This is a genomic window from Amycolatopsis sp. NPDC001319, assembly GCF_042896185.1.
Classification (GTDB): Bacteria; Actinomycetota; Actinomycetes; order Mycobacteriales; family Pseudonocardiaceae; genus Amycolatopsis.
Window position 1 is genome coordinate 336,758 of sequence record NZ_JBIAWY010000006.1, and the last position, 56,631, is coordinate 393,388.

The 56,631-nt window shown below is 72.0% G+C and carries 52 protein-coding genes and 1 riboswitch (2 of these 53 only partly in view); of the genes, 15 read left to right on the forward strand and 37 right to left on the reverse strand.

Going from position 1 to position 56,631, the window contains the following annotated elements; all coding sequences use genetic code 11:
* Both ACFY1H_RS25010 and ACFY1H_RS25015 read left to right on the forward strand, forming a co-directional pair.
* Window positions 1-562: the end of a HAMP domain-containing sensor histidine kinase gene (locus ACFY1H_RS25010; protein WP_366582117.1), read on the forward strand. Its footprint begins 869 nt before the window's first position; 562 of the gene's 1,431 nt are visible here — the last part of the coding sequence; its start codon lies off the left edge, out of view; its stop codon occupies window positions 560-562.
* Window positions 559-1,041, forward strand: coding sequence for a hypothetical protein (locus tag ACFY1H_RS25015; RefSeq protein ID WP_366582118.1), 483 nt, complete (start codon window positions 559-561; stop codon window positions 1,039-1,041). The genes ACFY1H_RS25010 and ACFY1H_RS25015 overlap by 4 nt, the downstream gene beginning before the upstream one ends.
* A 25-nt stretch (window positions 1,042-1,066) precedes the next feature.
* Here the strand turns inward: ACFY1H_RS25015 and ACFY1H_RS25020 are convergent, their stop codons facing one another.
* The gene (locus ACFY1H_RS25020) at window positions 1,067-1,648 is read right to left on the reverse strand and encodes an NADPH-dependent FMN reductase (protein ID WP_386950023.1); all 582 of its coding nucleotides are present in this window, start codon (window positions 1,646-1,648) and stop codon (window positions 1,067-1,069) included.
* A gap of 112 nt (window positions 1,649-1,760) precedes the next feature.
* Here ACFY1H_RS25020 and soxR point away from each other — a divergent pair, with 112 nt between their 5' ends.
* On the forward strand, window positions 1,761-2,258 hold the full coding sequence (gene soxR / locus ACFY1H_RS25025) for a redox-sensitive transcriptional activator SoxR (RefSeq protein ID WP_366582120.1): 498 nt from the start codon (window positions 1,761-1,763) through the stop codon (window positions 2,256-2,258).
* Here the strand turns inward: soxR and ACFY1H_RS25030 are convergent.
* The 3 genes from ACFY1H_RS25030 to ACFY1H_RS25040 all read right to left on the reverse strand — a co-directional run bounded on the left by ACFY1H_RS25030 (window position 2,231) and on the right by ACFY1H_RS25040 (window position 3,962).
* Window positions 2,231-2,737, reverse strand: a complete 507-nt coding sequence (locus tag ACFY1H_RS25030) for a DUF664 domain-containing protein (RefSeq protein WP_366582121.1) — start codon at window positions 2,735-2,737, stop codon at window positions 2,231-2,233. The genes soxR and ACFY1H_RS25030 overlap by 28 nt on opposite strands.
* Window positions 2,738-2,854: 117 nt before the next feature.
* On the reverse strand, window positions 2,855-3,307 hold the full coding sequence (locus ACFY1H_RS25035; RefSeq protein ID WP_386950027.1) for a hypothetical protein: 453 nt from the start codon (window positions 3,305-3,307) through the stop codon (window positions 2,855-2,857).
* 1 nt (window position 3,308) lies between these two features.
* Window positions 3,309-3,962: a hypothetical protein gene (locus ACFY1H_RS25040; protein ID WP_386950030.1), complete on the reverse strand. Its 654-nt coding sequence runs from the start codon at window positions 3,960-3,962 to the stop codon at window positions 3,309-3,311.
* 181 nt (window positions 3,963-4,143) lie between these two features.
* On the opposite strand from ACFY1H_RS25040, the gene ACFY1H_RS25045 reads away from it, so the two are divergent.
* On the forward strand, window positions 4,144-4,311 hold the full coding sequence (locus ACFY1H_RS25045; protein WP_366582124.1) for a hypothetical protein: 168 nt from the start codon (window positions 4,144-4,146) through the stop codon (window positions 4,309-4,311).
* 41 nt (window positions 4,312-4,352) lie between these two features.
* Here the strand turns inward: ACFY1H_RS25045 and ACFY1H_RS25050 are convergent, their stop codons facing one another.
* The gene (locus ACFY1H_RS25050; RefSeq protein WP_386950033.1) at window positions 4,353-4,802 is read right to left on the reverse strand and encodes a DUF6314 family protein; all 450 of its coding nucleotides are present in this window, start codon (window positions 4,800-4,802) and stop codon (window positions 4,353-4,355) included.
* A gap of 160 nt (window positions 4,803-4,962) precedes the next feature.
* Here ACFY1H_RS25050 and recQ point away from each other — a divergent pair, with 160 nt between their 5' ends.
* Complete coding sequence (gene recQ / locus ACFY1H_RS25055; RefSeq protein ID WP_366582126.1) at window positions 4,963-6,798, forward strand: DNA helicase RecQ; 1,836 nt, start codon at window positions 4,963-4,965, stop codon at window positions 6,796-6,798.
* Window positions 6,799-6,867: 69 nt separating this feature from the next.
* On the opposite strand, the gene ACFY1H_RS25060 is transcribed toward recQ, so the two are convergent.
* Entirely contained in the window at window positions 6,868-7,074 is a 207-nt protein-coding gene (locus tag ACFY1H_RS25060; protein ID WP_366582320.1) for an antitoxin, read from the reverse strand.
* Between the two features lie 137 nt (window positions 7,075-7,211).
* On the opposite strand from ACFY1H_RS25060, the gene add reads away from it, so the two are divergent.
* Entirely contained in the window at window positions 7,212-8,183 is a 972-nt protein-coding gene (gene add / locus ACFY1H_RS25065) for an adenosine deaminase (protein ID WP_386950036.1), read from the forward strand.
* Here the strand turns inward: add and ACFY1H_RS25070 are convergent.
* On the reverse strand, window positions 8,161-9,543 hold the full coding sequence (locus ACFY1H_RS25070) for a VWA domain-containing protein (protein ID WP_386950039.1): 1,383 nt from the start codon (window positions 9,541-9,543) through the stop codon (window positions 8,161-8,163). The two genes, add and ACFY1H_RS25070, sit on opposite strands and share 23 nt — an antisense overlap.
* On the reverse strand, window positions 9,540-10,421 hold the full coding sequence (locus tag ACFY1H_RS25075; RefSeq protein ID WP_366582129.1) for a MoxR family ATPase: 882 nt from the start codon (window positions 10,419-10,421) through the stop codon (window positions 9,540-9,542). Before ACFY1H_RS25075 ends, ACFY1H_RS25070 begins: the two co-directional genes overlap by 4 nt.
* Window positions 10,422-10,688: 267 nt before the next feature.
* Between ACFY1H_RS25075 and mgrA the strand changes: the two genes are divergently transcribed.
* Entirely contained in the window at window positions 10,689-11,717 is a 1,029-nt protein-coding gene (gene mgrA, locus ACFY1H_RS25080) for an L-glyceraldehyde 3-phosphate reductase (RefSeq protein WP_366582130.1), read from the forward strand.
* A gap of 71 nt (window positions 11,718-11,788) precedes the next feature.
* Here the strand turns inward: mgrA and ACFY1H_RS25085 are convergent, their stop codons facing one another.
* From ACFY1H_RS25085 to ACFY1H_RS25095, 3 genes are all read right to left on the reverse strand, one after another.
* Window positions 11,789-13,033 carry a helix-turn-helix domain-containing protein gene (locus ACFY1H_RS25085; protein WP_366582131.1) on the reverse strand — a complete coding sequence of 415 codons (1,245 nt, stop codon included), beginning with the start codon at window positions 13,031-13,033 and terminating at the stop codon, window positions 11,789-11,791.
* A 180-nt stretch (window positions 13,034-13,213) separates the two neighbouring features.
* Window positions 13,214-13,669, reverse strand: a complete 456-nt coding sequence (locus ACFY1H_RS25090) for a (2Fe-2S)-binding protein (RefSeq protein WP_360603922.1) — start codon at window positions 13,667-13,669, stop codon at window positions 13,214-13,216.
* A 26-nt stretch (window positions 13,670-13,695) separates the two neighbouring features.
* A complete protein-coding gene (locus ACFY1H_RS25095; RefSeq protein ID WP_366582132.1) occupies window positions 13,696-15,960 on the reverse strand; it encodes a molybdopterin cofactor-binding domain-containing protein in 2,265 nt (754 codons plus the stop codon).
* 482 nt (window positions 15,961-16,442) lie between these two features.
* Here ACFY1H_RS25095 and ACFY1H_RS25100 point away from each other — a divergent pair, with 482 nt between their 5' ends.
* The 4 genes from ACFY1H_RS25100 to ACFY1H_RS25115 all read left to right on the forward strand — a co-directional run bounded on the left by ACFY1H_RS25100 (window position 16,443) and on the right by ACFY1H_RS25115 (window position 21,171).
* Window positions 16,443-17,591 carry an ROK family protein gene (locus ACFY1H_RS25100; protein ID WP_366582133.1) on the forward strand — a complete coding sequence of 383 codons (1,149 nt, stop codon included), beginning with the start codon at window positions 16,443-16,445 and terminating at the stop codon, window positions 17,589-17,591.
* Window positions 17,592-17,682: 91 nt separating this feature from the next.
* Window positions 17,683-18,051, forward strand: coding sequence for a helix-turn-helix transcriptional regulator (locus tag ACFY1H_RS25105; protein WP_285974562.1), 369 nt, complete (start codon window positions 17,683-17,685; stop codon window positions 18,049-18,051).
* A gap of 10 nt (window positions 18,052-18,061) precedes the next feature.
* Window positions 18,062-18,793: an HAD family hydrolase gene (locus ACFY1H_RS25110; protein WP_386950045.1), complete on the forward strand. Its 732-nt coding sequence runs from the start codon at window positions 18,062-18,064 to the stop codon at window positions 18,791-18,793.
* Window positions 18,790-21,171, forward strand: a complete 2,382-nt coding sequence (locus tag ACFY1H_RS25115; RefSeq protein ID WP_386950048.1) for a glycoside hydrolase family 65 protein — start codon at window positions 18,790-18,792, stop codon at window positions 21,169-21,171. Before ACFY1H_RS25110 ends, ACFY1H_RS25115 begins: the two co-directional genes overlap by 4 nt.
* A 258-nt stretch (window positions 21,172-21,429) precedes the next feature.
* Here ACFY1H_RS25115 and ACFY1H_RS25120 read toward each other — a convergent pair whose 3' ends face one another.
* From ACFY1H_RS25120 to ACFY1H_RS25130, 3 genes are all read right to left on the reverse strand, one after another.
* Window positions 21,430-22,392 carry an exopolyphosphatase gene (locus tag ACFY1H_RS25120; protein ID WP_366582136.1) on the reverse strand — a complete coding sequence of 321 codons (963 nt, stop codon included), beginning with the start codon at window positions 22,390-22,392 and terminating at the stop codon, window positions 21,430-21,432.
* A gap of 212 nt (window positions 22,393-22,604) precedes the next feature.
* Window positions 22,605-23,645 carry an LLM class F420-dependent oxidoreductase gene (locus tag ACFY1H_RS25125; RefSeq protein WP_386950050.1) on the reverse strand — a complete coding sequence of 347 codons (1,041 nt, stop codon included), beginning with the start codon at window positions 23,643-23,645 and terminating at the stop codon, window positions 22,605-22,607.
* A 94-nt stretch (window positions 23,646-23,739) separates the two neighbouring features.
* On the reverse strand, window positions 23,740-24,333 hold the full coding sequence (locus tag ACFY1H_RS25130; RefSeq protein ID WP_366582138.1) for a TetR/AcrR family transcriptional regulator: 594 nt from the start codon (window positions 24,331-24,333) through the stop codon (window positions 23,740-23,742).
* 292 nt (window positions 24,334-24,625) lie between these two features.
* On the opposite strand from ACFY1H_RS25130, the gene ACFY1H_RS25135 reads away from it, so the two are divergent.
* The gene (locus ACFY1H_RS25135; protein WP_366582139.1) at window positions 24,626-25,897 is read left to right on the forward strand and encodes an MFS transporter; all 1,272 of its coding nucleotides are present in this window, start codon (window positions 24,626-24,628) and stop codon (window positions 25,895-25,897) included.
* 16 nt (window positions 25,898-25,913) lie between these two features.
* On the opposite strand, the gene ACFY1H_RS25140 is transcribed toward ACFY1H_RS25135, so the two are convergent.
* From ACFY1H_RS25140 to ACFY1H_RS25150, 3 genes are all read right to left on the reverse strand, one after another.
* Complete coding sequence (locus ACFY1H_RS25140; RefSeq protein ID WP_386950055.1) at window positions 25,914-26,369, reverse strand: phospholipase D-like domain-containing protein; 456 nt, start codon at window positions 26,367-26,369, stop codon at window positions 25,914-25,916.
* A gap of 136 nt (window positions 26,370-26,505) precedes the next feature.
* Complete coding sequence (gene fahA / locus ACFY1H_RS25145) at window positions 26,506-27,711, reverse strand: fumarylacetoacetase (RefSeq protein WP_386950058.1); 1,206 nt, start codon at window positions 27,709-27,711, stop codon at window positions 26,506-26,508.
* Entirely contained in the window at window positions 27,708-31,037 is a 3,330-nt protein-coding gene (locus ACFY1H_RS25150) for a DUF885 domain-containing protein (RefSeq protein ID WP_386950061.1), read from the reverse strand. The genes fahA and ACFY1H_RS25150 overlap by 4 nt, the downstream gene beginning before the upstream one ends.
* A 227-nt stretch (window positions 31,038-31,264) precedes the next feature.
* Here ACFY1H_RS25150 and ACFY1H_RS25155 point away from each other — a divergent pair, with 227 nt between their 5' ends.
* On the forward strand, window positions 31,265-32,281 hold the full coding sequence (locus ACFY1H_RS25155) for an AsnC family protein (RefSeq protein ID WP_386950064.1): 1,017 nt from the start codon (window positions 31,265-31,267) through the stop codon (window positions 32,279-32,281).
* Here the strand turns inward: ACFY1H_RS25155 and ACFY1H_RS25160 are convergent.
* The 6 genes from ACFY1H_RS25160 to ACFY1H_RS25185 form a co-directional block, all read right to left on the reverse strand.
* Window positions 32,278-33,207 carry an RluA family pseudouridine synthase gene (locus ACFY1H_RS25160; RefSeq protein WP_386950067.1) on the reverse strand — a complete coding sequence of 310 codons (930 nt, stop codon included), beginning with the start codon at window positions 33,205-33,207 and terminating at the stop codon, window positions 32,278-32,280. The two genes, ACFY1H_RS25155 and ACFY1H_RS25160, sit on opposite strands and share 4 nt — an antisense overlap.
* Window positions 33,204-33,860, reverse strand: coding sequence for a signal peptidase II (lspA, locus tag ACFY1H_RS25165; protein WP_386950070.1), 657 nt, complete (start codon window positions 33,858-33,860; stop codon window positions 33,204-33,206). Before lspA ends, ACFY1H_RS25160 begins: the two co-directional genes overlap by 4 nt.
* A 24-nt stretch (window positions 33,861-33,884) precedes the next feature.
* Window positions 33,885-34,511, reverse strand: coding sequence for a hypothetical protein (locus ACFY1H_RS25170; protein WP_386950073.1), 627 nt, complete (start codon window positions 34,509-34,511; stop codon window positions 33,885-33,887).
* 21 nt (window positions 34,512-34,532) lie between these two features.
* The gene (locus ACFY1H_RS25175) at window positions 34,533-35,876 is read right to left on the reverse strand and encodes an aminotransferase class V-fold PLP-dependent enzyme (protein ID WP_366582146.1); all 1,344 of its coding nucleotides are present in this window, start codon (window positions 35,874-35,876) and stop codon (window positions 34,533-34,535) included.
* A 40-nt stretch (window positions 35,877-35,916) separates the two neighbouring features.
* Window positions 35,917-36,031: riboswitch (SAM riboswitch) on the reverse strand.
* A 79-nt stretch (window positions 36,032-36,110) separates the two neighbouring features.
* A complete protein-coding gene (locus ACFY1H_RS25180) occupies window positions 36,111-36,932 on the reverse strand; it encodes a phosphoenolpyruvate hydrolase family protein (protein WP_386950076.1) in 822 nt (273 codons plus the stop codon).
* A 1-nt stretch (window position 36,933) separates the two neighbouring features.
* Window positions 36,934-38,145 (reverse strand): Tm-1-like ATP-binding domain-containing protein, encoded by a 1,212-nt coding sequence (locus ACFY1H_RS25185; protein WP_386950079.1) that lies wholly within the window; start codon window positions 38,143-38,145, stop codon window positions 36,934-36,936.
* Window positions 38,146-38,230: 85 nt separating this feature from the next.
* Here ACFY1H_RS25185 and ACFY1H_RS25190 point away from each other — a divergent pair, with 85 nt between their 5' ends.
* Window positions 38,231-39,601, forward strand: a complete 1,371-nt coding sequence (locus ACFY1H_RS25190; protein ID WP_386950082.1) for a PLP-dependent aminotransferase family protein — start codon at window positions 38,231-38,233, stop codon at window positions 39,599-39,601.
* 1 nt (window position 39,602) lies between these two features.
* Here the strand turns inward: ACFY1H_RS25190 and ACFY1H_RS25195 are convergent, their stop codons facing one another.
* From ACFY1H_RS25195 to ACFY1H_RS25220, 6 genes are all read right to left on the reverse strand, one after another.
* Window positions 39,603-41,081 carry a potassium/proton antiporter gene (locus ACFY1H_RS25195; protein WP_386950085.1) on the reverse strand — a complete coding sequence of 493 codons (1,479 nt, stop codon included), beginning with the start codon at window positions 41,079-41,081 and terminating at the stop codon, window positions 39,603-39,605.
* A gap of 95 nt (window positions 41,082-41,176) precedes the next feature.
* The gene (locus ACFY1H_RS25200) at window positions 41,177-41,872 is read right to left on the reverse strand and encodes an ArsR/SmtB family transcription factor (RefSeq protein WP_386950088.1); all 696 of its coding nucleotides are present in this window, start codon (window positions 41,870-41,872) and stop codon (window positions 41,177-41,179) included.
* A gap of 69 nt (window positions 41,873-41,941) precedes the next feature.
* The gene (locus tag ACFY1H_RS25205) at window positions 41,942-43,582 is read right to left on the reverse strand and encodes a penicillin-binding transpeptidase domain-containing protein (protein ID WP_386950091.1); all 1,641 of its coding nucleotides are present in this window, start codon (window positions 43,580-43,582) and stop codon (window positions 41,942-41,944) included.
* A 138-nt stretch (window positions 43,583-43,720) separates the two neighbouring features.
* Window positions 43,721-46,900 carry an isoleucine--tRNA ligase gene (gene ileS / locus ACFY1H_RS25210; protein WP_386950093.1) on the reverse strand — a complete coding sequence of 1,060 codons (3,180 nt, stop codon included), beginning with the start codon at window positions 46,898-46,900 and terminating at the stop codon, window positions 43,721-43,723.
* 321 nt (window positions 46,901-47,221) lie between these two features.
* Complete coding sequence (locus ACFY1H_RS25215) at window positions 47,222-47,425, reverse strand: hypothetical protein (RefSeq protein WP_366582154.1); 204 nt, start codon at window positions 47,423-47,425, stop codon at window positions 47,222-47,224.
* A gap of 23 nt (window positions 47,426-47,448) precedes the next feature.
* Window positions 47,449-48,837 (reverse strand): MFS transporter, encoded by a 1,389-nt coding sequence (locus ACFY1H_RS25220; protein ID WP_386950097.1) that lies wholly within the window; start codon window positions 48,835-48,837, stop codon window positions 47,449-47,451.
* Window positions 48,838-48,903: 66 nt separating this feature from the next.
* Between ACFY1H_RS25220 and ACFY1H_RS25225 the strand changes: the two genes are divergently transcribed.
* Entirely contained in the window at window positions 48,904-49,641 is a 738-nt protein-coding gene (locus ACFY1H_RS25225) for an ArsR/SmtB family transcription factor (protein WP_386950100.1), read from the forward strand.
* A 7-nt stretch (window positions 49,642-49,648) separates the two neighbouring features.
* Here the strand turns inward: ACFY1H_RS25225 and ACFY1H_RS25230 are convergent, their stop codons facing one another.
* From ACFY1H_RS25230 to ACFY1H_RS25265, 8 genes are all read right to left on the reverse strand, one after another.
* Window positions 49,649-50,380 (reverse strand): hypothetical protein, encoded by a 732-nt coding sequence (locus ACFY1H_RS25230; RefSeq protein WP_386950103.1) that lies wholly within the window; start codon window positions 50,378-50,380, stop codon window positions 49,649-49,651.
* 858 nt (window positions 50,381-51,238) lie between these two features.
* Entirely contained in the window at window positions 51,239-52,087 is an 849-nt protein-coding gene (locus tag ACFY1H_RS25235; RefSeq protein WP_364052366.1) for a DivIVA domain-containing protein, read from the reverse strand.
* 52 nt (window positions 52,088-52,139) lie between these two features.
* On the reverse strand, window positions 52,140-52,415 hold the full coding sequence (locus ACFY1H_RS25240) for a YggT family protein (protein WP_091616814.1): 276 nt from the start codon (window positions 52,413-52,415) through the stop codon (window positions 52,140-52,142).
* Window positions 52,416-52,541: 126 nt separating this feature from the next.
* Window positions 52,542-53,138, reverse strand: coding sequence for a cell division protein SepF (locus tag ACFY1H_RS25245; protein WP_366582158.1), 597 nt, complete (start codon window positions 53,136-53,138; stop codon window positions 52,542-52,544).
* 80 nt (window positions 53,139-53,218) lie between these two features.
* Window positions 53,219-53,953: a YggS family pyridoxal phosphate-dependent enzyme gene (locus ACFY1H_RS25250; protein ID WP_366582159.1), complete on the reverse strand. Its 735-nt coding sequence runs from the start codon at window positions 53,951-53,953 to the stop codon at window positions 53,219-53,221.
* Between the two features lie 43 nt (window positions 53,954-53,996).
* Entirely contained in the window at window positions 53,997-54,704 is a 708-nt protein-coding gene (gene pgeF, locus ACFY1H_RS25255) for a peptidoglycan editing factor PgeF (RefSeq protein WP_366582160.1), read from the reverse strand.
* An 86-nt stretch (window positions 54,705-54,790) separates the two neighbouring features.
* Entirely contained in the window at window positions 54,791-56,092 is a 1,302-nt protein-coding gene (ftsZ, locus tag ACFY1H_RS25260) for a cell division protein FtsZ (protein ID WP_366582161.1), read from the reverse strand.
* A 318-nt stretch (window positions 56,093-56,410) separates the two neighbouring features.
* Window positions 56,411-56,631: the 3' portion of an anti-sigma factor gene (locus ACFY1H_RS25265; RefSeq protein ID WP_366582162.1), read on the reverse strand. The gene runs 544 nt beyond the window's last position; only the last 221 of its 765 coding nucleotides appear in the window; its start codon lies off the right edge, out of view; it ends in the stop codon at window positions 56,411-56,413.

A 56,631-nucleotide genomic window follows, 5' to 3' on the forward strand; every position in this document is an offset into this window, starting at 1 on the left:
CGCCGTCGCCGCGCGCCTGGTCTCGGCCGAGACCCGCCGGCTGACCCGGCTCGTGCAAGACCTGGTGGAGATCTCCCGCTTCGACGCCGGGCGCGCCGAGCTGCGGCTGGAGGAGTGGGACGTCGCGCAGGGCGTGACCGACAGCCTCGCCGCCCGCGGCTGGACGGCCGCCGACGGGATCGTCACCGACCTGCCGGCCGGCGTCGTCGCGACGGTCGACCCGCGCCGGCTCGACATCGTCGTCGCGAACCTGGTCGGCAACGCCCTGCGCCACGGCGAACCTCCGGTCGAGGTGCACCTGGCCGCCGACGCGCACACCGTGACACTGGAGGTCACCGACCACGGTCCCGGCATCCCCGAGGCCGTGCTGCCGCACGTGTTCGACCGCTTCACCAAGGCCGACTCCGCGCGGGCGCGCTCGGAGGGCAGCGGGCTCGGCCTGTCCATCGCGCGCGAGAACGCCCGGCTGCACGGCGGCGACGTCGAGGCCGCCGACACCGGTTCCGGCGCGCGGTTCACCCTGTGGCTGCCCCGCCACCCCCGGCCCGGAGAGGCGCGATGAAGAAGCTCGTGGCCGCACTCGCCGTGCTCCTGCTCGTGAGCGCGTGCGGCATCCAGCCCACCGTCGTCGTGCCCGCCGGCCCCGCCCCGACCGCGCTGGGCCCCAGCGCCCGCGCCAACCAGCTCACGCTGTACTTCCTGGTCGACGGCCAGCTGACGCCCGTCGTGCGCAGCTGGGGCAGCCCGGTCACGCCGGAGCTGGCGGTGAACGAGCTGTTCCAGGGCCCGACCCCGGCCGAGCAGAAGAGCGGCTACTACTCGCTGCTGTTCCCCGGCGACGGCCAGGTCTCCATCGACACCACCAGCGTGCCGCCGACGGTGACCATCCCGTTCGCGATCAAGCCGCTCTACCTCGGCGTGGACCAAGTGGTCTGCACCACGGTCGCCGCGATGTCGGCGGCGGGGCTGCCCGTGGACCTGCGCGGCGTTTCGGTGGTCACGCCCGATTCGCGGATCGGCCCGGCGCTCTGCACCTTCTGAGCCCTGTCTTCCCGAGCCCCTGTCTTCAGACGGGGTATGCCCGCGAGGCCCGCGCGTCGGCCAGCGAACGCGCCCACCACTCCAGCTGGTCGAGCAGCTGCTTCACCGCCGCACCGGTGGTTTCGGCGTCGGTGGGGCTGCCGGACTCGTCGAATCTTCCGTGGGCGCCGTGGAAGCTCACCGTGTCGCGGATGGTCACGGCGTGCAGCTCGGCGAAGACCGGACGCAGGTGCTCCACCGCGCGCAGGCCGCCGGAAAGCCCGCCGTACGCCACGAAAGCGACGGGTTTGGCCTGCCACTCGGAGCGGAACCAGTCGACGGCGTTCTTGAGCGAGGCCGGGTAGCTGTGGTTGTACTCCGGCGTGATGACCACGAACGCGTCGGCCGCGGCGAGCCGGGCCGCCAGGCGCCCCACCTCCGGCGCGGGCTCGGACCCGAACGCCGGAAACGCCAGTGGCAGGGCCGGATCGGCGCAGTCGACCACGTCCACCTCGAACCCGCCGTGCGCGGCGGCCTCGCCGGTGAACCAGTTCGCGACCGTCGGCGCGAACCGTCCTTCCCGGACACTGCCGACGATCACGGCAACCCGGACGGGAACTTCCGACACGATGGTCCTCCTCGAATCCCCGTGCGGGACCGGGTGTCCCGCACGGGAACCGAGTCTGGAACTTCAAGCTCCCTTGAAGTCAACCCGTCCGCGCGCCTCTATCCTCGCTGCCATGACCAAGACCGAGCTGCCCGAGCTGACCGTGGGCGAGCTGGCGCACCGCACGGGGGTGCCCGCGTCGGCCCTGCGCTTCTACGAGGACGAGAAGCTGATCCGCAGCCGGCGCACGGCGGGCAACCAGCGCCGCTACCGCCGCGACACGTTGCGGCGCGTCACGTTCATCCGGATGTCGCAGCGGGTGGGCATGCCGTTGTCGCAGATCCGCGAGGTTCTCGCGCTGCTGCCGGACGACCGCACCCCGACCCGCACCGACTGGGCGCGCATCTCCCACTGCTGGCGCGAGGACCTCGACGAGCGCATCCGGCAGCTGGAGCAGCTGCGCGACCAGCTCACCGACTGCATCGGCTGCGGCTGCATGTCGCTCACCAAGTGCCGGCTCGCGAACCCCGGCGACCGCCTCGGCCGCGAGGGTCCCGGGCCGCGAAGGCTTCCGGACCATCGCGGGGACGGCTACGCGGACCCTCAGCCCAGCACGAGACCGCGCACGTAGGCGGCCTGCCCGGCGTGCTGCAGGTCGTCGGAGAGCACGCTGACCAGCCGCACGCCCAGCGTCACCGGCGGGTCCCAGCCCTCGTCGACGACGGCGTCGAGCGCCTTGCCGTCGAGGCCGCCGACCCACGCCACGGTCTGCTCGTGCACGGCGTCGTAGTAGCCGGTCAGCAGCTTGGGGTCGTCCACCTGCACGGCCGCGACGTCGTCGCTGCTGTGCGCGTACCCCGTGTCGGCAGGCGGGAAGGGCAGGCCGAAGCGGCGGTGCCAGTCCTGCGCCGTCCAGATCTGCTCGGTGCCCGCGACGTCGGCCACGTGGTCGTCCTGCACCCGCGTGAGGTGCCAGACCAGCCAGGCGATCGAGTTGGCGCCCGGCCCGGGCCGCGCGACGAGCTGGTCGCCGGTCAGGCCGTCGACCGACTGGTGCACGACCTCCTGGATCCGGCCGAAGCCGTCCACGAGCAGATCGGCCACGTTCATCCGTAGTCCTCCTCGGTTCGTTCCTGCCTGCTACCCCGATCATGCCGCACGCAAACCGCCGCGCCACCACCGAATTCCGGCGGTCGGGCGCGGCGGCGGGCCGAGCCGGCGGCCCTGTTACGTGCCGAGCAGCTGGTCGAAGAACGAGCGGTAGCGGCGCAGCGCGATCCGCAGGTCCTCCGTGGCGGGCTCGCCGTCGCGCCACTGCGCTTCCAGCTCACCCTTGTGCTCGGCGAAGGTCTCGGCCAGCGAGCTGATCACGGAGGCGACGAGCTCGTCGGCGTCGCGCACCGCGCGGCGCGGGTCGTCGACGAAGCCGGTCTGCACTTCCTGCCAGCGGTGGCGGAAGCGGTCGACGTCGCCGCCTTCGAACAGCGGCGGGGCGCCATCGGTGCGGGCGCCTCGGTCCGCGGTGTTCCGGTCCGCGCCACGATCTTCCGCTTCTCTCACCTCGGTGTCCACATCGGACACTTCACGGGAGCGGGTGTCCCGGCGTTCCCCGGTTCGGGGCTGTTCGGCCGCACCCGCCAGGTCGGCGGTGCTCAGTCCCCGGGTCTCCTGGCCGGTCATGTCAGCGTTCTCCGTTCCGCTCGTGGGCGCCGCGGTGGTTGCCGCCGCGCGCGGCGGTGTGCTCGCGGCGGCGCTCGACGGTGTCGTCGTCGGTGCGCGTGTCGCCACGGCTTTCGGCACCGGTGTCGTCGGTCAGCAGGTCCTCGAACACGGTGCGGTAGTGCACCATCGCCGAGCGCAGTTCCTCTGTGGACAGTGCCGTCTCCGCGTGGCGGCGATGCGTCTCGTGCGCCGCGCGGTAGTGCTCCAGCGTGCGCGAGTGGCGCACGGACAGATCGGAAAGCTGCTGGTCGTAGCCCTCGGTCGGGTAGCCGCGCTCGGACATCACGGCCACGAGCAGGTCGTCGGCCTCGTCGAGCGCACCCGCGGGCTGGTCCACGAACTTCTCCTGGATCAGCGACCAGTGCTGGGCGTAGCGCTCGCGTGCCGACGCCGAGAGCGGCCGGATGTCGAGGTCCCGGTGGCGGCGTTCGCGTTGGGCCAGCTCCCGTTGTGCCGCACGCGGATTGTCGCTCTCCTCCACCGCGCGCGAGTATTCCGGACCGAACTGCTGCTGCAGTCGTTTCCGCTGCCGTTCCCGGACGACGAGCCAGGCCACGGCACCGATCACCACGACGGCGGCCACCACGATCACGACGATGAGCCAAGTGGGCATCGCACGAACTCCTTCACGGATTTTGTCGAGCCCCCCGTCCCGGTCGGATGCCCGCCGCTGCCCAGGCGAAACGCGAATACCGCCGATGAACGGCGTTTTCGGCCGAGTGGCCCTGCCCGTACCCCCGGATGCGGTACGGTTCGGACATCAGGGCGAAACCCGGCAGACGGGAGGACGGCACGTGGACACCACCGTGCGGCTCGCCTCCGGCGCGCTCCGGGTCGTGCCGGCCTTCGGCACCATCGCCGGCGTCCCCGTGCCCGGCTGGGCCGGCACGCTGCTGGCCGTGGTGTGCATCGTCGCCGCGCTCGCCGTCCTGCTGCTGATCGTGCGCAACCGGCGCCGCTGAGCCGTTCCCGGCGGTTCAGCCGAGGTGGTTGCCGACCTCGATCAGGTTTCCGTCCGGGTCGCGGAAGGGGACGCGCGGGTGAAGCGGGTGGTGATCACGTGGTCCTTGGCCGGGCCGGCGACCACCCACTCCTGGCTCCAGTGGTCGGCGTCGAGCACGCGGTACTCACCGCGGTAGAGGTCGTCGCGGCACGGGTGGTCGGTGCGCCACCGGCCGGTGGCCAGGTCGAGGTCGTGGAAGAAGCCGCCGTGGTCGAAGTGCACGGCGGCGCGGGCGCCGTCGGGGTGGTAGAGCAGGGTGCGGCTCACCGGGCCGGTGTAGCCGGGCAGCCGCAGCTCGCCGGTCTCGTGGTAGACGAGGACGCCTTCCCGGGTGAACGTCGCGGTGCCGGTGACCTCGCCCATCGGCTCGCCGTCGGCGGCCACGATGTCGCGCGAGAGCCGCCAGGTGCCGGTGAAGTGCGCGGCGAGGTCGGTGATCTCGAAGTCCACCCCGCCATTCTGCGCCCGCCCGTACGACGTGACGCGGCGGCGGGGTGGGGATCACACACAGCGTGACTTCCGTGGCGCGAGCGGGACACTCGTGCCGGAAACGCGCCGAGGCGCCCGGGGTGGCACCGCGGTGTCGGTCCCGGCGCCTAGAATCGGCCGGGTGGCTCACCCCGACCAGGCCCAGCGCTCCCCCGCCCTCGAAACCCTGCAGCGTGTGTTCGGTTACGACGCGTTCCGCGGCGATCAGGCGGACATCGTCGAAACCGTGATCTCCGGCGGAGACGCGCTGGTGCTGATGCCCACCGGCGGCGGGAAATCGCTGTGCTACCAGATCCCTTCGCTCGTGCGGCCCGGCGTCGGCGTGGTGATCTCGCCGCTGATCGCGTTGATGCAGGACCAGGTCGACGCGTTGCGCAACCTCGGCGTGCGCGCGGGATTCCTCAACTCCACACAGGATTTCGGCGAGCGCCAGCGCGTGGAGGAGGCGTTCGTCGCGGGTGAGCTCGACCTGCTCTACCTGGCGCCGGAACGCCTTTCGGTCGAGTCGACCGTGCGGCTGCTCGACCGGGGGAAGATCGCGCTGTTCGCGATCGACGAGGCGCACTGCGTGTCGCAGTGGGGCCACGACTTCCGGCCCGACTACCTGATGCTGTCGTCGCTGCACGAGCGCTGGCCGGACGTGCCGCGCATCGCGCTCACCGCCACGGCGACCGAGGCCACGCACAAGGAGATCTCCGCGCGGCTCAACCTCGACGGCGCGCGCCACTTCGTCGCGAGCTTCGACCGGCCGAACATCCAGTACCGCATCGTCGGCAAGAACTCGCCGCAGAAGCAGCTGCTGGAGCTGCTGCGCACCGAGCACAAGGGCGACGCGGGGATCGTCTACTGCCTTTCGCGCGCGTCGGTGGAGAAGACGGCGGAGTTCCTGGTGCAGAACGGAATCCGCGCGGTGCCCTACCACGCGGGGCTCGACAAGCGCACCCGCGCGGACAACCAGTCGCGATTCCTGCGCGAGGACGGGCTCGTGGTCGTGGCCACGATCGCGTTCGGGATGGGTATCGACAAGCCGGACGTGCGGTTCGTCGCGCACCTGGACCTGCCGAAGTCCGTGGAGGGCTACTACCAGGAGACGGGCCGCGCGGGCCGCGACGGGCTGCCGTCCACGGCGTGGCTCGCCTACGGGCTGCAGGACGTGATGCAGCAGCGCAAGATGATCGAGAACGGCGAGGGCGACGAGGCCCACCGCCGCCGGCAGGCCGCGCACCTCAACGCGATGCTGGCGCTGTGCGAGACCGTCGAATGCCGCCGCACGCAGATCCTCGCCTACTTCGGCCAGACCGGCGAGCCCTGCGGCAACTGCGACACCTGCCTCGCCCCGCCCGAACGCTTCGACGGCACCATCCCCGCCCAGAAGCTGCTCTCCACCGTCGTGCGCCTGCGCAACGAACGCCGCCAGAAGTTCGGCGCCGGCCAGATCATCGACATCCTGCTCGGCAAGACGACCCCGAAGGTCACCCAGTTCCAGCACGACACGCTCAAGGTCTTCGGCATCGGCACCGAACTGCGCGAACAGGAGTGGCGGGCCGTCGTCCGGCAGCTCCTGGCGCAGAACCTCCTCGCCGTGGAAGGGGACTACGGCTCCCTCGTCCTTACCGACGGCAGCACGTCCGTGCTCAACGGCTCACGCACGGTGTCCCTGCGCCGCGAACCCGAACGCCCGGCCCGCGCCGCCCGCACCTCCCGCCGCAGCACCGCCGCGGCCGTGGAAATGCCCGCGGAGGCCGCGCCCCTGTTCGAACGCCTCCGTGCCTGGCGCGCCGCCACGGCGAAGGACCAGGGCGTCCCCGCCTACGTCATCTTCCACGACGCCACGCTCCGCCAGATCGCCGCCGAACGCCCCGGCTCCCTCTCCGCCCTGGGCACCGTCAGCGGCGTCGGCGAGGCCAAACTGGCGAAGTACGGTGAGGGCGTGCTGGCCGCGCTGGCGGAGGAGTAGGCGCGGCACCCGGCGCAGGCACCCCGATCTCCGTTCGCCGCGACGGGCGGGATCGAGGTGCCCTCGAGGTCAGTGGCTCGGCTTCGGTTTCGTCGCGTCGGAGACCTTCTGGGTCACGCCGTTGATCTTCGCGTGGTACTTGCCCTTGGTCTTCTGGTCGACGAACTGCGCGGCCTTGCCCACGGCCTGGTTGACCTTCTCCGGGTTCTTCTTCGCGTACGACGTGACGGCACCGGCCGCACCGGCCAGGACGGCGAGTCGTTTGAGCATTGCCATGGAGTCCTCCCGCGGGTTTCTCGTCATCCCCTCAACGCTGCGATGAGTACCCGGAGTTCCCCCGATTCGAACATTCCGGACCGGGGCCCGCGGAAATCCCCGCGACCCGCGGCGGCTGACCAGGCATGATCGGCCCCATGCGAGATCTCGCGGCGCTGCCGAAGGCGCACCTGCACGTCCACCTCGAGAGCACCGTGCGGCCGGCGACGCTGCGTGAGCTGGCCGACGCGAACGAGGTGCCGCTGCCCGGTGAGACGCGGAAGTTCACCGGGTTCCGCGACTTCGCCGACTACAACTCCCTCATCCGCGCCTGCCTGCGCAGGCCGGAGGACTTCGAGCGCGTCGCCCGGGAGTTCTGCGTGGACGAAGCCGTGCAGGGGACGCGCTACGCCGAGGTGACGTTCACGGCCGCGTCGCACGGGGAACGGCTGGGGGACCCGGAGATGCCGCTCGCGTCCGTCCTCAAAGGACTGTCCGGAGGAGAGCTCGAGACCCGGGTGATTCTCGACCACTCGCGCCGCCGGTCCGTCGAACGCGCCGAGCACACCCTGCGGCTCGCCCTCGCCCACGACCGGGTCGTCGGCCTCGGCGTGGCCGGCGAGGAGCGCCACTCGCTCGTCCCGTTCGCCGGTGTCTTCGCGAAGGCGCGCGAAGCCGGGCTCCACCTCGTGCACCACGCGGGCGAGGACGCGGGGCCCGAGAGCATCCGCGAAGCCCTCGACGTCGGCCGCACCGAGCGCCTGGGCCACGGCATCCGCGTCCTCGACGACCCCGAGCTGGTGGCCGAGGTCCGCGACCGCGGGATCGCGCTGGAGGTGTGCCCGACGTCCAACGTCGTCCTCGGCCTGGTGCCGAGCCTCGCGAAGCACCCACTTCCCCACCTGGTCGACGCCGGCCTCGCCGTCACGCTGAACACCGACGTCCCCTCGGTCACCCACACCACGCTGACCGACGAGTTCACCGCCGCGCGCGACACGTTCGGCTACGACGACACCGCACTGGCCGCGCTGGCCGAAGCCGCCGTCACGGCGTCGTTCGCCCCGGAGGAGACGAAAACCGCGCTGCGCAAGGAGATCGCCGCGTGGCTCACACCGGCAGCAGGCGCGTGACCAGCGTGCTCAGCTGTTGCACGTTGCGGCACTCGTGCATTTCCACGAGCTCCGCATACGCCAGCGCCGCCGAGTCGCCGGTGGACCACAGGGCGCGACGCTCGGGGTTGAGCCAGTAGACGTGCCGCGCGCGATCGCGGATGGCGCGGACGGCGTCGAGGTTGGGGTCGCCGCCGTTGGTGCGCGCGTCGCCGAGGATGAGCACCGACGTGCGCGGGCCGACGGCGTCGAGCCACTTGCCGGTGAACCCGCGCAGGGCGCCGCCGTAGTCGCTGTGGCCGTCCCAGCGCACCACGGCGGCCTCTTCGAGGATGCGCGCACCGAGGTGCTCGGGGTCGGCGACGCCCGCGGTGACCAGGTGCGTGACCTCGTCGGTGCTGTCCACGAACGCGAACACGCGCACCTTGCTGAACTGGTCGCGCAGCGCCTGGACCAGCAGCATCGTGAAGTTCGCGAATCCCGCGACCGAACCCGACAGGTCGCACAGGAGCACGATCTCGGGCCGGCCGGGCCGCCGGTGCCGGAACGCCGGACGCACCGGCACGCCACCCGTCGACAACGACCGCCGCAGCGTGCGCCGCAGGTCGATCTGCCCGCGCGTGGTGCGCTTGCGGCGCGCGGCGAGCCGGGTCGCGAGCTTGCGCGACAACGGCTGCACGGCCCGGCGCAGCTCGGCCAGCTGCGCGCGGCTGGCGATCAGGAAGTCCACGCGGTCCGCGGCCGGCGCGATCGCGTGCTTGGCCACGCGGTCGCGCCCCCGCACCTCGGCCGCGCGCCGGCGGGCCTCCGTGCGGACGTTCCCGCGGAAGTCCTCGACCCGGCGGCGGACCTCGTCCCGGGTGAGTCGGTCGGTGAACTCACCGCCTTCGTCGGAGCCGCCGCCCGCGGCCCGGATCGCGGCGAGCACGCGCACGATCAGCGTCTGCGGCTGCAGCCGGTCGAGCGTCTGGTGCGCGGAGAACCCGCCGTCGGCGCCGGAACCCGCGCCGTACCCGCCGAGCATCTCCACAGCGACGCCCGCGAGCTGCGCCAGCGCCTGCTGGTCGCCCTCGGCCAGTGCGGCCGCCACGGCCTCCCTCAGCTGTTCGAGGTCCCGCGGCCGGTCTTCGCGCGCCAGCTCGGGCACGCCGACACCGGCCGGGAAGTACAGGTCGAACGCGGCGTCGAACACCGCCCGCTGGCCGCCGCGGCGCACGAGCGCGGCGGCGAGCCCCTCGCGCACGAGCTCGCGGTCGTCGAAACCGAGCACCTCCAGCGCGGCCCCCGCGTCGACGGTCTCGGCCGGGCCCGCCGGGATGCCCTGCGCCCGCAGCGCCTGCACGAACGCCGTGAGCCGCTCGGTGACGCCGGGCGCGCTCAAGACGCGTCCAGCACCTGGTCGAGCTTGAGGCCCGCACCGGCCTTGGTGATGTCGTCCTGGTGCTTGAGCACCACGCCGAGGCTCTCGCGCACGATCTGCTCGTCGAGCGTGCCGGCGCCGAGCTCCAGCAGCGTCCGCGCCCAGTCGATGGTCTCGGCGACCGACGGCAGCTTGCGCAGGTCCATGGCGCGCAGCGCGGCGATCACGCGGACCACGGAGTCGGCCAGCGCCGCGTCGATGCCGGGCACGCGCAGCTTCACGATCCGCAGCTCGAGCTCCGGGTCGGGGAAGTCGATGTGCAGGAACAGGCAGCGCCGCCGCAGCGCCTCGGACAGCTCGCGCGTCGCGTTGGACGTGAGCACCACGAACGGGTCGCGGGTGGCGGTGATCGTGCCCAGCTCGGGCACGGTGACCTGGAAGTCGCCGAGCACCTCCAGCAGCAGGCCCTCCACCTCGACGTCGGCCTTGTCGGTCTCGTCGACCAGCAGCACGGTGGACTCGGTGCCGGAGATGGCCTGCAGCAGCGGGCGGCGCAGCAGGAACTCTTCACCGAAGATGTCGGTGCGCGCGTCCTCCCACGTCTCGTCGCGCCCGGCGGTGATGCGCAGCAGCTGCTTGGCGTGGTTCCACTCGTAGAGCGCGCGGGCCTCGTCGATGCCCTCGTAGCACTGCAGCCGCACGAGCCGCGAACCGCTGACCGTGGCGACGGCCTTGGCCAGCTCCGTCTTCCCCACGCCGGCCGGGCCCTCCACGAGCAGGGGCTTGCCCAGCCGGTCGGCGAGGAACACGGTGGTCGCCACCGCCGTCGAGGCGAGGTAACCGACCTCGGCCAGCTGCGCCGACACGTCGTCGACGGACGAGAAGAACCCGGTGCCCACGTGACCTCCTAAGCGGATGCTCACCTGGCACTGTACTGGCCGGGACTCGGTCCGTCTCCACGATCCGCGCGAGTGTGCGGTTGAGTTCCGCCACGGTCTCCTCCCCCGGCTGTTCGGCCGGCCGCCTCGGCACGGTGTTTTCAGAGCTCGTCCGCGGCGGTGCGCGCGCTGGACCGAGCGGGGGCGCGGCTGTCCGTTCCAAGCCCGCCGCCTGCGGCTGAGCGGCGAAGGCGCCGCCCGGCTCGTCGCGAGCTAGCATCTGGCCACGTGACCTACGTTGCGGCGACCAGCCGATACGACTCGATCCCCTACCGGCGCTGCGGGCGCAGCGGACTGAAGCTGCCCGCCATCTCCCTGGGCCTGTGGCACAACTTCGGCCACGACCGGCCGCTGCAGGTCCAGCGCGACATCCTGCGCCGCGCCTTCGACCTCGGCATCACGCACTTCGACCTGGCCAACAACTACGGCCCGCCCTACGGCTCGGCCGAGTCGAACTTCGGCCGGATCCTCGCCACGGACTTCAAGCCCTACCGCGACGAGCTCGTGATCTCGACCAAGGCCGGCTACGACATGTGGCCGGGCCCGTACGGCGACTGGGCCTCGCGCAAGTACCTGCTGGCCTCGCTCGACCAGTCGCTGGGCCGCATGGGCCTGGACTACGTCGACATCTTCTACTCCCACCGCTTCGACCCGGAGACGCCGCTGGAGGAGACCGTCGGGGCGCTCGACCGCGCCGTGCGCTCGGGCAAGGCGCTCTACGTCGGCATCTCCTCCTACAACTCCGAGCGCACCGCCGAGGCCGCGCGCCTGCTGCGCGAGCTGGGCACGCCGCTGCTGATCCACCAGCCCTCGTACTCCATGTTCAACCGCTGGACCGAGGACGACCACCTGCTCGACACGCTCGAGGAGGCCGGCGCCGGCTGCATCGCGTTCTCGCCGCTCGCGCAGGGCCTGCTCACCGACCGCTACCTCGGCGGCGTGCCCGCCGACTCGCGCGCGGCGCAGGGCAAGTCGCTCGACCCGAACACGATCACCGAGGACCGGCTCGCGAAGATCCGCGGCCTCGGTGAAATCGCCGCGCGCCGCGGCCAGTCGCTCGCGCAGCTCGCCCTGGCCTGGGCCCTGCGCGACCCGCGCATGACGTCGCTGGTGATCGGCGCGAGCAGCGTCAAGCAGCTGGAAGACAACGTCGCCGCGCTCGGCAACCTCGACTTCACCGCCGAGGAGCTGGCCGAGATCGACCGATACGCGACCGAGTCGGACATCAACCTCTGGAAGCAGTCCAGCGACGCCTGACGTCGCAGGTGGCCGGTGGCGTTCGCGTCGCCGGCCACCGGGGCACCGGCTACTGTGGACGGTCGGTGGCCTCAGCCGGCGCGCGTCGGCCGCGGGGCCGGCAGGTGTGAGGTCTCCGGGAACAGGTGCAGCGCACGCAGGGCCGCGCCCAGCTCGGCGATGTCCGCCGGGTCCGTGAGCGAGCGGCCGAGCTCGTCGGTGATGCGGCGCAGGCGGTGGCGGATCGTGTTGGGGTGGCAGAACATCCGTTCCGACGTGAGCTTCGTGGAGCCCTGGCAGTCGAACCACGCGCGCAGCGTCAGCAGGAGCACGTTGCGGTCGTCGCCGGGCAGGTCGAGGATCGGGCGCAGCACGTGGTGCGCGAGCTGCACCGACGCTTCGGGCGCGCTGGCGACCAGGCCCGCGAGCGGCGATTCCGTGAACTGCACCAGGCCCGTGGAGCCGGGCGCCATGCTGGACAGCGCGACGCGCGCGAAGTGCAGCGCCCGGGAAGTGTTGCCCAGCCCCGAGAACACCGGGCTCATGCCGACGCGGCCCACCGGCGCTTCGCGCAGCAGGTCGATGGTCACCTTGCACGCCGACGGGTCGCGCAGCGACACCACCCCGACCTGCAGGTCCGGCGTGAGCCGCCACGCCGAGGCGTGCTGGGCCTCGCGCAGGCGCTGTTCGATCTTCGGCAGCGGTTCGTGACCCAGCCGCGGCGTTTCGGCCGCGACGACCACGAAGCTGCCGTCCACGGTCAGCTCCAGCACGCGGGCGATGTCCCAGAGCGTGCCCTCGGTCGCCGCGCCGCCGGCGAACAGCGCCTCGACCAGAGCCGAGCGCCGGTTCTGGTGCGCCACCACGACTTCGGCAGCGGTGTCCCGATAGGACGAAGTGAGCGCCTCGGCGTAGTCGTCGACCAGGGCCCACACGGCGGAGGTCGCGGCGACGAGCCCGGCGAGGTCCTGGTGCTCGCCGCGCGCGGTCAGCAGCACGAACCGGTGCCACACCTCGGTGAGCCCGATCCGGTACGCCCGCAGGACTTCCGGCAGCGGCGCGCCCTGCAGCGCCCGCGCGCGGCCGGTGGCGCGCGCCTGCGACAGGTCGGGCACGTCCTCGCCGCGCAGCGTGCGCATCACGTAGTCGAGGTTGGCGCGCACGGACTTGCGCAGCTCGGCGTGCGTCACGAACCGCTGGTCGCGGTAGACGGGCATCTGCTCGAGGATCTGGTGCGTGGTCGCTTCGATCAGCTCGGGCATGGCGGTGTCGACCTCGGCGGCCAGCGCCGAGACCACGGGCGCGAGCCCGTCGCGCAGAACTGTCTGGTAGTGCATCAACGCCCTCCAGGCCGAAGCGAAGGGCGCTCGCGCGCCCTTCGCCCGTGACCGTACGGGGACTCGTCGTTGAGCCCTCGGGAAGGTCATCTAACACGACGGCCGGTCACTCGGCCGGGTGAACTTGTGACACTTGCCGCGAATGCGGAGGAACTGGTGTAGAACTTCCGCATTCGCGGATCACATCTTCGCCGCGGCCGCCTTGATCGCCTCGCGGATGCGGAAGTACGAACCGCAGCGGCACACGTTCTCGATCGCGTCGATGTCGGCGTCGGTGGGGTTCTTGGTCTTCTTCAGCAGCGCGACGGCGGCCATGATCTGGCCCGGCTGGCAGTAGCCGCACTGCGCGACGTCCTGCTCCAGCCACGCCTCCTGCACCGGGTGCAGGGTGTCGCCGTCCGCCAGGCCCTCGATCGTGGTGACCTCGCGGCCCTCGCACTCGGAGACCGGGACCACGCACGGGTTCACCGCCTCGCCGTCGAGGTGGCTGGTGCAGGCCTTGCAGACGTTGATGCCGCAGCCGTACTTGAGGCCGCGCACCTTCAGCTTGTCGCGCAGCGCCCACAGCAGCGGCAGGTCGGCGGGCGCGTCGACGGTGACGGTCTTCCCGTTCACCACGAAGGTGTAGTTGGGCATGGGAACTCCTTGCGGTGGTGGGGAGATCAGCGGGGGAACGGCTCGAAGTCGACCGGGAAGTTGATCGGGAAGCTGCGCGGCTTGATGCCGGTGGCGCGGGCGTAGGCGTTGGCGATGGCGCCCACCGGCGCCGGCAGGCCGAGCTCGCCCGCGCCGCCGATCTCGCTGCCGTTGGCCGGCATCACGAACACGTTCACGTCCATCGGCGCGTTCTTCTGGCGCGCGTAGTGGAACTGCGAGTAGCTGCCTTCCAGCGGGAGCCCGTTGTCGATGTGCAGGCCCGCGGTGAGCGTGGTCGAGATGGCGTCGGTGAGCCCGCCGAGCATCTGCGACTGGATGCCGCGCGGGTTCACCGGCTTGCCGACATCCACGGCGATGGTCGCCTTGGTGACGCGCGGGTTCTTCGGGTCGCGCGCGTCCATCTCCACCAGGCAGGCGGTGTAGGACTTGTACTCGCCGTGCACCGCGATGCCCTGCGCGAAGCCCTTCGGCATCTTCTTGCCCCACTCGCCGAGCTCGGCGACCTTGTCCAGCACCGCCTTCTGGCGCGGCTCCTTGATGAACTCGCGGCGGAACTCCAGCGGGTCTTTGCCGAGCTTGGCCGCGATCTCGTCGGCCATGATCTCCTCGGCGCCGCGGGTGTTCGCGGAGTAGACCGAGCGCCACGCCGAGGTGTGGAACTTGAGCGGCACCTCGTTGAGCAGCTGCGTGGTGACGCCGTAGTTGTAGGGCGACTTCACCGTCAGCAGGAACACCGTCTGCGCGAAGCTCAGGTTGCCGCCCACAGGCAGCTTCGCGGCGAACGCGGTGAGGATCTCGCCGAGGCCGTGGCCCCAGTCGGTCTCGACGCTGGCCACGCGGTGCTCGAACGTGAGCACCTGGCCGAGCGCGAAGGTCGCGCGGATCTTGTGGTGGCTCGCGGCGCGGGCGCGGCCGTGGCGCATGTCGTCGATCCGGCTCCACATGAGGCGGACGGGCTTCTTCATCGCCTTGGAGATGTGCGCGGCTTCCAGCGCGGCGTCGAAGAACAGCCGGCGGCCGAAGGAACCACCGCCCTGCTGGACGTGCACGGTGACCTTGTTCTCCGGCAGCCCCAGCTCCTGCGCGATGGTCTGCTTCGCGACGATCGGCGACTTCAGGCCGGCCCAGATGGTGGCGCTGTCCTCGCGGACATCGGCGACCGCGGAGTTCGACTCCATCGGCGCGTGGCTGACGAACGCGAAGTCGAACTCGCCGTCCACGTACTGCGTCAGCAGCGGCGGCACCACGAACGGCAGCGCCGCGGCCTGCAGCTTCTTCGTGATGGACGCGTTGTTCTCGCCGTCGACCGTGCCTGCGTTCCAGGTGACGTCGAGGGCGTTCTTGCCGTCGAGCGCCTGACCGAACGTCTCGGCCATCACGGCGACGCCGGTCTGCACGACGGCGATGTCGATGATGCCGGGCATCGCACGCACGGCGGCCTCGTTGTTGACCTTCTTGACCGTGCCGTTGATCGTCGGCGGGCGCCGGACCATCACCGGCATCGCGCCGGGGATGTCGAGGTCCAGCGTGTAGACCTGCTTGCCGGTGACCATGGCGAGCGCGTCCTTGCGCGAGGTCGGCGTGCCGACCAGCGTGTGGTCCGACTCGGCCTTCGGCTTCACGGCCGCGGTGGGCAGGTCGGCGCGGGCGGCCGGGCCGGCGAGCACGCCGTAGGAGGCCTTGCGCCCGTCCGGGGAGCGCACGAGACCGTCGCGGGTGGTCAGGCGCGCCGCCGGGACGTTCCACTGCGAGCTCGCGGCGGACACCATCCGGGCGCGGGCCGTCGCGGCGGCGGTGCGGATCGGGTCGTACAGCGACCGCATGGTGTTGGAGCCGCCGGTGAGCTGGTTGAACAGCAGCTCCGGGCGCGCGTCGGCGAGCACCACGTCGACCATGTCCAGCGGCAGGTCCATCTCTTCGGCGACGAGCATCGCGCTGGCCGTGTTGATGCCCTGGCCGACTTCGGCGCGCGGCAGCTGCAGGCGCACGCGGCCGTCGGTGGTCACCTCGAGCAGGAGCATGCCGGACGTCGGCGCGCAGGAGAGCGTGAGCACGTCGCCGAGGTCGAGGATCTCGGCGGGCTGCGGCAGCGTCGGCACCACGGCTTCGGCCGTGCCCGGCGCGAGAGTGTCGAACGACAGCTTCGTCGCGACCGTCAGGGTCGGCGCGGCGACGAGGTAGGTGAGGAAGCGGCGGCGGCCGACGCGGCCGCTGTCGTCGTCCGGCGCGGCGTCGCCCTGTGGTCCGGGGCTGGTGGTGGGACTGGCCATCGGGAATCCCTTCGGGGCACTCGCGCCGGTGAGGATGGCGCGGCCGGGCGAGCGTCGCTGCGACGGTGCAGCCCGGATGGTGGAACGGGAGGTCTGGCGCGCCACGCTATGGACGTGACAGAAACGACGCAACGCGCGGTAGTCGTGTCGACTGATGTCTGTGACGAGGTAACAGCCGACCGCCTCCGAATGTGCGTCGTGACACATTCACCACTGGTCGGATCGGGCGTTCACGGGCGTGCCGACGGGTGAGCGCGGGCTGGGCCGGATGGCCCTTCGGACGCCGGCCCCGCGCGCCCTCCCGCGGGATGGCGCCGACCACCCGTATCGTCGTCTGGACGCTCTGCCGCTGGTCACCGAACGGGTGAAAAGAAGGTTTCCTGCCGAAGCCGGTTACCTTGGCAGGGGTGACATCGGCACGAGTAGGAAGCGGGCGGCACGTGGTGGGCGCGGGGACTCCGCCGGTCGGCACGCCGGCCGGGATGCGCAGGATCAACCAGCGGGCGGTGCTCGACCTGCTGCGCCGCGGCGGGCCGGCCACGCGGCCGCAGGTCGCGAAGGACACCGGGCTGTCGAAGCCGACGGTGAGCCAGGCGCTGCTGGCGCTGGAGGCCGCGGGCCTCGCGCGGGCGACCGGGCACACGTCCACCGGCACCGGCCGGTCCGCCGTGCTCTACGAAGCCGACCCCACCGCGGGGTACGTGCTGGGTGTGGACATCGGGCGCGAGCACATCCGCGTCGCCGTGTCGGACCTGGGCCGCACCGTGGTCGCGCGGCGCGACGCCCGCAACACGGCCCGTTCCGGCAGCGCGCTCGTCGCTTCCGTGGGCCGGCTGGCGGGCGAGATCGTGGCCGAGGCCGGGCTGACCGACGCCGACATCGTGGTGCGGGTGCTGGGCTCGCCCGGCGTCGCGGACCCGGCGAAGCGCTGCTTCCGGCACGCGCCGAACCTGCCGGGCTGGGGCAAACCGGGCCTGCTCGACGACCTGGAGGCCGCGCTGGGCCCCGACCTGGTCGTGGAGAACGACGCCAACCTCACCGCCGTCGGCGAGTGGGAAAGCGGCGCCGCCCGCGGCGCGTCCGTGGTGGGCTGCCTCATGATCGGCACCGGCGTCGGCATGGGCCTCATGGTCGACGGCCGCGTCTTCCGCGGCGCGACGGGCGCCGCCGGCGAGATCGGCTACCTCCCCTACGGCCGCACGCAGTCCGGCGGCGAGGTCCCCGCCCGCGGCCACCTCGAAGAGGCCACCGCCGCCCAGTCCGTGGTCCGCGGCGCGCGCGAACTCGGCCTGGGCACGGCGAAATCCGCCCGCGAGGTCTTCCGCCTCGCCCGCGAAGGCGACGAGCTGGCCCAGCGCGCCGTGCAGACCGAAGCCGACCGCCTCGCCTACACGGTCGCCTCCGTGGCCGCCGTGGTGGACCCCGAACTCATCGTCCTGGGCGGCGGCATCGGCACCGCCGCCGACCTCCTCCTGGACCCCATCGACCGCGCCCTGCGCTCCTTCACCCCCCTCCTCCCCACCGTCGTCCAAGGCGAACTGGGCGACGACGGCGTCCTGACGGGGGCGATGAGCGTGGGGTTGCGCGCTGCGGAGGGGCTGGTGTTCGAACGCCGGGTCGGGCCGGCCTGAGCCGGAACGCCCCGCCGCGTCCGAAACACCCGATCCCGGTAGCCGCGGTGGTCCTCGTGCGGGCCGGGTGGAATCATCGGCCACTGTGAGCATCGAGCCCGACCGGCGTCTGATCGACCCGGAGCGCGTGGCCGCCGCTGTCGCCGGGCTCGGGGACAGGGCGGTCATCGAGGAGTGGGCGGGGCGGTTCGCCGTGGTGGCCGATCCGTCGCGGCTGGCGTTGCTCGTGTCGATCCACTACGCGCGCGAGATCAGCGTCACCGATCTCGCGGCGGCGACGGGCATGACGGACACCGCCGTTTCGCAGGCGCTGCGGCTGTTGCGGGCCCACGGATTGGTGACCGCGCACCGCGACGGGCGCGTGGTGCGGTACCGGCTGGCGGACGCGACGGTGCACGAGCTGATCCACCGCGTGCGGCCGCACGACACGGGTGCCGCGGAAGCGGATCCGGACCGGTAGGTTTGCACGCATGATCGGACTGCCGGACACCATCACCGCCTGTCTGTTCGACCTCGACGGCGTGCTGACCGGAACGGCCGTGCTCCACCGTGAAGCGTGGAAACGGACGTTCGACGAGTTTCTCCGCAGCCGGGACGGCGACACGTTCCGGGAGTTCACCGACCACGACTACGCGGCCTTCGTCGACGGCCGCCCGCGCGCCGACGGCGTGCGCGAGTTCCTGCGCTCCCGCGACATCCAGCTGCCCGAGGGCTCGCCCGACGACGGCGTGGACGAGCCGACCGTGAACGGCGTCGGCAACCGCAAGAACGAGCTGGTCCTCAAGATCATCGAAGAACGCGGCGTGAACCCCTACCCCGGCTCCGTGCGCTACCTCGAAGCGGCGAAGACGGCCGGCCTGCGCATCGCCGTGGTGACGTCGTCGGCCAACGGCGCGAAGGTGCTCGACGCCGCGGACCTGACGAAGTTCGTCGAAGCCCGGATCGACGGCCTGGTCATCCGGCGCGACAACCTCAAGGGCAAGCCCGCGCCCGATTCCTTCCTCGCCGGCGCGAAAGCGCTCGGTGTCGAGCCCGCGCACGCGGCCGTGTTCGAGGACGCGCTTTCGGGTGTGCAGGCCGGGCACGCCGGGCACTTCGGTTACGTGGTGGGCGTGAACCGCGCCGACCAGGCCGACGAACTGCGATCCCACGGCGCCGACGTCGTCGTCGACGACCTCGCCGAACTCCTGGAGAAGGCATGACCGAAACGCTGTTCGGCTACGAGTGCTCGCCGTGGGAGCTGCGCTGGCGCGGCCTCGACGTCGACGCGTTGCAGCGCACGGAGTCGGCGTTCGCGCTGTCCAACGGCCACATCGGCCTGCGCGGCACGCTCGAGGAGGCCGAGCCGCGCGGGCTGCCCGGCACGTACCTCAACGGCTTCTACGAGCAGCACGAACTGCCCTACGCCGAAGGCGGCTACGGCTACCCCGAGGAGGGGCAGACCGTGGTCAACGTGACCGACGGCAAGATCCTCCGGCTCCTGGTCGAGGACGAGCCGCTCGACATGCGCTACGGCACCGCGGTGGAGCACGACCGCATGCTCGACTTCCGCAGCGGCACCCTGACCCGCTCCACCGAGTGGTCCTCCCCGACCGGCCGGCGCGTGCGCGTGAAGACCGAGCGGCTGGTGTCGTTCACGCAGCGCGCGATCGCGGCGATCCGCTACGAGGTGGAGCCGGTCGACGAGGACCTGCAGCTCGTGGTCCAGTCCGACCTGCTGGCCAACGAACCCATCGAGTCCGACACCCGCGACCCGCGCGTCGCCGCCGCTCTCGACACGCCGCTGGTGTCGCAGTTCAACCGCGCGGCCAACTACCAGGCCGTGCTCGTGCACCAGACGCGCAACTCCGGTCTGCGCATGGCCGCCGCGATGGACCACAAGATCGAGGTCGACGACGGCATCCGCACCCGCATCCACAGCGAGGACGACCTCGCGCGGCTCACGGTCGCCGTCGACGTGCCGAAGGGCGGGCGCCTGCGGATCACGAAGTTCCTGGCCTACGGCTGGTCCGCGCAGCGGTCCGTGCCCGCCCTGCGCGCGCAGGTCGAGGCCGCGCTCGCCGGCGCGCGCCAGACGGGGTGGAAGGGGCTGATCAGCGAGCAGCGCCAGTACCTCGACGACTTCTGGGCCACTTCGGACATCGAGATCGACGGCGACCCCGAGCTGCAGCAGGCCGTGCGGTTCGCGCTGTTCCACCTGCTGCAGGCCGGGGCCCGCGGCGAGACGCGCGCGATCGCCGGCAAGGGCCTCACCGGCCCCGGCTACGACGGGCACGCGTTCTGGGACACCGAGACGTTCGTGCTGCCCGTGCTCACCTACACCATCCCCGACGCGGCGCGCGACGCCCTCGGCTGGCGGCACTCCACAATGGACAAAGCCAAGGAACGCGCGAAGCAGCTCGGCCTGCGCGGCGCGGCTTTCCCGTGGCGCTCCATCACCGGCGCCGAATGCTCCGCGTACTGGCCCGCGGGCACGGCGGCGTTCCACGTGAGCGCCGACATCGCCGACGCCGTGCAGCGTTACGTCAACGCCACGGAGGACGAGGACTTCGAGCGCACCTGCGGCGCCGAGCTGCTCGTGGAAACGGCGCGGCTGTGGGCTTCGCTGGGCCACTACGACCGGCACGGCCACTTCCGCATCGACGGCGTGACGGGTCCGGACGAGTACTCGGCGGTGGCGGACAACAACGTCTACACCAACCTGATGGCGCGCCGGAACCTGATCGCCGCCGCGCAGGTGTGCGAAAAGTTCCCCGACGTCGTGGAGCAGTTCGAAGTGGACATCGCGGAGCTCGACAGCTGGCGCTCCGCGGCCGACGCGATGTTCCTGCCGTACAACCAGGAACTCGGCGTGCACCCGCAGTCGGAGGGCTTCCTGGAGCACGACGAGTGGGACTACAAGGGCACCGACCCGGCGTTCTACCCGCTGCTGCTGAACTACCCGTACTTCGACCTGTACCGCAAGCAGGTCGTGAAGCAGGCCGACCTCGTGCTGGCGCTGCACCTGTGCGGCGACTCGTTCAGCCCCGAGGAGAAGGCCCGCGACTTCGCCTACTACGAGGCCCGCACGGTGCGCGACTCGTCGCTCTCGGCCGGCACGCAGGCCGTGATCGCGGCCGAGGTGGGCCACCTGGACCTCGCGTACGACTACCTGGCCGAGGCCGCGATGACCGACCTGCACGACGTGCACAACAACGTCCGCAACGGCCTTCACATGGCCTCCCTCGCCGGCGCGTGGCAAGGCACGGTCGCGGGCTTCGGCGGCCTGCGCGACCACGGCGGCCAGCTCTCGTTCGCCCCGCGCCTGCCCCGCCAGCTCGGCGGCATCACCTTCCGCCTGGCCTTCCGCGGCACCCGCTTCCAGGTCGCCATCCGCCCCGGCGAAGCCACCTACCACGTCCTCGAAGGCGCCGCCTTGGAGCTCGTCCACCACGGCGAGCGCTTCACCGTCACCACGGACCCCGTGACGCTCCCCATCGTCGACGTCGACCCGGGCGCCCCGCCGGTCCAGCCCTACGGCCGCGCGCCCCAACGCCGCGACGCGTCGAAATTGCGCCAGTTCGTTTCGCCGGAAGCCTGAGTTTCCGTCCCCGGCGGGCGCTCAGGGCGTCCGCCGGGCTCAGGCGTCCTCAGCGTCTTCAGTACCCGGCGGCGACTCCACTTCCTTCGTATCGCTCGGCGTCAGATCCGGCCCCGGCGCCGAGGGCACCTCGGAACGCACCCGGCTGGGATCGGGCAGCGTCAAGTCGTCTTCGTCGTCCTCAGCGCGATCCCGCGGAAAAAGCTCACGTGTCATACGTCCGGGATACTCCGTGACACCCTGGCCGCACCAGAGGTGTCACGCAGCCGGACGCGAACCCGTGCTGTCCGGGGTCGTGACGAGCGCGTCGAGCAGGGTGAGCAGCAGGCCGTCGCGCGTCGACCACGGACAGATCGCCATGCGTCCGCCCGCGATGGTCAGCAGCGCTTCCGCCACAACAGCGCCACCAAGCGCCTGCTGCGCCCGCTGGCGTGAGATGCCGGGCAACTCGGCCCGCTTCGCCGACGGCATCGCAGCCAGCCGCGGGATCCACACCCGCAAATCGTCGAGATACAGCTCCCGGTCCTTACCGGGGCGATCCCCCGCAAGCCGGGCCAGCTGACGCAGCACCTTCGAGCACCCGACCACCCGGTGGCCGGTGATGTGCTCGGCCGCATCCCCCAACGCGCCCGACACCTCCTCCAGCACGTGCTCGCGCAGCGCCCGGACCTTCTTGGACCGCACCGGCGGCTCGGCCGGCAGCCAGTCGCGCGTGACCGAGCGAGCCCCCAGCGGCAGCGAACGGGCGAAGTCGGCCTGCGAACCGCGCCCGGCCGACAGCTCCACCGTGCCGCCGCCGATGTCGAGCACCAGCAGCGGGCCCGCGGACGCGCCGTACCAGCGCCGGGCGCCCACGTAGGTCAGCTCGGCCTCGCGGCGCCCGGACAGGAACTGCAGCTCCACGCCGGTGTCGCGGCGGACGCGGCGCACCACTTCACGAGCGTTGGCCGCGTCGCGGATGGAAGACGTCGCCAGCGGGAACACGTCGCGCACGCCGTGCTCCTTCGCCACGGCCATGCCGCCGGCGACCGCCGCGGAGATGGCCGTGATGCCGCGCGGGCTCAGGCGGCAGTCGTCGTCGAGTTCGCGGTCGAGGCGCAGCCGGGTCTGGTGGCTCAGGGCGGGCTCCAGAGGTGTGCCCCCGGGCTCGAGTACGACAAGGCGGGCGCTGAACGAACCCACGTCCAGAACCCCTGCAGCCGGCCCCGCTATTTTGCGCACAGTCAGGCCTACCTCGCTTTCGCCTTCGCCGTCGTGTTCCCCCGGAAGACCTTTCCTACACCTGATGTGACCCATCAGAGGCGGATTTACGGTTTTCCCACCACAGCCGCCGAGTCCGAGGTGCGACTTCTTCGCACCTTCTTATTACGACATGGTAAACCGAACGCCTGAGCGAGACGGATTCGTCCCGCTCACCGGCGCGTCGACCCAGGTCAGCCGATGATCTCCTTCAGCTTCGCCACCGCCTCGACCCGAGCCTCGCGGCCGGACTGGAGTGGACTGACCACGAGCGTGGTCACCCCCGCTTCCGCGAACGCCGCCACCCGTTCCTTGACGTACGACGCGGGGCCCACGAGCGAGATCGCGCGCAGCAATTCCAGCGGCACAGCGGCCGCCGCCTCGTCCTTCTTGCCGTCGAGGTAGAGGTCCTGGATCCGGTTCGCCTCGGCCTCGAAGCCGTAGCGCTGGGCGAGGGTGTTGTAGAAGTTCTTGCCGCGCGCGCCCATCCCGCCGATGTAGAGCGCCAGGTGCGGCCGGACCTGGTCGAGCAGGTGCTCCACGTCGTCGCCGATCGCCAGCGCCGGGCCCGCGAACACGTCCAGCTCGCCCAGCGCCGGGTCGCGCTTGGCCTTGCCCTCGGCCAGCGCCTCGCCCCACACGTCGTTGGCCTTCTCGGGGTGGAAGAAGATCGGCTCCCAGCCCTCGGCCAGCTCCGCGGTCAGCGCGACGTTCTTCGGCCCCAGCGCCGCCAGCAGGATCGGGATCCGCTCGCGCACCGGGTGGTTGATCAGCTTCAGCGGCTTGCCCAGTCCCGTGCCCTGCTCCGGGGGCAGCGGGATGGTGTAGTGCTTGCCCTCGTGCACGACGCGCTCGCGCCGCCACACCTGCCGGCAGATCTCCACGATCTCGCGCGTGCGGGCCAGCGGCGCGTCGTACTTCACACCGTGGAAGCCCTCGATCACCTGCGGGCCCGACGCGCCCAGCCCCAGCGTGAACCGGCCGCCGGACACGAAGTCCAAGCCCGCCGCCGTCATCGCGGTGAGGCTCGGCGTGCGCGTGTAGATCTGGAAGATCCCGGACGCCAGCTGCACCCGCTCGGTCTTCGCCGCGAGGTAGCCCAGCTGGCTCACCGCGTCGAAGCTGTAGGCCTCGGGGACGAAGGCGATGTCGAGCCCGACCTTCTCCAGCTCGACGATGTCCGCCACGCTGTCGGCGAACCCGCCGGAGTAGTTGATGCCCGTCCCGATCCTCATCGCGCTCCTTCGTTCCCACGGCTCAGCGCACCGGCCTGGCTAAGCGTGCGCTTAGCCTAGCGACGCGCGCCCCGATGGGCCACGACCGGCACGATCACCCCGGCTCGGACCGGCAGCCGACGATCCGCAGGGCGAACGTGCCGTAGAGCGCGGCCACCTCGGCCGCGGTGTAGTGGCCGTCCGGGTGGAACCAGGCCTTCGCGTTGTTGCCCATCTCCAGGATCGCGAACGAGGCCACCCGCGGTTCGGGCACGTCGAACAGGCCCTGCGCGCAGCCGCGGTCGACGATGGCGAGGATCTGCGCGCCGTAGGCATCGCGTTTGTCGATGATCGCCTGGCGCAGCGGCGGTTCGAGGTTGCGGATCTCGCTGTTGCAGACCGTGACCTCGGCGGGGTTCTCGAGGAAGTCCAGCACCGTCACCTCGGTGGCGCGCCGCAGCTGGTCCGCCAGGTCGGTCACGCCGTCGAGGGCGGTGGCGAGCGCGGCCAGGGCGCGGTCCATCGCCACGTCCATGATCCGGTAGAGGAGATCCTGCTTGGACGTGACGTGGTTGTAGAGGTTCGGCGCGGAGACCGCCAGGACCTGCGCGATGTCCTTCATCGAGGTGCCGCGGTAGCCCCGGCTCGCGAAGAGATCACGAGCGGCTTCGTGCACGGCGTGCGGCGAGACGGCCGTTGACTTGGTCACAGCTCCAGACTATCGTCCCTTTTCACCCATTAATGAACGTTAATTAACCATCGATCGGCGACGCCTGCCGATCGATCTCGCGAACGGCCGACTCCAGCCACAGCCACGCGGCCGCCCTCGCTCCTGAATGCCGACGCAGTCATCAGGTTCGGACGGCGTTTCCCGCCGTCCCCAAAGCAACGAGGAGAGGTACATGGCGAGTGAGCTGACGCCGGACCGAGCACGAGGAACGTCGAGATCCGCGACCGCACAGGGTGCGCCCGGAGAGCCGTCGAACCGAGCACGTCCACCGATGCGGCGGGTCGCCCTGTCGGTGCTGATCGGCACGACCATCGAGTGGTACGACTTCCAGCTCTACGGGATCGCCGCCGCCCTGGTCATCGCCCCGCTGTACTTCCCGTCCGCGGACCCGCTCGCCGGCTCGTTGCTGGCGTTCTCCACCTTCGCGATCGGGTTCGGGGCGCGGCCGATCGGCGGCATCATCCTCGGCCACTTCGGCGACCGGATCGGCCGGAAGAAGATGCTGGTCCTGTCCCTGACCATGATGGGCTTCGCGACGTTCCTCATGGGCGTGCTGCCCACCTACGCGCAAGTGGGCGTGTGGGCGCCGATCCTCATGGTGCTCTTGCGCCTGGTGCAGGGTTTCGGAGTCGGAGGCGAATGGGGCGGCGCCGTGCTCACCGCCGTGGAGTACGCCTCGCCCCGCAAGCGCGGCCTCTACGGCAGTCTCCCCCAGATCGGCGTCCCGGCCGGGCTGGTGCTGTCCACCCTGGTGTTCCTGCTGGTTTCGCAGCTGCCCGAGCAGCAGTTCATGGCGTGGGGCTGGCGGATTCCGTTCCTCATCAGCATCGTGCTGGTGGCCGTGGGCCTCGTCGTGCGGTTGCAGCTGCGCGAGACGCCGGTGTTCGAGAAGGTCCGGGAACGCAAGGAGGCGCAGCGCGCGCCGCTGATCACCGCGATCCGCGCGTACCCCGCGCAGATCCTGCTCGCCATCGGATCGATGATCAGCACCGGCGCCTATTACTACATCGTCAACACCTACGCCCTGAGCTACGCCACCTCGGCGAAAACGATGGACCGGGGCTCCTTGCTCACCGCCATCATGGTTTCCGGCGTGGTCGCGTGCGTGGCACTGCCGTACTTCGGCTCGATGAGCGAACGCTTCGGCCGGCGCCGCATGATCCTGATCGGCCTCGCCGCGATGGCGGCGTGGATCTACCCGACGATCCTCGCGGTCGCGAGCGGCAACTTCGCCGCTGTGCTGGGGGCTTACCTCGTGGGCGCGATCTTCTTCAGCATCAGCTACGGACCGCAGGCCACGTTCATCGTGGAGATGTTCGACGCCCGCGTGCGGTTCAGCGCCGCGTCGACCAGCTTCCAGATGGGCGTCCTGCTGGGTGGCGCGCTCGCCCCGATCATCGCGGCCGCCCTGGTCCGGGCCACCGGCTCGGTCGTCTCGGTGGCCGTCTACGTCTGCCTGGTGTCGCTGCTGTCGCTCGGCTGCGTGCTGGGCGTCAGCCGGGCGGCCCTGGCCCGAGGGAGTGCCGACCTCGACTCCGTGTGATCACTTCCATCCCCGATCACCTCGGAGTTCTCGGCTGCGCGGATCCACCCGCGCGCTCCGGGGGCCGTGCCCACGCGGGTGCGGCCCCTCGGAGTTTCCCCCGCTTGCTCCTCGGCCGTCCACGACGGGGACCCCACAACGGACCCTGCGGCCGGCCGGCGCGACGGGAGACGCCGGGGAGCAGCACGAGCCGGTGGGTGCGGCGCTCGCCGCGGCGTTCCCGGCTAGCTTGCTTCTCCGCGAGGGGCCGCCACGGGTCGTCGACCACCTCGGCCGGGTCGGTGCCCAGCTCTGCGGCGAGGCGGCCCCGGTGCTCGGACCACAGGCGCAGCCTGGTGGCGCGAACCAGCGCGCGGTCGTCGGTCGTGATGTCGACTTCCGTGACGTTGAAGAGCTCGTGCTCGTCGAGGTTCGCGGATCCGACGGTCAGCCACTCGTCGTCGACGATGCCGAGCTTCGCGTGGACGTACACCGAGGCGGCCCAATCGCCGTCGTGCGCGCGTGAGCCGGAAGTCCGCGCTCGCGTGCCACCCGGCGCCGTCGACCTGCGTCGCCTGTGTCTTCGGTTCCGGGCATGACCGCGACCGGTCAGGTCCGGCGCGCTCGGCCTAGCGTGGCACGACCCGGCCGGTCACCTCCCCGAAGCCGATCCGGGTGCCGGACGGCCCGGGTGCGGTGGCGCTGATCGAGACCTCGTCGCCGTCTTGCAGGAAGGTGCGCGTTTCGCCGTCGCCCAAGGGGAAGGGTTCGCGGCCGCCCCAGCTCAGTTCCAGGAGCGAACCGCGCTGTTCCTTGGCCGGGCCGGTGACGGTGCCCGACGCGTACAGGTCGCCGGTCCGCAGGCTGGCGCCGTTGACGGTGAGGTGCGCGAGCTGCTGTGGTGCGGTCCAGTACTGCGTGGCGAAGGGCGGGCTCGACACCAGGTGGCCGTTGATCCGGATCTCCAGCGCCAGGTCCAGCCCCCACGGCTCGGTCACCCGCAGGTACTCCAGCGGCTGCGGTTCCTGCGCCGGCTGCGGCACGCGCGCGTGCTCCAGCGCGGCCAGCGGCACGATCCACGGGGCAACCGACGTGGCGAACGACTTCCCGAGAAACGGTCCCAGCGGCTGCGACTCCCAGCCCTGGATGTCGCGCGCGGACCAGTCGTTGACCAGGCACACGCCGAACACGTGCGTCGCGAAGTCCTCGACCGGAACGGGCGTGCCCAGCGTCGACGGGGTGCCCACCACGAAGCCGACCTCGGCCTCGATGTCGAGCAGCTTCGACGGCCCGAACGACGGCTCCGTGGCCGTGCGCGGCTTGCGCTGCCCCGACGGCCGCACGACCGGCGTCCCCGACACCACGACCGTGCCGGCCCTGCCGTGGTAGCCGATCGGGAGGTGCTTCCAGTTCGGCATCAGCTCGTCGTCGGCGCCGCGGAAGATCTGCCCGGCGTTGATCGCGTGCTGCTCGCTCGAGTAGAAGTCCACGTAGTCCGCGACCTCGAAGGGCAGGTGGTTCGTGATCTCCGCGCGCGGCACGAGGTGCGGGCGCACCTGGTCGGCGTAGCGCCCGGCCGTGAGCCACTCGCGCACCTGCTCGCGCGCGTCGTGCCACGTCGCGGGTCCGGCCGCCAGCAGCGGGTTGAGCACGCCGCTCGTGAGCAGCTGCGCGAACGGCGCCGCCGCTTCCTCGGCCGCGGCCGACAAGTCGAGCACGTGCTCGCCCACCGCCACGCCGACGCGGCGTTCGGGCTCGCCACCGCGGGAGAACACGCCGTAGGGCAGGTTGTCGAGCCCGAAGTCCGTGTCCTCGGGCAGGTCGAGCCAGGTCACCGCGCGACCCCCGCCCGCCGGGCGGCGATCCACTCCGTCACGAGGGTGTCCAGTGTGGACAGTGGCAGGTTTCCGTTGCCCAGCACCACGTCGTGGAACTCGCGAATGTCGAAGTCCGCGCCCAGGGCCTCCTCGGCCGCAGCGCGGACGCGCTCGATCTCCAGGCGCCCCACCATGTAGCCGAGCGCCTGGCCCGGGTTCGCGACGTACCGGTCGATCTCCGCCTCGATCTCGATCCGCGCCATCGGCGTGTTGGCCACGGCGTAGTCCACGGCCTGCTGACGCGTCCAGCCCAGCGCGTGCAAGCCGGTGTCGACCACGAGCCGCGCGGCGCGCATCGAGTCCTGCGTGAGCATGCCCAGGCGCGTGACGTCGTCGGAGTACAGGCCCATCTCCTCGGCGAGGCGCTCGGAGTAGAGGCCCCAGCCCTCGATGTAGGCGTTGAACGGCACCAGCCGCCGCAGCAGCGGCAGATCCGTGAGCTCCTGCGCGAACGAGAGCTGGAAGTGGTGCCCCGGCACGGCTTCGTGGAACGCGATCCCCTCGCTGGTGAACCGCGGCCGCGAGCTCGCCTCGTGGGTGTTGGCGTAGTACGTGCCCGGGCGCGAGCCGTCGAGCGACGCGGGCAGGTAGTAGGCGATGGTGCCGCTGGCCGCGTCGGCCTCGGGCACCGGCGCCACCACGCACTTCGCCGCGGGCACGCGCGAGAACCACTGCGGCGCAACGGCTTCCGCCCGCGTGATGGCGGCGCGGGCGCCGGCCAGCAGCTCCTCGCCGTCGCGCCAGCGCAGCGCGGGATCGCTGCGCAGGTGCTCGAAGATCTCGGCGAGGTCCTCGGTGCCGAACACCCGCCCGCCCAGCTCGCGGTACTCCCGCGCCAGCTTCTCGGCGATCCGCAGGCCCGTGTCGTGCAGGTCCTGCGCCGTGCGGTCGGTGGTGGTCTCGGCGCGGATCAGGCCCTGGTACTTCTCCTGCCCGCCCGGCAGGTGCCCGATGCCCGGCTCGGTCTCGGGCTTGGCGACCGGCGCCACCTCGTCGGCCAGGAACGCGCGGTAGCGCGCGAACGCCGGACGCACGACCTCGGCCAGCAGCCGGTCGCGCTCCTCGGCGAACCCGGCGACCTCGACCGCCGGCGTGACCCGCAGCGGGTCGGCGTCCCCGGCCGCGAGGTAGCGCTCGACGTACCCGATGCCCACGCGCACCAGGAAGTCCGGCGGCGCGAACCCGTCGGCCACGGTGGCGCGCTGGGCTTCGATCACGGCGTCGAGGTAGCCGCCGATGCCCGCGAGCCGGCGGAGGTAGCCTTGCGCCTTCTCGTCGTCCTCGGGCACCAGCGCGGAGAGGTTGGTGATCAGGTACAGCGCCGGCGAACTGAACCCGTCGCTCACGGCGAACCCGGCCAGCCGTGAGTCGAGCGTGTCGACGACGCCGCGGGCGCGGGCGATCACCACGTCGCGGGTCACGGCGTCCGTGGCCGAAAGGCGGGCCTGGTCGATCGCCTCCGCGCGATCGGCGAGGTCGGCGAAGCGGGTGCGGAAGCTGTCGGTCGCGGCGAGGCTCGGGTCGGGCAGCACACCGTGGTCGCCGGGCAGGCCGTACATCGTGCGCTCCAGCGGCGCGCGTTCGAACTCGAGCTCCAGCAGGTCCTCGGCCAGGCCCGCGACGGTGTCCCCGTGGCCGGCGACCCAGTCGGTGACCACCGTGTCGAGCACCGACAGCGGCAGCGCGCCGCCGGAGAGCACCACGTCGTGGAACGCGCGGACGTCGAACTCACTGCCCAGCCGGGTCTCGGCCGCGGCGCGGATCCGCTGGATCTCCAGGCGCCCCACCAGGTACGCGAGCGCCTGGCCCGGGTAGCCGATGTAGCGGTCGATCTCCGCCTCGATCTCCAGCCGGCCCATCGGCGTGTTCCCGACGAGGTAGTCGATGGCCTGCTGCCGGCTCCAGCCCAGCGCGTGCAGCCCGGTGTCGACCACGAGCCGCCCGGCGCGCATCGACTCGAGCGTGAGCATGCCGAGCAGCGAGACGTCGTCGGAGTACAGGCCCATTTCGTCGGCGAGGCGCTCGGTGTAGAGGCCCCAGCCCTCGACGTAGGCGTTGAAGTCGCCGAGGCGGCGCAGCAGCGGCAGGTCGGTGAGCCCGAGCGCGGTGCTCAGCTGGAAGTGGTGGCCCGGGATCGCCTCGTGGAACGCCGTGGCCTCGGCGGTGTGCCGGAACCGTTCGGTGGCCTCGTAGGTGTTCGCGAAGTAGGTACCCGGGCGCGAGCCGTCGACGGCCGGCGGCATGAAGTACGCGGGCGGCGCGCCGGGCGCGGAGTCCTCCGGCACGGCCTCGACCATCCACGGCTGCGGCGGAATCGTGCCGAACCACTTCGGCGACTCGGCCGCCGCACGCGTGATGGCCGAGCGCGCGGTGTCGAGCAGCTCCTCGGCGCTCGTCCAGCGCAGCTTCGGGTCGGTGCGCAACCGCTCGAAGATCTCCTGCAGGTCGCGGGTGCCGAACACGCGCTCGCCCAGCGCCTGGTATTGCTCCACCTGGCCCGCGATCACCGCGAGGCCGGTGTCGTGCAGCTCCTGCGGCGAGCGGTCGGTGGTGGTGTGCATGCGCGCGAGGCGTGTGTAGATCTCGTCCCCGCCGGGCAGCCACGACACGCCCGCGCGGTCGTCGGGCCGGCCGTGGGCCAGCACCTCGGCTTCCAGGAAGTCGCGGTACTCCTTGAACGCCGGACGCACGACGTCGCGCAGCAGCTCCTCGCGCCGGCTCGCGAACGCCTCGTCCGGCGCCGGCTGGCGCAGCAGCGGGTCACCCGCCGGTTCGGCGAGGTACCGGTCGACGTGGGCAATCGCGCCCTTCACGAGCCGCTCGACGGGCACCAGCCCGGCCTCGATGCCTTCGCGGTGCCGCAGCACGACCGCGCGCAGGAAGGCCGGAATCTCCGCCAGCCGGTCGAGGTGCACCGAGGACTTCTCCCCCGGCAGCACGGGCACCATCGGCAGCGCCGAGAGCAGCCCCGCCGCGGGGCCGACGAACAGGTCGGTCACGGTGAACTCGCCGAAGCGGCTGTCGATCAGGTCGAGCTTGCCCTCGATCGAGTTGATCACCACCTCGCGCGTGACGCGGTCCGTCGCGTCGAGCTCGCCGGCCTCGATCGCCCGCGCCCGTTCCAGCAGACCGGCGAGCCGCTCGCGGTACGCGGCTTCGGCGGCGGCGCTCGGGTCGCCGAGCCCCGGCGCGTCGGGCTTGATGCCCAGGATCGCGGCGGAGAGCGGTTCGAAGCCGAACATCTCGCCGACGAGCTCGTCGGCGAGATCGGTGACGACGGTCATGGGTGCGGACTCCCGGGGTTCGGTGGTGCCGTGCGATTCCGACCCTAATGGAGACCGGGGCGCCGGGGTGGCGTTCCGGCACGAACGTCCCGTTCACCCATTGTGAACGGCGGATCCGCGCCGTTGCCGACACCCAGAGCCACCGAATCCGGGGCGCCGCCACCGGACCGGGCGATGCGGCCCGGCCTTGCCGCGCGCGGGCCGGCCCGGAAGGTAGCGTTCCCCGGGTGGCCGTGACCGATCCCGCCGATGTCCGCCTGCTCGCCGCCCTCGCCGAGCTGGGCAAAACGGCCGTGCACGACCTCGCCGCGAAGGTGGGCATGGACCCGCGTGAGGTCGCCTACCGCCTGGTTGCCTTGTCCGGCAGCGGGTTGCCGCTGCTCGTCGGCGTCGAGAGCGATCCCTCCGGGCTGCGCGCGGCGATCGCGGGGGCGCCGCCGTCGTGGCAGCAGGCCCCGCCGCCCTCGGGCCCGATGCCCGTCGCCGCACCCGGCGGACGGCCCGGCCCCGGCCTGCCGCCCGGCCCGGGCCCGGGGATGCCGCCGGGACAAGGGTTCCCGGCCGCGGCCCCGCCGAGCGCCCCCGTTCCGCGTCCCGGGAACGGACCCGGAACGCCGGGTGCGCCGTCCGTCCACGGTGGACCGTCGGGACCCGGGCCGGGCGTGCCGTCCGGCCCGTACGGCGTGTCTTCGGGACCCTATGGCGTGCCGTCGGGCCCGTACGCACCGCCGCCGCTCGACCCCGCGCTGAGCACGTGGGGCGTACCGCAGACGGCGTCCTGGGCGCGCGGCGACGAACCGCGCCGCGCGGGCCCGGCCGAGGGCAAGCGCGGCCGGATCGGCGAGACGCTCGCGACGCAGGGCCTCGAAGGCGAGCAGCTCACCGTGCAGCTGCTGGAGGTGCAGGACCCGGCCGACTACCTCTTCGGCGCCGCCGGCTACCGGCTCGACGCGGGCGAGCGGGCGGTGGTCGTGCACACCGAGATCACCAACCGCGGCAACGTGCCCTTCGCGTCGCTGCCCGACAACTACCTGGAGCTCGTCACAGCCGACGGCACGACGGTCGCCAAGGCGCCCGTGTCACTGACCTCCCGGCCGCCGCACAAGATCGGCGTGCGGCCGGGCGAGACGCTCGGCGGCCACACCGTCTACGTCATCCCGGACGCGACGCGCGTGGTCTCGGTGCGCTGGAGTCCCCGGCCGGAGCCGGACGACCGCACGCTGACCTGGGCCGTCGAGGGCTAGTAGCTCTCCTCGCGCAGGATCTCCAGCGCGCGGGCGAGGTCGTCGGGGTACTCGGCCTCGAACTCGACCCAGCGGCCGTCGGCCGGGTGCGCGAAGCCGAGGGTACGGGCGTGCAGCCACTGCCGCGTGAGCCCGAGGTGGCGCGCGAGCACCGGGTCGGCGCCGTAGGTCAGGTCGCCCACGCAGGGGTGGCGCAGCGCGGAGAAGTGCACGCGGATCTGGTGCGTGCGGCCCGTCTCGAGCTTCACGTGGGCCAGCGACGCGGCGCGGAACGCCTCCACTACCTCGTAGTGCGTCACGCTCGGGCGCCCGCCGGCGACGACGGCGAACTTGTAGTCGTGGCGCGGGTGCCGGTCGATCGGCGCGTCGATGGTGCCGCGCGTCGGGTCCGGGTGGCCCTGCACCACTGCGTGGTAGCCCTTGTCGACGGTGCGCTCCTTGAAGGCGCGCTTGAGCACCGTGTACGCGTGCTCGCTCTTGGCCACCACCATCACGCCGGTGGTGCCCGCGTCGAGCCGGTGCACCACGCCCTGGCGCTCGGCGGCGCCCGACGTCGAGATGCGCAGGCCCGCGGCGGCGAGCCCGCCGACGACTGTGGGCCCGGTCCAGCCGGGGCTCGGGTGCACCGCGACGCCCACGGGTTTGGAGATCACCACGATGTCGTCGTCGTCGTGGAGGATCTTCATGCCCTCCACGGGCTCGGCGATGACCTGGATCGGGGACTCCGGCTCCGGCAGCGTCACTTCGAGCAGGCCGCCGGCGGTCAGGCGGTCGGACTTGCCGGCGGGCCGGCCGTCCACCAGCACGTCGCCGGTCTCGGCGAGCTCCGCCACCACCGTGCGGGACAGGCCCAGCAGCTTGGCGAGGCCGGCGTCGACGCGCATGCCGTCGAGCCCGTCGGGGACGGGCAGCAGGCGCGCGGTCACGCGGTCTCCTTCTTGCTGTTCTTGTCGCGGGTCGAGGTGCCGTCGTAGTCCTTGCCCAGCAGCGACAGCAGGACGATGAGCACGCCGCCGACGCAGATCGCGGAGTCGGCGATGTTGAAGATCGCGAAACCCTCGCCGTTGGGGGCGAAGGCCGAGATGAAGTCGATGACGTGACCGCGCAGCGGGCCGGGGGCCCGGAAGATGCGGTCGGTGAGGTTGCCGAGCGCGCCCGCGAGCACCAGGCCGAGGCCGATGGCCCAGCCGACGCTGCGCAGCCGCCGCGACAGCCAGATGATGGCGATCGCCACCGCGGCCGCGACCAGCGCGAACACCCACGTCATCCCGGAGGCCATCGAGAACGCGGCGCCGGAGTTGCGGATCACCTGCAGGTAGATCAGCCCGCCGAGAACGCGCACCGGCTCCTTGCCCTCGAGGTTGGCCGCCACGAGGTTCTTCGACACCAGGTCGATCACCCAGATCACGGCCGCGACCGCGAACACCAGCCCGACCCGGCGCTTGGGCAGCAGCACGGCCGCCTTCTCGGCGGCAGGCTCTTCGGGAGCCGCGTCGCCGGTCACCGCCGGTTCGGGGGCATCGGCGGGCTCAGCGCCTTCGGACAGGCCGTGTTCGGACGAGGAGGACTCGGTGCTCACGCCCCCATTGTCCACGCCCCGGGCTCACCCGGTCGCGGCGGCAGGCCGTGACCGCCACTTCGCCGGTCCGGCGACCACCGCGAACGCCGTCGCCAGCAGGATCGCGGCCGACAGCACGACCCCGCCGAGCCCGGGCAGCACCACGGCCGCGACCAGGGCGAAGACCACCGCGACCACCAGCACGACAACGCTGCGCTCGTACCACGCGAGCACCACCAGCCCCAGCGTCGCCAGCGCGGGTCCGCGCAGGTCCGCGCCGAGACCGAGCCAGCCGAACGCGGCCAGGTCCAGCACCGGCACGGCCAGCACACCACCGGCGACGAGGGCGGCGAACCGGCCGGTGCTCGGGGCCTTCCCGGCCCGCACGTACCCGGCCAGCACGAGTGCCACCACCACGGCGAGCGCGATCGGCCAGCCGAGCGCCGTCGCGTACGTCGACGGCGGCAGCGGCACCTGGTCCTGGGTGAGGAACTGCAGCCCTCCGGGGCCGGGGTCGGGGCCGAGGAGACCTCCGGGGACCCGGTGGACCGGGTCCGCATGGAGATCACCCTGCGCCCCGTGTTCGGCGGTCGCGAGCTGCACCGCCGCCAGGATCAGCTCGGCGAACCCCAGCGCCGCCAACGGAACCCAGAACCCCCACGCTCTCCCCATGCGGGGAGCCTAGCGAGCGCCTCAGGCGCAGAACGGAGGAAGCTCCCGCGGGTCCCCCACCGGCGCCCAGCGGCCGTCGACCTTCGTGTACTCCCAGCGGGCGCCGCGGGCGACGATCTGGCGCAGCGCGAGCACGAGCCGGTCCACGTGCTCCTCGGTGCTGCCCAGGCCGAGGCTCACACGCACGGCCTGCTGCCCGTCGCGGCCGCATTCGCCGATGAGGCGCTTGGTGGCGACGTGGGCGCAGAACGCGCCGTCGCGCACGCCGATGCCGTACTCGGCCGAGAGGACCGCGGCGAGCCAGCCGGGTTCGAAGCCGTCGACGACGAAGCTCACCGTGCCCACGCGGTCCACGGCTGCGTCGAACAGGCGCAGCTCGGCGCAGCCGGGCACGCCGGCCAGGCCCTTGCGCAGCCGTTCCAGCAGCGTGGCCTCGTGCTCGCCCACGGCGGTCCAGTTCGCGGCCAGCTGCTCGCACGCGACGCCCAGCGCGTAGACCCCGACGGTGTTCGGCGAGCCGGCCTCGTGCCGTTCGGCGCCGGTGTTCCACACGACGGCGTCCTCGGTCACGAGCTTCGTCGCGCCCCCGCCGGCGAGGTACGGCTCGGCAGCGCGCAGCCAGTCGGACCGGCCGATGAGCGCGCCGGCGCCGAAGGGTGCGTAGAGCTTGTGCCCCGAGAGCGCGACGTAGTCGACGTCCAGCTCCCGCAGGGAGATCCGGCGGTGCGGCGCGAGCTGCGCGGCGTCCAGCGCCACGCGCGCGCCGTGTTTCCTTGCCACGGCGGCGATCTCGGCGACCGGCAGCAGCTCACCGGTCACGTTCGACGCGCCGGTCACCACCACGAGCCGCGGTCCTTCCGGGCAGGCGGCGAGTGCTTCGTCCACAACGGACACCGCGGCCAGGCGCGTGCGCGGCAGCGGCACGCGCCGCACATTCGGGCCACGCCAAGGCAGCAGGGCCGCGTGGTGCTCGGTGTCGAACACGACCACCGACGTGCGCCGCGGCAGCGAGCGGGCCAGCAGGTTGAAGGAATCCGTGGTGTTGCGCGTGAACACGACGGTGTCGGTGGCGCGCGCGTCGACGAACCGGCGCAGGATGTCGCGCGTGCGCTCGTAAAGCCGCGTCGACACCTGCGACGCGAAGCCGGCGCCGCGGTGCACGCTCGCGTACCAGGGCAGGAACTCGTCGACCGCGGAGCGGACCGCGTCGAGACACGGCGCGCTCGCCGCGTGGTCGAGGTTCGCGTAGCCGATCTCGCCGCCGGTCACCAGCGGCACCCGCAGCGCCGCCCCCGCGACGCCGGGAATCCCCTGTGCGGCAACGGTTTCGGTGTTTCCAGCGGTACGGTCCAGAGCGAGCGTCATGGCGGTGCCTCCTCGGCAGTCCGGGGGACCCCCGGCGAGGGGCCCGCGCTTGCCTGTCGCACAACGCGACCGGCCCGGTCTTCACCCGGGGCACCCCACCGCGGTAGGAGGGTTGCCGGCCAGCAAGCCGGGGCTGAACGCTGGCACTCATGACCTGTTGATGAAGGTAACCGAACGACGCCCCGTGACGCCAGAGGTGTCCCGTGAGCTGAGACGGCGCTCACAGACCGGCGATCACCGCCGCAGCGCGCGGAAGGCCTCCGTCTGCTCGCGGATCGCGCGCTCGGCCGGGAGCCGTTCGATCGAGGAAGCACCGAAGAAACCGACGATCCCTTCGGTGTGGTCGAGCACGTACTGCGCGTCTGCGGGTTCGGCGATCGGGCCGCCGTGGCACAGCACGAGCACGTTCGGGTTCACCCGCTTGGCCGCGTCGTGCATCGCCTGCACCCGGGTGACGGCCTCGTCGAGCGTGACCGCCGTCTGCGCGCCGATCGTGCCGCTGGTGGTGAGCCCGAGGTGCGGCACCAGCACATCGGCTCCCGCGCGGGTCATGTCGGCGGCCTGCTCGGGGTCGAAGACGTACGGCGCGGTCAGCAGATCGCGTTCGCGGGCCAGCGCGACGAGGTCGACCTCCAGGCCGTAACCCATGCCGGTCTCCTCGAGGTTCTGGCGGAACACGCCGTCGATCAGCCCGACCGTCGGGAAGTTCTGCACGCCGGCGAACCCCATCCGCTTGAGCTCGTCGAGGAACGGGCCCATCAGCCGGAACGGATCGGTACCGTTGACGCCCGCCAGCACCGGCGTGTCGCGCACGACCGGGAGCACCTCGCGCGCCATGTCCACGACGATGCCGTTGGCGTCGCCGTAGGCCAGCAGCCCGGCGAGCGAGCCGCGGCCGGCCATGCGGTAGCGGCCGGAGTTGTAGATGATCAGCAGGTCGATGCCGCCGGCCTCGGCGGCCTTGGCGGACAGGCCGGTGCCCGCGCCGCCGCCGATCACGGGCCAGCCTTGCGCCACCGCGGCGGTGAGCCGGGCCAGCGCTCGTTCGCGGTCCACGTCAGGACCTCCCTTCGCCGATGAGCCGGTGCAGTTCCCGGGCGGCGGCCGCGCCGAACCCGGCGTCGTTGATGGCCTCTTCGCGCCGCGTCACGATCGCGGCGCTGCCGGAAAGCGCTTCAGTGAGGTGGGCGAACAGCTCGGCGTCCGCCGCCGGGTCGTGGAACGGGCCGTCCGGAACGTCCACAGCGGACACTCCGCCGAGCGGCAGGAACACCGACACGGGCCCTTGTGCCGCCCGGAGTTTGCGCCCGAGCAGCGTGCCCAGCTCCGCGGATTCCTCCGCGGTGGTCCGCATCAGCGTGACGGTCGGGTTGTGCACCAACAGGTTCCGGCCCGCGAACCGCTCGGGCACGGTGTCGGCCGGGCCGAAGTTGACCATGTCGAGTGCGCCGACGCTGACCACCTGCGGCAGTCCCGCGCGCCCGGCCGCCTCCAGCCGGTGCGGGCCCGCGGAGAGCACCCCGCCGACGAGCTCGTCGGCCAGCTCCGTCGTGGTCAGGTCGAGCACACCGGCGAGCAGGCCGTCGGTCACGAGCTTCTCCATCGCCCGGCCGCCGGAGCCGGTCGCGTGGAACACGAGCACCTCGTAGCCGAGCCGTTCGAGCTCGGCGCGGGCCTCGTCCGCGGCGGGGGTGGTGACGCCGAACATCGTCACCGCGACCACGGGCCGGTCGGTGGTCTCGCGGCCGGTGTCGTGGTGGCGGGCCATGGCGGCGATCGCCGCCGCCGCGTTGCCCAGCACGGTCTTCGACACCGAGTTGAGCCCGGCGATGTCGACCACGGAGTACATCAGCGTCACGTCGGTCTCGCCCACGTACGGGCGGACGTCGCCGGACGCCATGCTGGAGACCAGCAGCTTCGGCAGCCCCACCGGCAGCTCGCGCATCACCGCCGCCGCGATCGACGACCCGCCCGAGCCGCCGACCGCCAGCACGGCGTCGACCCGGCCCTCGTCGAACAGCCGCCGGACGGTCACCGCCGCACCGCGCGCCATCGTCTCCACGGCGTGCCCGCGGTCGCCTTCGAGGGAAGCGAGGTCGACGCCGGCGGCGCGGGCCACCTCCTCGGCGGGCACGTCGGCGCCGTCGGACGGGGACGACCCGGCGTCGACCAGCAGCGTGTGCACGCCGTCGATTTCGAGGCGGGTGCGCAGCCAGTCGTATTCGGCGTGTTTCGTGTCGAGGGTGCCGACGAGGCAGACCGTGGCCATGTCCGCCATCGTCGCCCCGCGGCAGGTGCGGCCGCTGGGCCACTTCGCCGGAAGTGGTCCAAACTTGCTGGTGAAGGAGGTGCCCATGCACCGGGTCACGGCCGCCGAACTGGTCCGGCTGCTCGGCGCTTGGCGCGGCGGTGGCCCGACGCTTCCCGCCGCGCTCGCCGCCACGCTGGGCGAGCTGGTCGACTCCGCCGTGCTGCCCGAGGCCGCCGTCCTGCCCGCGCAACGGCCGCTCGCGCGCGCACTGGGTGTCTCCCGGGGCACGGTGACCTCGGCGTACGACCAGCTGGCGGCCGGCGGACGGCTCACGGCCGAGGCCGGCTCCGGTTCGCGGGTGCGCCGGCGCCAGCCCGGTGGCCCGGGCGTGTCCGGTGGCCGGCTCGTTTCGTTCACCGGCTCGGCCGCCCCGGCGGACCTGTCGAGCGGCGCCCTGCCCGGCTCGGCCCTGACCGCCGACGCGCTGGCCGAGCTCGGCCCCGCCGACCTGGAGCCCTATCTCGGCACCGACGGCTACTTCCCCGCCGGCATCCCGCGGCTGCGAGCCACGATCGCGCGGCTGCTCACCGACGACGGCGTGCCCACCGACCCCGAGCAGGTGCTGGTGACCGCGGGCGCCCAGCAGGCCGTGTGGCTCGTGGCGCACACGCTGGTCACGGCGGGCGACCTGGTCGTCGTGGAGGAACCGAGCTACCGCGGCGCGCTCGAGGCGTTCGCCGGGGCCGGGACCCGGCTGCGGGGTATCCGCTGGACGGCCGACGGAATCGACCGCGACCAGCTGCGAGCGGCGCTGCGCCGCTCCCCCGCGCTGCTGTACTGCCAGCCGTCCGTGCACAACCCGACCGGCGAGCGGATGCCCGCGGCGGCGCGGCGCGAGCTCGGCAAGCTGATCACCGCCGCGGGCCTGCGCACGGTGGAGGACCGCAGCAGCGCCGATCTGGCGTTCCGCGGGCCTGCGCCGGGGCTGGCCGCGCACGTGCCGCCGGAGCTGCTGGTGAGCATCGGCACCGCGTCGAAGCTGTTCTGGGGCGGCGTGCGGATCGGGTGGATCCGCGCGGACGCGCCGACGATCGCGCGGCTGACCGAGGCACGCAAAGCGATCGACCTGGGGTGCTCGGTCGTCGACCAGCTGCTCGCCGCCGGGTTGCTGCGCCGCGTGGCCGAGGCCCGCGAGGCGCGGCGCGCGCTGCTCGCCGCGCGCTGGCAGTCCACTGTGGACGTCCTCGGCCGCGTGGTCCCGCACTGGCGCTGGACGACACCGGCCGGCGGCACCGGGCTGTGGGCCGACACCGGCGAAGACGCCGTGCGCCTCGCGCAGCGCGCGCTCGCCGCGGGGGTGAAACTGGCGCCGGGGCCCGCGTTTTCGGTCTACGACGGGTTCCGGACCCACCTGCGCCTGCCGCTGTGGCACGCGCCGCGAGACCTGGAGCCGGTACTCGCCTCGCTGCGGTGACTCAGCGGCCCAGCTCGCCGCGCCAGCGCGCGAGCCGCCCGGCCCGGTCGACGGCGCGGATCCGGCGCTCGGTCGCGTCGCGGACGCCGGCCGTGGTGACCACCAGCAGCTGGTCGTCCTCCTGCAGGCGGCTGGTCTTCTGCGGCGTGAACCCGGAACCACGGCGGACCACGAGGCTCACGGTGGCGCCGACGGGCAGGCCGAGCTCGGAGATGTACACGCCGTGCAGCTTCGAGCCCTTCTGGATGCGCACCTGCAGCAGCTCGGCGCCGAGCTCGTCGAGCGGCGCCGCGTCGACCTCGATCTCCTGGGCCTCGGCGCTCTTCGTGAGCCCGAGCCAGCGGGCGAACGGCCCGAGCGTGGCCCCCTGCAGCAACGTGAGCACGATGACCAGCACGAACACCGCGTCGACGAGCCGGCTCGCACCGGGCACGCCCTGCGAGAGCGGGATCATCGCGAGCACGATCGGCACGGCGCCGCGCAGGCCCGCCCACGAGAGGAACGTCTGCTCCCGCCACGGCAGCCGGAACGGCAGCAGCGAGATCACCACCGACAGCGGCCGCGCGAGCAGCAGCACCACCGCGCCCGCGACGAGACCGGGCACCAGCGTCTCCAGCAGCCGGCTCGGCGACGCGAACAGCCCGAGCAGCACGAACAGCCCGATCTGCGCGAGCCAGCCGAGGCCTTCGGCGAACGAGAGCGTGTCGGAGCGGTGCGGCAGCTTGGAGTTGCCCAGCACCAGCCCGGCGACGTAGGTGGCGAGCAGCCCGGACGCGTGGGCCAGCTGACCGGAGGAGTACGCGAGGATGCACACGGCCACCGTGGCCAGGGGGTACAGGCCGGTGGCCGGCAGCGCGGCCCGGCGCAGCGCCATCGCGCCGAGCCAGCCGAACAGCAAACCGATCACGAGCCCGGCGGCGAGCTCGTAAACGACCAACAGCGGCAGGGTCCAGTCCACTGTGTCCCCCGACGCGAGCACGATCACCGCGATGTACGCGGGCGCGTCGTTGAGGCCGGACTCCAGCTCCAGCGTGCCGACGAGTTTCGGGCGCAGCCCCACCGAACGCAGCACCGAGAACACCGCCGCCGCGTCGGTCGACGCGAGCACCGAGCCCCACAGCAGCGCGAGCCGCCAGTCGAGCCCGAGCAGCCAGTGCAGCGCCGCGCCGGTCACCGCGATGCTCACGACCACGGCCACTGTGGACAGCAGGATCCCCGGCCCCAGCGAGGGTTTCACGGCCTGCCACCGCGTGGTGAGCCCGCCTTCGGTGAGGATCATGACGAGCGCGGCGAGCCCGAGCGACTGCGTGAGGCCGGGATTGTCGAACTGGATGCCGATGCCCGATTCGCCCAGCGCCACGCCGATGCCGAGGTACAGCAGCAGCGACGGCAGGCCCAGCCGGATCGACACGCGCACGGCGACCACCGACGCGAGCAGCACCACTCCGCCGACGCCGAGCAGCAGGGGAAGCTGATCCATCTCCGCCCCCTCCGGTCTCCGTGGGCTTCCAGGATAGAGAGACGGGGGCGTTCACCCGTTCGTGCACCACCGGACAACTCGGGCAAAGTGGTGTGTTAGGACACTCGGTCGCCACCCAGTGTCGCCAGATCGACACCGAGTGCGGCGAACGGCTTCTCCGCGGCCGGCTTCAGCCGCACCGCGCGTTGCCGGTCCCGGGTCACCCATCCCGCGTCGACGGCCCGCGCCAGGATCGCCGCGGGGACGGCGCCGGCGAGGTGGTCGCGCCGCTCCGTCCAATCCAGACAGTCGCGCAGCAGCGGGCGCCGGCCGCGTTCCGGCACGGCGACCCCGATCTCGTCGAGCACCTCGCGCCCGGCCGCCGTCAGTGTCAGCCCGTCGCCGGTGCCGACGATCCCCTTGGCGATCAAGCCTTCGCGCAAGGCGACGCCGACGGTTCCGGCGAGGTGGTCGTAGCAGCTGCGCGCGAAACTCAGCCGCTGCGTGCGCAACGACGCCTTCAGCCCGACCGGTTCGCGGTGCTCGGCGTGCTGCGCCAGGTGCTCGATCAGCTCGGCGACGCGCGGGTCGGCGATGCGGACGTACGTGTGCCGGCCCTGCTTCACCCGGGCGACGAACCCGGCGTCGTGCAGCCGCGTCACGTGCTCGCTCGCGGTCGACACCGCGATCCGCGCCGCCGCGGCCAGCTCGCTGATCGTCCAGGCGCGCCCGTCGAGCAGGGCGAGGCACATCGTCGCCCGGCTCGGGTCGGCGAGCACCGCGGCCACCTCGGCCAGCGCGACGGTCTCCATGCCCCCACCGTAGGAGCCCGACGCTTCGGCCGCCGCCGAAGCGCTATTTCAGGTGTCGTTTCACGCGTGTCATTTCACGCCGGCGAGGAACTTCGCGCCGAGCGTCACGGCCGGGCCGGAGTCGTTGCCGCCCTCCAGGAACACGCAGAACGCGACGTCACCGCGGTAGCCCACGAACCAGCCGTGTGCCTCGGCGCCGTCGCCGAACTGCGCGGTGCCGGTCTTGCCGTAGACGGTGCCCGAGCGCGCCAGGCCGGTCGCGGTGCCGCCCGTGACGACCTCGCGCATCATGGAGCGCACCGAGGCCAGCACGCTCGCGGGCGGCGCGTGGTAGCCGTCGTTGACGGTCGTGGCGGAATCGGCGTCCAGCCACAGCTTCGGCGTCACCGCCTTGCCCGCGGCCACCGTCGCGGCCATCACCGCCTCACCGAAGGGGCTGACCTGCACGGTGCCCTGGCCGATGCCGTCCTCCACCTGCTCGTCGGCGCTGCCGGCGGCGCCGACCTTGCCCATCTCGGTGGTGAGGCCGGGGATGTCGAAGTCGGCGTTGAGGCCGTACTGGCTCGCGGCGTTGGCGAGCGCGTCCGGCGGCAGCTGCGAGGCGAGCTGGCCGAAGGAGGTGTTGCACGAATGCGCGAACGCGCGGTGCACGGTGGTCGTGCCGAGGTCGAAGCCCTCGTTGGAGATCGTGCGGGTGCCGATCCGCGCCGTGAGCGGGCACGCCACCTGCGAGTCCTTCGTGACGACGCCGGCCTCCAGCGCCGCCGTCGCGGTCGCGATCTTGAACGTCGAGCCCGGCGCGTACAGGCCGTTCAGCGCCGAGGGGCCGGTGCCCGCCGCCGCGTTCTGCGCCACCGCGAGCACCCCGCCGTTGGACGGCTGGATCGCCACGATCACGGCCTTGCCGCGGTAGGAGTCGACGGCCGCCTGCGCCGCCTTCTGCACGGAAACGCTCACTGTGGACTTCACTGCCTGCTGCCCGCTTTCGGTCTTGCCGAAGAGCGTTTCCAGCGCCTTGCCCGAGGTGTCGACCCGCTCCACCGCGAAGGTAGCGGACGGCGTCGACGTGCCCTGTCCGGTCAGCGCCTGCGTGAGCAGCGGGAACTTCGCGGCGGGATCCAGGTGCGTGCCACCCGGTCCGCTGATGACCACGGGCTTGCCGTCGCGGTCCACCACCACGGCCTCGTCGGCCGCCGCGGTCGCGATCACGAGCCGCTGCCCGGCCTGCAGCTTCGGGTGCAGCGCGGCGGGGGCCCAGTGCACGCGCCAGCTGTCGCCGGAGTGCACGAGGTCGAGGCTGCCGTCGTAGGACCACACGTGGCCGGGGCCGAGGTCCCAGGTCAGGGTGTACGCGGCGGTGCTCTTCGGCGCGTTCGCGGCGGCGTCGCTCACCTTGCCGAGCTTGGCCTGCAGCCCGTCCGGTTTGAGCGTGTCCCAGGCGTCGCGCAGTGCGGCGGCCGCGCCGTGCGGGTCGTCGGTCAGCAGGCTCGCGTCGTCGGTGTCGTGGCCCGCGAAGTCCTTCAGGTAGAGCTGCGCCGCCGACGTCGGATCCGGGGCGACCGGTCCCGCCGCGACCGAGGTCCCGGTCGGCTCGGCCGCCGCCTCGGGCGCCGGCGAACCGCCGGTCAACAACACCACGGCCGCCACCACGATCGCGACCATCGCGACCGCGCCCCCGATCAGGACGGCTCTCTTACCGGCAGGACTCACTTGTGACTCTCCCCCAGGCCCGTGCGTCGTGCGCGCACTCGGCCCAGCTTGCCCATCGCTGACGGACAAGGAGCGTTACAGGTGAGAAAGCGGCCGTCCCGACGCCGATTCGTGATCAACGCCGGGACGGCCGGTTCGCTACGCCTTCTCGACCGCCACGCGGACCTTCACGCCGTCGCCGACCGTGCCCTCGAAGCCCTCGGGAGCGTCGCCGTAGGTCACCGAGGTGGCCAGCGTTTCCGAGGCCACGAACTCCTCGAACTTGCGCACCGCGGCCACGACCTCGTCCGGCGCGTCGACCGTGAGCGCGATGCGGTCGGACACGTCGAGGCCGGCCTCGCGGCGCGCCTGCTGCACCACGCGCACCAGGTCGCGGGCGACGCCCTCGTCGGCCAGGTCCGCCGTGACCTCGGTGTCGAGCTGCACCAGCCCGGACCCGCCCGGCAGCTCGGCCGCCGCGCCGCCGTCCTTGGCCACGAGCCGCCGCTCGTACTCGCCGTCGAGCAGCTCGATCCCGGCCGCCACCACGACACCGCCCGGGTTCGTGGTCCAGTCACCCGCCTTCACGGCCTTGATGACCTTCTGCACGTCCTTGCCCAGGCGCGGCCCGGCCGCCCGCGCGTTCACGGCGACCTCGAACGAGCCGTGCGCCGCGACGTCGGTGGTCAGCTCCACCGACTTCACGTTCACCTCGTCACGCAGGATGTCGGTGAACTCGCGCAGCGCCTCCACGTCCTCGGCCGCGACCAGCAGCTTCGCCAGCGGCAGCCGCACGCGCAGCTTGTTGGCCTTGCGCAGCGACAGCGCCGTCGACGCCACCTGCCGCACGCGGTCCATGGCCGTGACCAGCGCCGCGTCGGCCGGCAGGTCGAGCGAGCTCGGCCAGTCGGTCAGGTGCACCGAACGGCCGCCGGTGAGGCCGCGCCACACCGTCTCGGTCGTGAGCGGCAGCAGCGGCGCGACGACGCGGGAGGTCACCTCCAGCACCGTGTGCAGCGTGTCGATCGCGTCCTGGTCACCCGCCCAGAACCGGTCGCGCGAACGGCGCACGTACCAGTTCGTGAGCACCTCCAGGAAGTCGCGCACGGTCTGGCACGCGCCGGCGATGTCGTAGTTGTCCAGCGCGTACTCGACGTCCGTCACGAGCTCGTGGGTCTTCGCGAGCACGTACCGGTCGAGCAGGTGCGTGGAATCCGTGCGCCACCGGCCTTCCACGCCCTCGGCGTTGGCGTAGAGGGCGAGGAAGTAGTACGAGTTCCACAGCGGCAGCACGGCCTGGCGCACCGCGTCGCGGATGCCCCGGTCGGTGACGACGAGGTTGCCGCCGCGCAGGATCGGGCTCGCCATGAGGTACCAGCGCATGGCGTCGGACCCGTCGCGGTCGAACACCTCGGTCACGTCCGGGTAGTTCCGCAGCGACTTCGACATCTTCTGCCCGTCGGAGCCGAGCACGATGCCGTGGCTGATGCAAGTGCGGAACGCCGGCCGGTCGAACAACGCCGTCGCGAGCACGTGCAGCAGGTAGAACCAGCCGCGCGTCTGCCCGATGTACTCCACGATGAAGTCGCTCGGGTAGTGGTGCTCGAACCACTCGGCGTTCTCGAACGGGTAGTGCACCTGGGCGTACGGCATCGAACCCGAGTCGAACCACACGTCGAGGACCTCGGGCACGCGGCGCATGGTGGACCGCCCGGTCGGGTCGTCCGGGTTGGGCCGGGTCAGCTCGTCGATGTACGGGCGGTGCAGGTTGTCCAGGCGCACGCCGAAATCGCGCTCCAGCTCGTCGAGCGAGCCGTAGACGTCGGTGCGCGGGTAGGTCGGGTCGTCCGACTGCCAGACGGGGATCGGCGAACCCCAGTAACGGTTGCGGGAGATCGACCAGTCGCGGGCGTTCTCCAGCCACTTGCCGAACTGGCCGTCCTTGACGTTGTCCGGGTACCACGTGATCTGCTGGTTGAGCTCGACCATGCGGTCCTTGAACTGCGTCACCGCGACGAACCACGACGACACCGCGCGGTAGATCAGCGGGTTGCGGCAGCGCCAGCAGTGCGGGTACGGGTGCTCGTAGGTTTCGTGGCGCAGCAGGATCGGGCCCTGCTGCTCGGCGGAACCCGTGCCGTTCTTGAGGTCGCGGATGATGTTCGGGTTGGCCTCGAACACCTGCTGGCCCTCGTAGTCGGGCACGGTCGCGTCGAAGCGGCCGCGCGCGTCGACCGGGGTGGCCGGCGTGATGCCCGCGGCGTCGGTGACGACCTTGTCCTCTTCACCGTAGGCGGGCGCGATGTGCACGACACCGGTGCCGTCTTCGGTGGTGACGTAGTCGGCCGACAGGATCCGGTGTGCGTTCTCGCGGCCGAGGAAGTACGGGAACGGTGGGGCGTAACGGTTTCCGAGCAGCTGCGCCCCCGTGTAATGCGCCACGACGGTCGGCTCCTCGCCGAGCTCGCGCGCGTACGCGCCGACGCGGGCTTCGGCGAGCAGGAACCGCTTGCCGGGGAAGTTCTCGCTCTCGACCACGACGTAACGCACCTCGGGGTGCACGGCCGTGGCGAGGTTCGACGGCAGCGTCCACGGCGTCGTCGTCCAGATGAGCAGGTAGGTGCCGTCGAGCTCGTTCCCGTTGCCCTCCAGGCGGAACCCGACCGTGACGGCCGGGTCCTGGCGGGTGCGGTAGACGTCGTCGTCCATGCGCAGCTCGTGGTTGGACAGCGGCGTCTCGTCGCGCCAGCAGTAGGGCAGCACGCGGTAGCCCTCGTATACGAGGCCCTTGTCCCACAGCTGCTTGAACGCCCAGATGACCGACTCCATGTAGGGCAGGTCGAGCGTCTTGTAGTCGTTGTCGAAGTCGACCCAGCGCGCCTGGCGGGTGACGTACTCCTCCCACTCCTTGGTGTAGCGCAGCACGGACTCGCGGGAGGCCTCGTTGAACTTGGCGACCCCCATCGCCTCGATCTCTTCCTTCTCCGTGATCCCGAGCTGGCGCATCGCCTCGAGCTCGGCGGGCAGGCCGTGGGTGTCCCAGCCGAACCGGCGGTCGACGTGCTTGCCCTTCATCGTCTGGTAGCGCGGGACGATGTCCTTCACGTACCCGGTGAGCAGGTGCCCGTAGTGCGGCAGCCCGTTGGCGAACGGCGGGCCGTCGTAGAACACGTACTCGTTGTCGCCGTTCTCCCCGGCCGGGCGCGCGGCGATCGAGGCCTGGAACGTCCGATCCGTCTCCCAGTACTCGAGCACGCGCTGCTCCAGCGCGGGGAACGACGGCTGCGACGGGACCGTGGTGTCTCCGGTCTCTCCGTCGAGCTGGGCCTTCGGGTACATCGGGGTGCGCTCCTTGCGTTCGTCGCTCGCGTACGGACGACCGGCGCCTACCGGTCACCCACACGGGGACGAGACGCTCGCGCGTCACGCGGTACCACCCCGCTTGCCCGGCGGTGCCGCTGCCGGGCCACTCGTTCGTCGGCTGTGACGGGCCGCCCCGTCCGGTTCTACTGGGGACGCCCGCGCCCCGTTCTTCCGGAGGCTCCCCGGTGATGGCCGGATCGACGCCTTGCTGATACCAGGTTAGCCCGAGCGCGCAACCACGTTTGCGGTGGCCCGGGGTCCGGTCGTGACGGGCGCGCAAAGCCGCGCCGGCCGGCGTCACCGCTGTGTGCGGCGGGCGCGCACGTACGCGATCCAGTAGAACGCCGCGTTGGCCGTCCAGAGCACCAGGCAGAAGACGTTGAACCACGCCGTGACCGGTCCGAGGACGGTGAACAACCCCACGGCCGGCCAGCCGACCGCCAACGTCGTGTACACCGAGGCCACGAGCAGCGCGGTCTTCCGCGGCATCGGCCACGGCACGAACCACCTCGCCGCCCGTCCCGTCAACGAACCCTCCCGTCGCGTGCCGCGCTCCTCCACAACGTGCCCCGAGCCCGGAGAGGCCAACCTGTTCCATTCGCACCAGTGGCCCGGGGGCCGGTCGTGACGGCGGCGAGGGCCGCGGCGGCGAGCCACAGGGCGGCGGAGAGGACGCCGAGGGCGTGGAGGCCGTGGGCGAAGGTCGTGCGGTGTGTGGGATCTCCTGCCACGGCGCCGAAAACGGCGACGCCGAGGGCGCCCGCGGCTTGGCGCGCGGCGTTGTTCACGCCGCCGGCGATGCCCGCGCGTTCGGGCGGGGCGTCGGTGACGGCCGCCGTGACGACGGCGGCGGTGAGCAGGCCCATGCCGGCGCCGAGGCCGAGGAGAGTGGGCAGGAGAGTCGGATACGTGTCGACGCGGAGGAGTCCGAAGAGACCGAGAGCGCCGAGGACAAGCCCGGCGATGATCGGCGGGCGGGGGCCGAGTTTGGCGGTGAGGCGGCCGCTGAGCGGGCCGAGCAGGACCAGCGGCAGGAAGAGCGGCAGCAGGGCGAGCCCGGCGTCGAGCGGTTCGAGGTGCAGCACGCTCTGCAGGTAGAGGGTGAAGACGAGAACCGAGCCGAGGCCGACGAAGTTCATGGCGGCGGAGATGGCGGTGGCGCCCGCGGTGCGGCGGGATTTGAGCAGACCCAGCGGCAGCATCGGGGCTTCGCAGCGGTGTTCGATCACGAGGAAGGCGGCTGCCGCGGTCACGGCGATGCCCGCGGCGAGGGGCTGGTGCCCGATGACGGCGTAGACGCCGGCGCCGAGAGCGAGCGCGGCGGTGGCGGCGCCGGGCACGTCGATGCGGCCGGGGGTGCGGGCGCCGGGCCCGACCAGCTTGCGCACGGCTAAGGCCGCGGCCACGACGATCGGCACGTTGAGCAGGAAGACGGGCCGCCAGCCGGCGACGGAGACGAGCGCCCCGCCGAGCAGCGGGCCGGCGGGCAGGGCGAGCGCCGACACGCCGGCCCAGACGCCGAGGGCGCGGGCCCGGGTGCCCGGATCGGGGCACTGCTGGTTGATCACGGCGAGCATCCCCGGCAGCAGCAGCGCGGCGCCGATTCCCTGCACGGCCCGGGCGGCGACCAGCCAGGCCGCGGACTGGGCGAACCCGCACGCAGCGGACGCGGCGCCGAACACCACCAGCGCCGTGAGCACCACGCCGCGGTGGCCGAGGACCTCGCCAAGCGCGCCGCCCGCGAGCAGCAGCGCGGCGAGGACGACGGAGTAACCGTCGACGACCCATTGCAGCGCGCTCAGTCCGGCGTGGAGTTGCTCGCCGAGGGTCGGGAGCGCGACGTTGACGACGGTCACGTCGAGCTGCACCAGGAACATCCCGGTGCACAGGGTGATCAGGAGCGCCGGTCTCATGGTCTCCAGTGGACCTCGCGGACGCTTCCGTCGCGGTGGAAGTGTCGCGGGGGCACCCTGGACGTCGTGGACGGAGACGCCGACATCGCCGCGACCGCGGCCCTCTTCGCCGACCCGGCGCGGGTGCGCGTGCTGCTCGCCCTGGGCGACGGCCGCGCGCTGGCCGCGTCGGTGCTGGCCGCCGAGGCGGGCCTGTCGGCGCAGGGCGCCAGCTCCCACCTGGCCAAACTGCTGGACGCGGGCCTCGTCACCGCCGAACGCTCCGGGCGGCACCGCTTCTACCGCCTCGCCGGCGCGGCCCCGGAGCTGCTGGAGACCCTGGCGCGGTTCTCCCCCGCGCGACCGGTCCGTTCGCTGCGCGAAGGCACGCGCGCGGCCGCGTTGCGCTCGGCGCGGACCTGCTACGACCACGTCGCCGGGCAGCTGGGCGTCGCCATCACGGCGGCTCTCGTCTCACGCGGCGCACTGGCCACTGTGGACGGTGACCCCACCAACGCGAGACGGCCGGGCGACCGGATTTCCTCGCAGCTGCCGGATCATCCGTACGTTCTGGGGCCTGCCGCTCAGACGGTGTTCTCCGCGTTGGGCGTCGACCTCGAGGCGGCTTCCGCGGCGCGGCGGCCGCTGCTGCGCTTCTGTCTGGATTGGAGCGAACAGCGGCACCACCTGGCCGGCGCGCTCGGTGCGGCCGCTGCCCAGCGGTTGCTGGACGCCGGCTGGCTGCGCCGCCGCGCCCAGGCCCACCGCGCGGTCCGCCTGACGCCCGCGGGAAGCGCCGCGCTGGGCGAGATCCTGGGTATCTAGCGGCTCGTCAGCGGTGCGCGGCGGCGAGAACGGCGTCGGGGCCGCAGCGCGCACACGGTGTGAAGCCGAGCTGGCGCGCCTCGCCGACGCCGATGGGGATCGTGTCGCGGCCGGAGAGCCAGGGGCAGTCGACGAGGTGGTAGCGGGGGTACTCGTCGACCACCACGACCTCGTCCTCGAGCTCCTTGACGACCGCGAGGTCCTCGGCGCTGGTGTCTTCCTCGGCGGGCGGCGTTTCGCGAACGGGCGGCGCCTTTTCGGCAGCAGCTGCGGTTGCGGTCCCGGCCGTCGCGGCGGTCGCGGCAGTCGCAGTTTCGGCGGTCGCGCTGGTCGCCGTGGCCGCCTCACCGGCTGCGGCGCCGTCCGCGGCTTCACTGTCCGCAACAGCCTCGGCCGGCTTCGGCGCGGGCACGGTTTCGGACTCCGCCTCGGGCGCCGGCTCGATCTCGGGCTCAGGCACATCGGCCGGATTGCCCAGCTCGCCCCGCGACGGCAGCAACGCGGTCTGCTCGGCATCGAAGTTCTCGACCTCGGCGACCTTCTCGCCACCCTCGACGGGCGCCCCGACCTCAGCCGGCTCGAGGCGATTGCGCCTCCGCAGCCAGTCCACGAGCAGGATCAGCCCAGCGAGCACCGACAAGCCGATCGAGACCCACGCCCACAGCGAGCTTGCCGTGATGAGCGCCGTGACGAGCAGCGCGAGCGCCGCCAGCACCAGAACGAGGACGATGTAGAGCACGCTGAATTACAGCACGCGAAACCCGGATCCCGGGTCACGACCCGCCCACGCCGGGTACCGCACCGGCTGCATTCCGTGGCCACCCCGCCACCATCGCTGCCCTCAAGATCCACCCCACCCCGGGCGACGCCCACCTCACCCGCTCACCGGGACACCCAGTCGCCCAGCGGTTGATCATCTGCGCCGAACCGCACAAACCGTCAATCCACCCCACCATCGCACTCACCGGGCAAACCCGCCTCCGCCGAACTTCGGCCGCCGTCGACGCGGTCTCCACCGGCCTCGCCGAACCCGCACCGCGCGACCCGGCGGCCCCATCACTCCGCCCGGCTGCGCTCGACGAGCCTCGGGGCCTTCGGGGAACACATGCCGGCCGTGGGTCGCTACTCGCCGAGTCGACCCACTCGCGGTGATCCGGCCGGCGAGGCTCAAGTCACCGAAAGTCGATCCGGACCCCGGGCGCGTCGCCGACCCGCAGAACCAACCGTTCGCGCCCCGGTCTCGCACAGCGCGAGCGGTCCAGCGCGCTCCGTGCGCACGACCCCGAATCACCACCGGAAAATCGCCAGGCCACCCGGAAAAGCTGGTGATCAAGGTCAGCCCGAACGGGCAGTTTCCCGGCCCGAAAAGCCCACCCCGGAATTCACCACCGCGACATTCCGTGCGCATTCCATCACCGAATGCGCAGGGGCATTTCTGGGTCACCAAAACGGCCGATCACGAATTGCCACCGGCCGACTACCGAAAATGGGGAAACCGCAGGACGCTCGGCCCTTCGAGGCGCATGACGAAGCCCCGCCTGATCCCGGAAACCCGGATCAGGCGGGGCGTCAGCCAACGTCAGACGAGCGAGGAACCTCAGCCGGCTTCGGCGCGGGGGCCGAACGAGTAGCCCTGGCCGCTGCTGGAGCCGGAGGACTGGCCCGAGTTCGACGACGCCGAGGCCGGGGCCGCGGAGCCGCGATCGTCGAGTTCGCGCAGCTGGGACTCGAGGAAGCCGCGCAGGCGAGTGCGGTACTCGCGCTCGATGGTGCGCAGCTCTTCGATCTTCTTGCCCAGCGAGCCCTTCTCGGCGTTCAGGTTGTTCATCGTCTCGGTGTACTTGCGCTGCGACTCGCGTTCCATGGTGGTCGCCTTGTCGCGCGCCTGGCGCTCGAGCGTCTCGGCGCGCGTGCGCGCGTCGTTCAGCATGGTCTCGGCGCGGGTGCGCGCCTCGTTGACCATCGAGTCGGACTTCGCCCTGGCGTCGGAAAGCAGCTGCTCGGACTTGGTCCGCGCCTCCGCCAGCATGCCGTCGGACTCGGTCTTCGCCTCGGCGGTGAGCCGGTCGGCCATCTCCTGGGCGAGGCCGAGGACCTTGGCGGCCTGAACGTTCGGCTCGCCACTGTCACCGACCATCGAGTGCGCCTGCGTCTGCTCCATCGCCGAGGCCGGCGGCGGCACGGGCGCCAGGCGGCGGGACGGCTCGTCCCGCACCGGCGGAGGACCGCTCACCTTCGCGTTCTCGAGCTCGCTGCGGGTCGACTCCAGCTCGTTGTCGAGCTGTTCGACCTGCTGGCGCAGCTCGTTGTTGTCCTCGATCAACCGGGCAAGCTCGGTCTCCACCAGGTCGAGGAACGCGTCCACCTCGTCCTCGTTGTAGCCCCTCTTGCCGATGGGCGGCTTGCTGAACGCGACGTTATGCACGTCAGCGGGGGTCAACGACATCAGATCACCTCACGCACTCCATGGCCTGCAGGGTCCACCCAAGTTTCCCCGATCACCTGGGAGTTGCCAGTTGCATCGCGAAGAACACAACCAACAGCAGCACCATAATCGATAAGTCCAGTCCCATCCCGCCGATCCGAACCATCGGGATCATTCGCCTGAACAGACGAACCGGCGGGTCGGTCACTGTGTAGATGGTCTCGAGCGTGACCGCAACCCCTCCGGCGGGACGCCACTCTCGTGCGAAGGTCCGCACGAGCTCGATCACGATACGCGCCGTCAACAGAAGCCAGAAGGCGAACAGCACGTACCAGACCACCAGCCACACAGCATTCACTCGACCACTCTAGCGGGGGACGCCGGGGGAAGTCGCAGCCAGCGGCCCCGGCGTGGCGCCGAGTCGACAAAATCACGTCTGGCTGCGCCCAGCGGTCCGCCGGACTTCAGCCGCACTTCACCCGCGCAGGAAAAGCCCGCCCTCGGCGATCCGCCGGCGGTCCTCCGCGGTCACGTCGACATCCGGCGGTGAGAGAAGGAACACCTTGTTGGTGACCTTGTCCATCGACCCCCGGAGCGCGAACGCGAGCCCCGCGGCGAAGTCGACGAGCCGCTTGGCGTCCGCGTTCTCCATCTCCGTGAGGTTGATGATCACGGGGATGCCCTCGCGGTAGTGCTCGCCGATCGCGCGCGCCTCGACGTAGCTCGTCGGGTGCAGCGTGGTGATGCGGCTCAACGGATCGCGGACGGGTGCGCGCACGGGCTCGGTGACCGGCCGCAGCCGGGCGACGGGCTCGGGCTGGCGGTCCACGGCGAGAGCGCCGTGCGTGGTCGGTTCCGCAGCGGTGACCGACCGTGAGCGAGTCCGCGGAGCGGGCTCGTCGTACGTGTCATCGGCCTCGCGGTACCGTGAGCGCGATCGCGCCGGCGGCTCGTCGTAGGAGTCGTACTCGTCGTCGTAGTCACGCCGGTAATCCTCGTCCTCGACGTCGTAGCCGTCCTCGTCCGCGGGCACCATCCCGAAGTAGGCCTTCAGCTTCTGCAGCGCGCTCATGCCTCTCCCTAGCCCTAACCGCTCCCGCACCGTGCTACCCCACCCGACCGATCACGAAACGTGACGGCCACGCGGACTCCCTACGGCGAGGCTAAACCGCGCCCACCGAGCAGCGCGGTTCCGACACGCACACACGTCGAGCCGTGCGTGATCGCCTGTTCGAGATCATGGCTCATCCCGGCGGAGACTTCTGCGGCATTCGGGTGATCTTTGCGAAGTCGCTCCGAGACCTGGGCAAGCAGGGCAAAGGCCCTGCCCGGATCCTCTTCCCGGGGTGCGACAGCCATCACGCCACGCAACCTGAGCTCACCCACGTGAGTGATGTGATCGGCCAGCGCGCCGAGGTCGGACAAGAGCGTGCCACCCCGCGCCGGGTCGCCGTCGAGGCTCACCTGGATCAGCACGTCGAGCGGATCGGACCGCTCCCCCGCCTCCCGCGCGTTGCCGGCCGCGCGGCCCAGCGCATCGGCCAGCCGCGCCGAGTCGACCGACTGGACCTCCGCCGCCCAGCGCACGACCGAACGCGCCTTGTTGCGCTGCAGGCTGCCGACCATGTGCCACCGCGGCGCGGCTTCCGGGCGCAGCTCCCCGACCTCGGCGGCCTTCGGGCCCGCCTCCTGGTCGCGGTTCTCGGCCAGGTTCCGCAGCCCCAGATCCACGAGGAGCGCCGCGTCGGACGCCGGGAAGGTCTTCGTCACCCCCAGCAACCGCACCTCGTCACGCGCGCGTCCCGCGGCCGCGCACGCCGCGGCGATCCGGTCCTCGATCGCGGCCAGCGAGGCCGCGAGCTCGGCGCGCCGCCCGGCCTCCGTCACGCCGCCTCCCGGGTTCCACGTGCAGCCCGAGCGAGCCAGGTGCTCATGCCGCCTCCAGCCATGTGATCCCGGCGATCCGGCCGGTGGTCCCGTCGCGGCGGTAGCTGAAGAGCGTCTTGTCCTCCGCCGTGCACCGCGGATCCACGCCGATGCGCCCGACGCCCAGCCCGGCCAGCTGGCGCCACAGCCCGGCCCGCAGGTCGAGCCCCGGCGTGCCCTGACGGGTCTTGCAGGCGCTGCCGGGCACGTGCTTCTCGACGTCGGCCGCCATGTCGGCGGGCACCTCGTAACACGCGCCGCAGATCGCGGGGCCGAGCAGCGCCTCGATGCGGGACGGTTCGGCGCCGAGGCCGCGCATGGCCGCCACCGCCGCCGGGACCACGCCGATGCGCGCGCCCACGCGTCCGGCGTGCACCGCCGCGACGACGCCCGCCTCGGGGTCGGCCAGCAGCAGCGGCACGCAGTCGGCGACGAGGACCACCAGCGCCACGCCGGGCTTGTCCGTCACCAGCGCGTCGGTGGCCTCCGCGGCGCGGGCCTCGGTGCCGTCCACCACGGTCGCCGTGCGGCCGTGCACCTGCTCCATCCACGCCAGCCGCTCCGGCGCCAGGCCCAGCTCGGAAGCCAGCCGCTCGCGGTTCGCGAACACGTTGCCCTCTTCGTCCCCGACGTGGTCACCGAGGTTGAAGCTGTCGTACGGCGGCCGGGAAGCCCCGCCCGCCCTGGTCGTCACGACTCGTCGTACTCGCACCCGGTCCATCCTTCCAAAACGCGCCGGAACACGCCGAAGGCCACCTCGACGTCGGGTCGAGGTGGCCTTCGGCGTGAACGGGATCCCTAGCGGCGCATGAACGGCGGCACGTCGACCTCGTCGTCCGACGGGTCGTCGTGCACCGTGGCCGGACGGCTCGGCAGGCTGCCGGACGTCGGCCCGGAGCCGATCGGCGAGTAGCCCCGCGAGCCGCCGCCCGGCTGGGGCAGGCCGCCCGGCGGGGTGCCGGGCTGCGGCAGCGGCGGCTGCGTGCGCGGCGGCGCCACCGGGTAGCCGGAGCTGCTCGCCGGCGGCACCGGCGTAGCGCCACCCGACGGCGCGGGCGCCTGGGAGCCGCCGACGTGCCCGGCCGAGGCCGACGCCGTGGTGCCGCCCGAGCGCGAGCCGAACGCCGGCGGGTCGAGCTTCTTGTGCGTGGGGGCGCCGGCGTCGAAACCGGCCGCGATCACCGTGACGCGGACCTCGTCGCCGAGGGAGTCGTCGATGATCGTGCCGAAGATGATGTTGGCGTCGGGGTGCGCCGACTCCTGCACCAGCGACGCGGCCTCGTTGATCTCGAACAGGCCCAGGTCGGAGCCGCCCGCGATCGACAGCAGCGCGCCGTGGGCGCCGTCCATCGACGCCTCCAGCAGCGGCGAGTTGATCGCCTTCTCCGCCGCCTGGATGGCGCGGCCCTCACCGCGAGCGGACCCTATGCCCATGAGCGCGGAGCCCGCGCCGGACATCACGCTCTTCACGTCGGCGAAGTCGAGGTTGATCAGACCGGGCGTGGTGATCAGATCGGTGATGCCCTGGACACCGGACAGCAGCACCTCGTCGGCGGAGCGGAACGCGTCCATGAGGGACACGCCGATGTCGCCGAGCTGCAGCAGCCGGTCGTTCGGGATGACGATCAGCGTGTCGCACTCGTTGCGCAGCGACTGGATGCCGTCCTCGGCCTGCTTGCCGCGGCGCTTGCCCTCGAAGGTGAACGGGCGGGTCACCACGCCGATGGTCAGCGCGCCCAGCTTGCGGGCGATCTGCGCGACGACGGGCGCGCCGCCGGTGCCGGTGCCACCACCTTCGCCGGCGGTCACGAACACCATGTCGGCGCCCTTGATGACCTCTTCGATCTCCTCGCGGTGGTCCTCGGCAGCCTTCTGCCCCACCTCGGGGGCGGCGCCGGCACCGAGGCCGCGGGTCAGTTCCCGGCCGATGTCGAGCTTGACGTCGGCGTCGGACATGAGCAGTGCTTGCGCGTCGGTGTTCACCGCGATGAACTCGACACCCTTGAGGCCGACCTCGATCATCCGGTTCACGGCGTTCACGCCGCCGCCGCCGATGCCGACGACCTTGATCACCGCAAGGTAGTTGTGCGGGGGCGTCATCGTGGCCGCCTTCCTGATCGTGATGTGCTCGTGCTGCCCACCGGGGCCGCAACCCTCACCCTCAACCCGAGAATGAGAGTTATGTCAACCACCGGCGTTAGAGCAGGACGGTAGGCACCGGGCAGGCTCTAATCCAGTAGCCACGCCGTGTGCGGCAAAGGTGTTTTGCCACAACGCGAACGACGGCGCAAGGCCGGGAACCCGATCACCCCGTGATCCACTCGTCTGCTATGGCACCGGGAAAACGCCAGAGCGGCGGCACCGGCGGGAAACCGGTACCGCCGCTCACGACGGAATCACCGCAGCTTCGGCCCGGGATCAGGCCGGCATCGACATCACGAGAACCACGTCGGACGAGGGCTTTCCGGTCGGCGAGCCGCCGGCCGGCTCCACGCTGATCGCGAACTGGTCCGCACCGGCCAGCCCGTCGGCCACCACCAGCGAACCCGCGGGCCCGCCGGGCAGCAGCCCGGCCGGGCGCGGCGCGAGGTTCGGGCCCATCAGCCACGCCTGGTAGACGTGCCCCGCGGGATACGGCG

Excerpts from the sequence above, each read along its gene's own strand:
- ACFY1H_RS25015 (WP_366582118.1), top strand. The coding sequence starts at position 559 with ATGAAGAAGCTCGTGGCCGCACTCGCCGTGCTCCTGCTCGTGAGCGCG.
- soxR (WP_366582120.1), top strand. The coding sequence starts at position 1,761 with ATGACCAAGACCGAGCTGCCCGAGCTGACCGTGGGCGAGCTGGCGCAC.
- ACFY1H_RS25030 (WP_366582121.1), bottom strand. The coding sequence starts at position 2,737 with ATGAACGTGGCCGATCTGCTCGTGGACGGCTTCGGCCGGATCCAGGAG.
- ACFY1H_RS25035 (WP_386950027.1), bottom strand. The coding sequence starts at position 3,307 with ATGACCGGCCAGGAGACCCGGGGACTGAGCACCGCCGACCTGGCGGGT.
- ACFY1H_RS25040 (WP_386950030.1), bottom strand. The coding sequence starts at position 3,962 with ATGCCCACTTGGCTCATCGTCGTGATCGTGGTGGCCGCCGTCGTGGTG.
- ACFY1H_RS25060 (WP_366582320.1), bottom strand. The coding sequence starts at position 7,074 with ATGGCAATGCTCAAACGACTCGCCGTCCTGGCCGGTGCGGCCGGTGCC.
- add (WP_386950036.1), top strand. The coding sequence starts at position 7,212 with ATGCGAGATCTCGCGGCGCTGCCGAAGGCGCACCTGCACGTCCACCTC.
- ACFY1H_RS25085 (WP_366582131.1), bottom strand. The coding sequence starts at position 13,033 with ATGCACTACCAGACAGTTCTGCGCGACGGGCTCGCGCCCGTGGTCTCG.
- ACFY1H_RS25090 (WP_360603922.1), bottom strand. The coding sequence starts at position 13,669 with ATGCCCAACTACACCTTCGTGGTGAACGGGAAGACCGTCACCGTCGAC.
- ACFY1H_RS25095 (WP_366582132.1), bottom strand. The coding sequence starts at position 15,960 with ATGGCCAGTCCCACCACCAGCCCCGGACCACAGGGCGACGCCGCGCCG.
- ACFY1H_RS25100 (WP_366582133.1), top strand. The coding sequence starts at position 16,443 with ATGCGCAGGATCAACCAGCGGGCGGTGCTCGACCTGCTGCGCCGCGGC.
- ACFY1H_RS25110 (WP_386950045.1), top strand. The coding sequence starts at position 18,062 with ATGATCGGACTGCCGGACACCATCACCGCCTGTCTGTTCGACCTCGAC.
- ACFY1H_RS25115 (WP_386950048.1), top strand. The coding sequence starts at position 18,790 with ATGACCGAAACGCTGTTCGGCTACGAGTGCTCGCCGTGGGAGCTGCGC.
- ACFY1H_RS25125 (WP_386950050.1), bottom strand. The coding sequence starts at position 23,645 with ATGAGGATCGGGACGGGCATCAACTACTCCGGCGGGTTCGCCGACAGC.
- ACFY1H_RS25135 (WP_366582139.1), top strand. The coding sequence starts at position 24,626 with ATGCGGCGGGTCGCCCTGTCGGTGCTGATCGGCACGACCATCGAGTGG.
- ACFY1H_RS25150 (WP_386950061.1), bottom strand. The coding sequence starts at position 31,037 with ATGACCGTCGTCACCGATCTCGCCGACGAGCTCGTCGGCGAGATGTTC.
- ACFY1H_RS25170 (WP_386950073.1), bottom strand. The coding sequence starts at position 34,511 with ATGGGGAGAGCGTGGGGGTTCTGGGTTCCGTTGGCGGCGCTGGGGTTC.
- ACFY1H_RS25175 (WP_366582146.1), bottom strand. The coding sequence starts at position 35,876 with ATGACGCTCGCTCTGGACCGTACCGCTGGAAACACCGAAACCGTTGCC.
- ACFY1H_RS25185 (WP_386950079.1), bottom strand. The coding sequence starts at position 38,145 with ATGGCCACGGTCTGCCTCGTCGGCACCCTCGACACGAAACACGCCGAA.
- ACFY1H_RS25190 (WP_386950082.1), top strand. The coding sequence starts at position 38,231 with ATGCACCGGGTCACGGCCGCCGAACTGGTCCGGCTGCTCGGCGCTTGG.
- ACFY1H_RS25195 (WP_386950085.1), bottom strand. The coding sequence starts at position 41,081 with ATGGATCAGCTTCCCCTGCTGCTCGGCGTCGGCGGAGTGGTGCTGCTC.
- ACFY1H_RS25200 (WP_386950088.1), bottom strand. The coding sequence starts at position 41,872 with ATGGAGACCGTCGCGCTGGCCGAGGTGGCCGCGGTGCTCGCCGACCCG.
- ileS (WP_386950093.1), bottom strand. The coding sequence starts at position 46,900 with ATGTACCCGAAGGCCCAGCTCGACGGAGAGACCGGAGACACCACGGTC.
- ACFY1H_RS25220 (WP_386950097.1), bottom strand. The coding sequence starts at position 48,837 with ATGAGACCGGCGCTCCTGATCACCCTGTGCACCGGGATGTTCCTGGTG.
- ACFY1H_RS25235 (WP_364052366.1), bottom strand. The coding sequence starts at position 52,087 with ATGTCGTTGACCCCCGCTGACGTGCATAACGTCGCGTTCAGCAAGCCG.
- ACFY1H_RS25245 (WP_366582158.1), bottom strand. The coding sequence starts at position 53,138 with ATGAGCGCGCTGCAGAAGCTGAAGGCCTACTTCGGGATGGTGCCCGCG.
- ftsZ (WP_366582161.1), bottom strand. The coding sequence starts at position 56,092 with ATGACGCCCCCGCACAACTACCTTGCGGTGATCAAGGTCGTCGGCATC.